Origin of the sequence: Rhizobium sp. PvP014 (assembly GCF_017876855.1) — a bacterium.
Lineage (GTDB): Bacteria > Pseudomonadota > Alphaproteobacteria > Rhizobiales > Rhizobiaceae > Neorhizobium > Neorhizobium soli.
In genome coordinates, this window is the sequence record NZ_JAGIOT010000003.1 from 230686 (window position 1) to 288356 (window position 57671).

Annotated in this window: 54 protein-coding genes (2 of these 54 only partly in view); 27 read left to right on the forward strand and 27 right to left on the reverse strand. The window is 58.3% G+C overall.

All coding sequences use genetic code 11. From position 1 onward, the window contains the following. From wrbA to J3A65_RS22650, 3 genes are all read left to right on the forward strand, one after another. Positions 1–211, forward strand: the 3' portion of a protein-coding gene (wrbA, locus tag J3A65_RS22640) for an NAD(P)H:quinone oxidoreductase (RefSeq protein ID WP_209904030.1). 389 nt of this gene lie to the left of the window's left edge; 211 of the gene's 600 nt are visible here — the last part of the coding sequence; the start codon falls outside the window, past its left edge; its stop codon occupies positions 209–211. 138 nt (positions 212–349) lie between these two features. Next, on the forward strand, positions 350–589 hold the full coding sequence (locus J3A65_RS22645) for a DUF302 domain-containing protein (protein ID WP_245341747.1): 240 nt from the start codon (positions 350–352) through the stop codon (positions 587–589). A 164-nt stretch (positions 590–753) separates the two neighbouring features. After that, entirely contained in the window at positions 754–1719 is a 966-nt protein-coding gene (locus J3A65_RS22650) for a helix-turn-helix domain-containing protein (protein WP_209904032.1), read from the forward strand. Between the two features lie 906 nt (positions 1720–2625). Here J3A65_RS22650 and J3A65_RS22655 read toward each other — a convergent pair. The 3 genes from J3A65_RS22655 to J3A65_RS22665 form a co-directional block, all read right to left on the reverse strand. Then, on the reverse strand, positions 2626–3588 hold the full coding sequence (locus tag J3A65_RS22655) for an MBL fold metallo-hydrolase (protein WP_209904034.1): 963 nt from the start codon (positions 3586–3588) through the stop codon (positions 2626–2628). A 143-nt stretch (positions 3589–3731) separates the two neighbouring features. Continuing rightward, positions 3732–4652: an alpha/beta hydrolase gene (locus tag J3A65_RS22660; protein WP_245341765.1), complete on the reverse strand. Its 921-nt coding sequence runs from the start codon at positions 4650–4652 to the stop codon at positions 3732–3734. Positions 4653–4945: 293 nt separating this feature from the next. Continuing rightward, positions 4946–5707, reverse strand: a complete 762-nt coding sequence (locus J3A65_RS22665; protein WP_209904038.1) for an alpha/beta hydrolase — start codon at positions 5705–5707, stop codon at positions 4946–4948. A gap of 158 nt (positions 5708–5865) precedes the next feature. Between J3A65_RS22665 and J3A65_RS22670 the strand changes: the two genes are divergently transcribed. The 5 genes from J3A65_RS22670 to J3A65_RS22690 all read left to right on the forward strand — a co-directional run bounded on the left by J3A65_RS22670 (position 5866) and on the right by J3A65_RS22690 (position 11063). Further along, positions 5866–6297 (forward strand): MarR family transcriptional regulator, encoded by a 432-nt coding sequence (locus J3A65_RS22670; protein ID WP_209904040.1) that lies wholly within the window; start codon positions 5866–5868, stop codon positions 6295–6297. 669 nt (positions 6298–6966) lie between these two features. Then, a complete protein-coding gene (locus J3A65_RS22675; RefSeq protein WP_209904043.1) occupies positions 6967–7404 on the forward strand; it encodes a DsrE family protein in 438 nt (145 codons plus the stop codon). Between the two features lie 228 nt (positions 7405–7632). After that, on the forward strand, positions 7633–9114 hold the full coding sequence (locus J3A65_RS22680) for a catalase (protein WP_209904045.1): 1482 nt from the start codon (positions 7633–7635) through the stop codon (positions 9112–9114). 83 nt (positions 9115–9197) lie between these two features. Beyond that, positions 9198–9836, forward strand: a complete 639-nt coding sequence (locus J3A65_RS22685; protein ID WP_209904047.1) for a glutathione S-transferase family protein — start codon at positions 9198–9200, stop codon at positions 9834–9836. A 738-nt stretch (positions 9837–10574) separates the two neighbouring features. Beyond that, positions 10575–11063 (forward strand): Rrf2 family transcriptional regulator, encoded by a 489-nt coding sequence (locus J3A65_RS22690; RefSeq protein WP_209904049.1) that lies wholly within the window; start codon positions 10575–10577, stop codon positions 11061–11063. On the opposite strand, the gene J3A65_RS22695 is transcribed toward J3A65_RS22690, so the two are convergent. The 4 genes from J3A65_RS22695 to J3A65_RS22710 all read right to left on the reverse strand — a co-directional run bounded on the left by J3A65_RS22695 (position 11046) and on the right by J3A65_RS22710 (position 13901). Further along, entirely contained in the window at positions 11046–12071 is a 1026-nt protein-coding gene (locus J3A65_RS22695) for a mechanosensitive ion channel family protein (RefSeq protein ID WP_209904052.1), read from the reverse strand. The genes J3A65_RS22690 and J3A65_RS22695 overlap by 18 nt on opposite strands. 72 nt (positions 12072–12143) lie before the next feature. Continuing rightward, positions 12144–12569 (reverse strand): cupin domain-containing protein, encoded by a 426-nt coding sequence (locus J3A65_RS22700; RefSeq protein ID WP_209904054.1) that lies wholly within the window; start codon positions 12567–12569, stop codon positions 12144–12146. 33 nt (positions 12570–12602) lie between these two features. Next, positions 12603–13355 carry an SDR family oxidoreductase gene (locus tag J3A65_RS22705; RefSeq protein ID WP_209904057.1) on the reverse strand — a complete coding sequence of 251 codons (753 nt, stop codon included), beginning with the start codon at positions 13353–13355 and terminating at the stop codon, positions 12603–12605. 66 nt (positions 13356–13421) lie between these two features. Next, positions 13422–13901 (reverse strand): carboxymuconolactone decarboxylase family protein, encoded by a 480-nt coding sequence (locus tag J3A65_RS22710; RefSeq protein ID WP_209904059.1) that lies wholly within the window; start codon positions 13899–13901, stop codon positions 13422–13424. Between the two features lie 136 nt (positions 13902–14037). Between J3A65_RS22710 and J3A65_RS22715 the strand changes: the two genes are divergently transcribed. After that, entirely contained in the window at positions 14038–14952 is a 915-nt protein-coding gene (locus tag J3A65_RS22715) for a LysR family transcriptional regulator (protein WP_209904186.1), read from the forward strand. A gap of 232 nt (positions 14953–15184) precedes the next feature. On the opposite strand, the gene J3A65_RS22720 is transcribed toward J3A65_RS22715, so the two are convergent. From J3A65_RS22720 to J3A65_RS22735, 4 genes are all read right to left on the reverse strand, one after another. Next, positions 15185–16312 carry an alpha-hydroxy acid oxidase gene (locus J3A65_RS22720; RefSeq protein WP_209904061.1) on the reverse strand — a complete coding sequence of 376 codons (1128 nt, stop codon included), beginning with the start codon at positions 16310–16312 and terminating at the stop codon, positions 15185–15187. A 60-nt stretch (positions 16313–16372) separates the two neighbouring features. Continuing rightward, positions 16373–16729: a RidA family protein gene (locus J3A65_RS22725; protein ID WP_209904063.1), complete on the reverse strand. Its 357-nt coding sequence runs from the start codon at positions 16727–16729 to the stop codon at positions 16373–16375. An 83-nt stretch (positions 16730–16812) separates the two neighbouring features. Next, positions 16813–17919 (reverse strand): FAD-dependent oxidoreductase, encoded by a 1107-nt coding sequence (locus J3A65_RS22730; protein WP_209904065.1) that lies wholly within the window; start codon positions 17917–17919, stop codon positions 16813–16815. Between the two features lie 63 nt (positions 17920–17982). Continuing rightward, positions 17983–19587, reverse strand: coding sequence for an ABC transporter substrate-binding protein (locus J3A65_RS22735; RefSeq protein ID WP_209904067.1), 1605 nt, complete (start codon positions 19585–19587; stop codon positions 17983–17985). A 265-nt stretch (positions 19588–19852) separates the two neighbouring features. On the opposite strand from J3A65_RS22735, the gene J3A65_RS22740 reads away from it, so the two are divergent. Further along, positions 19853–20743 carry a LysR substrate-binding domain-containing protein gene (locus tag J3A65_RS22740; RefSeq protein ID WP_209904069.1) on the forward strand — a complete coding sequence of 297 codons (891 nt, stop codon included), beginning with the start codon at positions 19853–19855 and terminating at the stop codon, positions 20741–20743. A 487-nt stretch (positions 20744–21230) separates the two neighbouring features. Here J3A65_RS22740 and J3A65_RS22745 read toward each other — a convergent pair whose 3' ends face one another. Beyond that, entirely contained in the window at positions 21231–22316 is a 1086-nt protein-coding gene (locus tag J3A65_RS22745; protein WP_209904071.1) for a LacI family DNA-binding transcriptional regulator, read from the reverse strand. A 135-nt stretch (positions 22317–22451) separates the two neighbouring features. Between J3A65_RS22745 and J3A65_RS22750 the strand changes: the two genes are divergently transcribed. From J3A65_RS22750 to J3A65_RS22780, 7 genes are all read left to right on the forward strand, one after another. After that, a complete protein-coding gene (locus tag J3A65_RS22750) occupies positions 22452–23480 on the forward strand; it encodes a Gfo/Idh/MocA family oxidoreductase (RefSeq protein WP_245341749.1) in 1029 nt (342 codons plus the stop codon). 64 nt (positions 23481–23544) lie between these two features. Then, positions 23545–24693: an FAD-binding oxidoreductase gene (locus J3A65_RS22755; protein ID WP_209904073.1), complete on the forward strand. Its 1149-nt coding sequence runs from the start codon at positions 23545–23547 to the stop codon at positions 24691–24693. Between the two features lie 25 nt (positions 24694–24718). After that, positions 24719–25489, forward strand: coding sequence for an amino acid ABC transporter ATP-binding protein (locus tag J3A65_RS22760; protein ID WP_281064470.1), 771 nt, complete (start codon positions 24719–24721; stop codon positions 25487–25489). 113 nt (positions 25490–25602) lie between these two features. Continuing rightward, positions 25603–26421 carry a transporter substrate-binding domain-containing protein gene (locus J3A65_RS22765; protein WP_245341750.1) on the forward strand — a complete coding sequence of 273 codons (819 nt, stop codon included), beginning with the start codon at positions 25603–25605 and terminating at the stop codon, positions 26419–26421. 122 nt (positions 26422–26543) lie between these two features. Then, on the forward strand, positions 26544–27164 hold the full coding sequence (locus tag J3A65_RS22770; RefSeq protein WP_281064479.1) for an amino acid ABC transporter permease: 621 nt from the start codon (positions 26544–26546) through the stop codon (positions 27162–27164). Positions 27165–27167: 3 nt separating this feature from the next. After that, entirely contained in the window at positions 27168–27893 is a 726-nt protein-coding gene (locus J3A65_RS22775) for an amino acid ABC transporter permease (protein ID WP_209904080.1), read from the forward strand. Between the two features lie 345 nt (positions 27894–28238). Then, entirely contained in the window at positions 28239–29297 is a 1059-nt protein-coding gene (locus J3A65_RS22780; protein WP_348635255.1) for a GSU2403 family nucleotidyltransferase fold protein, read from the forward strand. A gap of 323 nt (positions 29298–29620) precedes the next feature. Here the strand turns inward: J3A65_RS22780 and J3A65_RS22785 are convergent, their stop codons facing one another. The 9 genes from J3A65_RS22785 to J3A65_RS22825 all read right to left on the reverse strand — a co-directional run bounded on the left by J3A65_RS22785 (position 29621) and on the right by J3A65_RS22825 (position 39666). Continuing rightward, positions 29621–29995: an SH3 domain-containing protein gene (locus J3A65_RS22785; protein ID WP_209904090.1), complete on the reverse strand. Its 375-nt coding sequence runs from the start codon at positions 29993–29995 to the stop codon at positions 29621–29623. Positions 29996–30290: 295 nt separating this feature from the next. Next, positions 30291–32198 carry a protein kinase domain-containing protein gene (locus J3A65_RS22790; protein ID WP_209904091.1) on the reverse strand — a complete coding sequence of 636 codons (1908 nt, stop codon included), beginning with the start codon at positions 32196–32198 and terminating at the stop codon, positions 30291–30293. Next, the gene (locus J3A65_RS22795; RefSeq protein ID WP_348635250.1) at positions 32195–32980 is read right to left on the reverse strand and encodes a PP2C family serine/threonine-protein phosphatase; all 786 of its coding nucleotides are present in this window, start codon (positions 32978–32980) and stop codon (positions 32195–32197) included. Before J3A65_RS22795 ends, J3A65_RS22790 begins: the two co-directional genes overlap by 4 nt. Further along, on the reverse strand, positions 32965–33642 hold the full coding sequence (locus J3A65_RS22800) for a VWA domain-containing protein (protein ID WP_209904096.1): 678 nt from the start codon (positions 33640–33642) through the stop codon (positions 32965–32967). Before J3A65_RS22800 ends, J3A65_RS22795 begins: the two co-directional genes overlap by 16 nt. A gap of 26 nt (positions 33643–33668) precedes the next feature. Continuing rightward, positions 33669–34271 carry a His-Xaa-Ser repeat protein HxsA gene (gene hxsA, locus J3A65_RS22805; RefSeq protein ID WP_209904098.1) on the reverse strand — a complete coding sequence of 201 codons (603 nt, stop codon included), beginning with the start codon at positions 34269–34271 and terminating at the stop codon, positions 33669–33671. Further along, entirely contained in the window at positions 34268–35356 is a 1089-nt protein-coding gene (gene hxsC / locus J3A65_RS22810; protein WP_209904100.1) for a His-Xaa-Ser system radical SAM maturase HxsC, read from the reverse strand. The genes hxsA and hxsC overlap by 4 nt, the downstream gene beginning before the upstream one ends. After that, entirely contained in the window at positions 35353–36762 is a 1410-nt protein-coding gene (gene hxsB, locus J3A65_RS22815; protein WP_209904102.1) for a His-Xaa-Ser system radical SAM maturase HxsB, read from the reverse strand. Before hxsB ends, hxsC begins: the two co-directional genes overlap by 4 nt. Positions 36763–37089: 327 nt before the next feature. After that, positions 37090–38238: a hypothetical protein gene (locus J3A65_RS22820; RefSeq protein WP_209904104.1), complete on the reverse strand. Its 1149-nt coding sequence runs from the start codon at positions 38236–38238 to the stop codon at positions 37090–37092. Between the two features lie 339 nt (positions 38239–38577). Beyond that, positions 38578–39666 (reverse strand): LacI family DNA-binding transcriptional regulator, encoded by a 1089-nt coding sequence (locus J3A65_RS22825; protein ID WP_209904106.1) that lies wholly within the window; start codon positions 39664–39666, stop codon positions 38578–38580. A 176-nt stretch (positions 39667–39842) separates the two neighbouring features. On the opposite strand from J3A65_RS22825, the gene J3A65_RS22830 reads away from it, so the two are divergent. The 10 genes from J3A65_RS22830 to J3A65_RS23535 all read left to right on the forward strand — a co-directional run bounded on the left by J3A65_RS22830 (position 39843) and on the right by J3A65_RS23535 (position 51382). After that, a complete protein-coding gene (locus J3A65_RS22830; RefSeq protein ID WP_209904108.1) occupies positions 39843–42206 on the forward strand; it encodes a CoA transferase in 2364 nt (787 codons plus the stop codon). Next, the gene (locus J3A65_RS22835) at positions 42203–43024 is read left to right on the forward strand and encodes a hypothetical protein (protein WP_209904111.1); all 822 of its coding nucleotides are present in this window, start codon (positions 42203–42205) and stop codon (positions 43022–43024) included. Before J3A65_RS22830 ends, J3A65_RS22835 begins: the two co-directional genes overlap by 4 nt. A 188-nt stretch (positions 43025–43212) precedes the next feature. Next, on the forward strand, positions 43213–43341 hold the full coding sequence (locus J3A65_RS23530; RefSeq protein ID WP_281064471.1) for a hypothetical protein: 129 nt from the start codon (positions 43213–43215) through the stop codon (positions 43339–43341). A gap of 10 nt (positions 43342–43351) precedes the next feature. Beyond that, on the forward strand, positions 43352–44467 hold the full coding sequence (locus J3A65_RS22840) for a mandelate racemase/muconate lactonizing enzyme family protein (RefSeq protein WP_209904114.1): 1116 nt from the start codon (positions 43352–43354) through the stop codon (positions 44465–44467). 197 nt (positions 44468–44664) lie between these two features. After that, complete coding sequence (locus J3A65_RS22845) at positions 44665–46314, forward strand: ABC transporter substrate-binding protein (RefSeq protein WP_245341768.1); 1650 nt, start codon at positions 44665–44667, stop codon at positions 46312–46314. 57 nt (positions 46315–46371) lie between these two features. Then, positions 46372–47307 carry an ABC transporter permease gene (locus J3A65_RS22850; RefSeq protein ID WP_209904119.1) on the forward strand — a complete coding sequence of 312 codons (936 nt, stop codon included), beginning with the start codon at positions 46372–46374 and terminating at the stop codon, positions 47305–47307. Position 47308: 1 nt separating this feature from the next. Then, a complete protein-coding gene (locus tag J3A65_RS22855; protein WP_209904121.1) occupies positions 47309–48193 on the forward strand; it encodes an ABC transporter permease in 885 nt (294 codons plus the stop codon). Positions 48194–48211: 18 nt separating this feature from the next. Beyond that, positions 48212–50071, forward strand: a complete 1860-nt coding sequence (locus tag J3A65_RS22860) for an ABC transporter ATP-binding protein (RefSeq protein WP_209904192.1) — start codon at positions 48212–48214, stop codon at positions 50069–50071. 70 nt (positions 50072–50141) lie between these two features. Further along, positions 50142–51131 carry an MDR family oxidoreductase gene (locus J3A65_RS22865; RefSeq protein ID WP_209904123.1) on the forward strand — a complete coding sequence of 330 codons (990 nt, stop codon included), beginning with the start codon at positions 50142–50144 and terminating at the stop codon, positions 51129–51131. A 119-nt stretch (positions 51132–51250) separates the two neighbouring features. Then, positions 51251–51382 (forward strand): hypothetical protein, encoded by a 132-nt coding sequence (locus J3A65_RS23535; protein ID WP_281064472.1) that lies wholly within the window; start codon positions 51251–51253, stop codon positions 51380–51382. A gap of 583 nt (positions 51383–51965) precedes the next feature. On the opposite strand, the gene uxuA is transcribed toward J3A65_RS23535, so the two are convergent. From uxuA to J3A65_RS22895, 6 genes are all read right to left on the reverse strand, one after another. Further along, positions 51966–52886 carry a mannonate dehydratase gene (gene uxuA / locus J3A65_RS22870; RefSeq protein ID WP_348635256.1) on the reverse strand — a complete coding sequence of 307 codons (921 nt, stop codon included), beginning with the start codon at positions 52884–52886 and terminating at the stop codon, positions 51966–51968. A gap of 44 nt (positions 52887–52930) precedes the next feature. Further along, positions 52931–53998: a sn-glycerol-3-phosphate ABC transporter ATP-binding protein UgpC gene (gene ugpC / locus J3A65_RS22875; protein ID WP_209904125.1), complete on the reverse strand. Its 1068-nt coding sequence runs from the start codon at positions 53996–53998 to the stop codon at positions 52931–52933. A gap of 12 nt (positions 53999–54010) precedes the next feature. After that, positions 54011–55228 carry an AGE family epimerase/isomerase gene (locus J3A65_RS22880; RefSeq protein WP_209904128.1) on the reverse strand — a complete coding sequence of 406 codons (1218 nt, stop codon included), beginning with the start codon at positions 55226–55228 and terminating at the stop codon, positions 54011–54013. A 5-nt stretch (positions 55229–55233) separates the two neighbouring features. Continuing rightward, positions 55234–56127, reverse strand: a complete 894-nt coding sequence (locus J3A65_RS22885; protein WP_184656091.1) for a carbohydrate ABC transporter permease — start codon at positions 56125–56127, stop codon at positions 55234–55236. Then, positions 56124–57011 carry a sugar ABC transporter permease gene (locus J3A65_RS22890; protein ID WP_184656092.1) on the reverse strand — a complete coding sequence of 296 codons (888 nt, stop codon included), beginning with the start codon at positions 57009–57011 and terminating at the stop codon, positions 56124–56126. Before J3A65_RS22890 ends, J3A65_RS22885 begins: the two co-directional genes overlap by 4 nt. 125 nt (positions 57012–57136) lie before the next feature. Continuing rightward, positions 57137–57671, reverse strand: the 3' portion of a protein-coding gene (locus J3A65_RS22895) for an extracellular solute-binding protein (protein ID WP_209904130.1). Its footprint extends 770 nt past the window's final position; the window shows 535 of its 1305 coding nt (coding positions 771–1305); the start codon falls outside the window, past its right edge; it ends in the stop codon at positions 57137–57139.

The following is a 57671-nucleotide window of genomic DNA, read 5'->3' on the forward strand; positions in this document are numbered from 1 at the left end:
CAATCTTCTGCACTTCGGCATGATCATTGTCGGACTTCCCTATAGCCACCAGGGGCAAATGACTGTCGACGAGATCGTCGGTGGCGCACCCTACGGCGCAACCACAGTCGCCGGTGGCGATGGCTCCCGGCGTCCAACCGAAATCGACCTCGCCGGAGCCCGCCACCAGGGCGAGATCGTCGCCAAAACCGCAGCGCATATATTCGGATGAGCGACGCAACGGTGCGGTATCGATCCGCACTGACATTTACCAAAACTGTCGGAGCACACAGCCGCGATCGAGTCTGCCGGGTTGACGATCTTCGCGACGATCGATCACTCGAAGCTGGCACTCGATGTCGGGTTGTAGATGCCACCGACGCTGGTCGTCATCTATGGAAATCCACGCAGCGGCACACCACTGATGATGGCCGCGCCCGATGCTGCGCTCGACTTGCCTCTCCGCGTCCTCATTCGTGAGGACGCGGCATGCAATACCTTTATCGTGTTTAGGAATGTGGTCGACCTGGCGGCATCTGCCGGCATAACGCCGGCAATGACAGCGACACTGATGTTAGCCCAGAGTGTACTCGTCAAAGCCGTCCGGTAACAGGCCAGGCGCCTAGCCCGCTTCCGTCGGCAAAAAAACAGTGACCTCGACGGGGCGTCCATGGTTTCGAACAGTCGCCAGCCGGCGACCGATTTCGAAAGCGCCAAAGGGGATCTCGGAGCAGATCTTTTACCACCAGAAGATGATATTTAAGGAACTTGAACATGAACCCGCCAATGGAAGTCGGGCTGTTGCTGTATCCCGGCGTTCAGATGTCGGCGGTGCTCGGCCTTACAGATCTGCTCTATTTTGCCAATAGATTGAATTGCGAAAGGCTCGGTCTTAAACAACCGGTGATGCGCGTGAGCCATCTGCAACAGTTTGGAAGCCAGAAGACCCAAAGAATTTTCGACACAATGCCCGGCACGGCCGGCGAGCCGACGTTCATTGTCATGGGACCCTGTTTGGTCAACCCCGACATAAGAGGTTTTGGCGAAAACACAATCAACTGGCTGCGCGACCGGCACGCAGACGGCGCAAAGCTTGCGTCCGTATGCGGTGGGGCCTTCCTCCTTGCCCAGACCGGCGTTGCGCATACACGTTTGGTGACCACTCACTTCAGTCTTGTCGACGAACTGGCCGGGCGTTTTCCCGACCTCAATATCGACGCCAATCGAATTCTGATCGACAATGGCGATGTGATCACCGCCGGCGGTTTCATGGCCTGGATTGATCTCGGTCTCCATTTGGTCGATCGTATACTGGGCCCGGTGGCGATGGTAGACACGGCGGATTTCATGCTGATCGAACCGCCAGGCCGAGAGCAACGCTATTTCAAAATCTTCTCGCCTCAACTCGAACACGGCGATGAAGCGGTGTTGCGGACCCAACTGTGGATGGAAAATATGGGAACCCGCGGGATAACCAACAGCGCCATGGCAGAGCGGGCGGGACTCGAGGAACGAACTTTCCTCCGGCGATTTCGCAAAGCGACCGGCCTCAAGCCGCAGGAGTATTGCCGCCACCTGCGCGTTGCCAAAGCCCGCGAACTCATGTCCGGCAGCCGACGACCAATCGAAAGCGTAGCGTGGGAAGTCGGCTACACCGATCTTGGCTCCTTTCGCAGATCGTTCTTCAAGCTTACCGGACTGAACCCGGCAGATTATCGGAGACGCTTTGGCGGTGGTTGACGAAAGTAATCGCCATCGGGCGAGGTTCCACACCTGCGCCTGTCCATGCAGCGGCGCCATAGCCAGAAACGCGGGGTTAAAGAGGCACACGTGTGGGGCTAGGCTGCCCGCTCGGTGAGCCGAACATGTTGATCTCGTGATAGCGGGCGGCTTTTGTGAACTGGCAAAATGCCGCGGGCATTGTTACCGATATTGGGATTAGGCTTGACGAGGGATGCGAGCCCGACCGCAAACCCGCTCTAAAACCCGCAAAGTGCCGCGAGCAAGCGTTGCATGATGCCAGGCACTAGTTCTGGTGGTTGCTGATTTGGCAGGAAACCACATGGCACTCACCGTCGCGAGATCGAAGCTTTCTGCCGGTCTGAACCTGGTTTCGTTCGCAAAGCGAGCCGGTCCGCACAAAAGTATCGTAGCGTGGCAGACCGGGTACACGGTTGACGGGTACCGGACTATGGCCGCTCCTTTGGTGTTGATGATGGATTGTAGCTGTCCACAGCTCACCTCGCCGGCGTTGACCCGATCGACTGCGCTCGCCTGTGCGGGGTCAAGCCAGACGACAGAACTCACGACGAGTGCCGCGGCAAGCGGGCCGCACCACACCGGCGTACTCGATCAGAAGTGCGCCAGATGCTGGGGACCGGTCTTGAAAGCGTCTTTTTGAGCCATGACAATGTTCCTGTTGATGTGTCTCACCGGTATCGGTGGGGGACATGCGCCTGGATGCAGTAAAAGATGATCGCCACCAGTGTTTTTTCTGGCGGCGGTCGTCTTGACTGGGCAATCTGCGGAGCACTGAATTTCAAGGGGCACCTGTGTGCACGGATCGCCCTTGTGGATGCCGGTGCGAGTTTTTACACCGCGGGGCATGAGGTCATGATAGCAACCGCTATGCTTCCGACTTTTGGTCTAGACGCCCTCGTAGACGAGTTTGGTAAAAAACTCAGGGCCGATTACGAACTTGCCCCAAACCTCGTCGAATGCCCTCGTCGGACGTTTTGCAACTGTTTCGTTGAGTGAAAGTCCCTTGGATTTCAGTTCCGCGACGTTTGAGCGGATAGCAACCAGCATATCACGATAGGCGACCAGTTCCTTGCGGTTGCTCACCGGATGCCCATGTCCCGGTATGACAATCGTGTCGGCTCCAGCTTTGTTGACGTTGCTTTGCGCAGCTTTGATCATCCCGTCGATGCTGCCGCCGGTGGAATAATCGATGAAAGGGTAGATGCCGTTCCAGTAGGTGTCAGCCACGTGGAGAATGTCGTGTTTTTCGAAATGGACAGACACGTCACTGTCCGTGTGTGCAGACCCGTAATAGTCCACCTGGATCTTGTCGCCGTTCAGGTCAAAGACATGATGGTCGCCGAATGTGGAAGAGGGAAGGGCGACTGGCGGGGAAGGCGGGAAGTCAAAATCCCATTCTTCCACGCGCTGTGCAGACTTCAGATGCACAAGCGTATTCTTGTGAGCGTGAATCGCCGCACCCTCGCGCCCGAGCCATTCGTTGCCATCGGCGTGGTCGAAGTGCCAATGGGTGTTGATGACATGGCGGATGGGTTTTGACCCCAGTTTTGAAACGGCCTGCTTTATCTTGGCCGAAGACACGCCAATTCCGGCATCGATCAGGACGACCCCATCTGAGCCAGATGAGGCCAGAATGTTGCCACCGGAGCCCTCCAGTATCATCAGGCCACCGCGCAAATCATATGTGGTGATCGGTGTTTCTGCTGCGGACTCGCGGATCATGTCGACGACGCCCTGCGCCTTAGCAAAGACATGACGTGGCTGGAGCCATCCGCCCGTGGCCGTAAATGTTGCTGCGCCGACGCAGCATAGGCAGAAGCCGCGACGGGAAAGAGGAGATCCGCGCATAATCATTTCCTTTGATATAAGTGTGAGGTTTTGAGGCGGTAATGCGCAGCACAGAGTGAGCCGGCGAGACCTCTTCATCCCGCCAATCAATCGGCGGGATGAAGATCTGCGGCATCCATGAGAGTGCCGGTTGCTGCCCGCGATTAGCTGCGAAAGAAGGACAGCAGGTCGGCGTTGATCAGGTCCGGATTGGTGGCAAACATGCCATGTGGCAGTCCCGGGTAGGTCTTCAGCGTGCCTTTTTTCAGCAGTTTGATGGCCTTCTGCGCCGAGTTGGCAATCGGAACGACCTGGTCGTCTTCTCCGTGCATGACCAGCACGGGCACATCGATCTTCTTAAGATCCGCTGTGAAGTTCGTTTCCGAGAACGTCTTGACGCAATCATACTGCGCCTTGATGTCGCCCATCATCGCCTGACGCCACCACTCCTGTTTGGTGCCTTCAGAAACCTTGGCGCCCGGGCGGTTATAGCCGTAGAAGGGACCGGCAGCCAGATCGGCGTAAAACTGGGCACGATTGCCAGCGACACCCGCGCGGATGCCATCGAACACTTCGATCGGAACGCCATCCGGATTGTCGGTCGACTTGACCATGACCGGCGGGATCGCACTGATCGTCACGGCCTTGGAGACGAGGCCGCCGCCGCCATGCTTTGCGACATAGCGAATGACTTCGCCGCCGCCGGTTGAATGTCCGACATGGATGGCGCCCTTGAGGCCAAGATGCTTGACCAGGACCGCGCAGTCGTCAGCGAAGGTGTCCATATCGTTGTTGCTGGCCGAGGGGCTCGAACGACCGTGACCGCGACGGTCATAGGCAATCACGCGAAAACCCTGCGCCAGAAAGAACAGCATCTGCGCGTCCCAGTCGTCGGCGCTGAGCGGCCATCCATGGTGGAATACGATTGGTTGGCCTGTGCCCCAGTCCTTAAAGAAAATCTCCGTGCCGTCTTTGACAGTAATGGTACCCATAGTCTTGTCTCCTGAATTGATCTTGGTTTTTGACTGTGAAGCGGCTTGCGCGAAGGATGGCAGGATGGCAGCAGCGGTGGAAACCGCCGCCATGCCGACCAGAACCTCGCGGCGTGTATTTCCGCCGTCCGTGGGACTTTCTTTTCCAGACATTCTGTTCTCCTTGTCCGCACCAGGGCCGAGCCTGGGTGTGCAGCAAACTTAGTCTCGAAGATGTGTGTGATGAACGGGCGGGGCCGACAAAACAAAGGCGACAACGGACAAACTGACGGCGGCGTACCGAGGCCGACGGGCTCGTCGGTGTCAGCCGGCACGCCCCGACAGCTCCTAGCTCCGGCCCCCATGCCAAAGCATGCGGCCGGGGTCATCGCGCTGTTCGAAGCAGACTACTTGGCCTGTGCCGCCTTTTTGATCACGTCGGCAACGGCCTGCGGCTGCGACATGAATACCGCGTGACTTGCCTTTACCTCCGTGACATCGGCGCCTGCGCGCTTGTACATCCAACGCTCAAGGTCGGGGCTCAGCGCTTTATCTTCGGTCGCCAAAATCGCGAATGCCGGCTTGTCGTGCCAAGCAGCCTTCTTAGTCGCCGTGGAAAAGGCCTTGACGGCTGCCGGCATCTGGGAGATCGCCATGAATGCCGACGTTTCGGCGGGCAAGTCGGCGGCAAAGTCCTCGGCAAATTTAGCAGGCTCTAGGTATAGGTAGCCATCCTTGGTTGCCTTGACGTCGTCATTGGGTGCCGGCATCGTCTTGGCCAGAGACAAAACGCTGTCACCGACGTCGGGCATCAAGGCCGCGACATAAACCAGAGACTTGACCTTCGGATCATTGCCGGCATCGGTGATGATCTGGCCGCCGTAGCTGTGGCCGACGAGCACGACAGGCCCATCCTGTAGATCCAAGATACGTTGGGTTGCCTGGATATCGTCCTCAAGGCTTGTCTCCGGCTGCTGGACGACGCTGACCTTGAAACCGTCCTTGATCAGCAATTCGGCGACGGCTTTCCAGCCTGTGCCATCGGCATAGGCGCCGTGCACAAGCACGATATTCTTTATGCCATCAGTTGCGGCCGCGACCGGTCCGACCGAAAGAGCGGTTGTTGCCAGCAGCAATGCGGACCCGGCAAATAAAAGAAATTTAGACATTGGGCTATCCTTAAAAGTTTGAAAGAAACCTGACGTTAACATTCGCAATAAACATTATCGCGATAATCACATTTGTAGACCTTAGAACTGACTTGTCTAGCTAATATTTGTCGTGATAAATAATTTGTGATTAGTCGTGAGAAATTGGATTGACCGCCATGACCCTAGAAGACCAGCTCTGCTTTGCGCTCTATAGCGCCACGATTTCCATCAATCGCGCCTACAAGCCGATCCTTGACCAGCTGGAAATTACCTACCCTCAGTACCTCGTCCTCAGCACGTTATGGGAAGAGGACGGCCGCAAGATTGGTAACATCGCCAGTCGTTTAACGCTTGATCCAAGTACCATCACGCCGCTGATGAAACGATTGGAAAAGGCTGGATTTGTCACACGTAAGCGTAACGACGTCGACGAGCGGCAGGTGCATGTCTTCTTGACAGAGGCTGGCAGAGCGCTTCAAGACAAGTCCAAATGCTTGGGCGAAACACTTGCTGCAGCGTCCGGCATGAAACTTGAGCAGCTGGATCACATCACCAGCCAACTCCACGATTTTTGCTCCAGCGTGGATGCATACACCCAGACTAAATAACGCCCGATCCTCTGCCAAAATTGAAAGAAACAACATGATCGCGCGGTCCGTTATTACGCAGCTGAAATCCGCCATTTGGTGGAACTACAGGGACATTTACGCTGCAGCGCGATAGCCGGTGACATCAAAACCGGTGCTAGGGAAATGGTCGGTTGGATGACCATTACCGACACGCACCATGCAGCCTTGCAGGGCGCGTAAAGGCGTGCTCGAAAAATGCGTCTGTCACCGCCCCAAGCGATGTCTTGCGCCCGCGGCCTCGCCGCTGCTGCGGCATGAAAAGTACGATCGGGGCGTAGGCCTTGATGTAAGCGGCCGGTGCTTCGCCGAGCGTTGCGGATGCCAGGTCAATCTGGGAACACACCATAATTGGTTTGTCAGTTGTGCCCTGTACTTTGTCCATTCCGCCAATCACTGCTCCTGCGGATGTGGGCTATCAGTGGAAGCCAGACGTCGGGCAGGCGCCCGACGTCTGTAAACGGCTTGAGCTTCAATTTTTCCTGGCCTTTGACAGTTGTCGCGCAACGATTGAACCGCGCCATGTTGCGCCGGCGTTTGTACTTTCCGAGGCCGTTACAATGACAACCGCATCCAGGTCTGGGACTGCAGCATCACGTATCAGTGCGGTCTCTTTGAACAACAAAACGCGACCTTAACAAGGATACCCAAATGAGAAATCCACGACACGAACTTCTTATCGACATCCCGGTGAAGCTCGCCCAGGTCAAGGTGGTCTTCAGCATCGGCGCGCTGGCATTCGAAGGCGACTTGCCAGCCTCCCTCTTCCACTTGGAGCTTATCGCCGGCGACGTCACGGACTGGAACGCGACATCGAACATTGTCGCTGTGTTCCATACTAATGCGGGCCATGTGGCACTTCATGATCAGGCCTATAATGCCGATCGGAATATTTCTACGGGTAATCCATATAAGGAGCTCGTTGCCGCCCTTGTCGAGCAGGGTGTCCACATGGAGCTGTGCGGCGCGACCGCGAAAGCACATGGGTGGGGCAACTTGGACTTGCTGCCTGATTTTCAGGTTAACACCGACGCGATGGCGCGAACGATCCAACTGGTGCAGGAAGGTTTTGTCAAAGTTTCTGAGTAGGCCGGCACTTCTGCTGCTGCTTTTGACGCGCTTATCGTGGCGTCGCCGCGTGGACAGGCCGACGGTATTCGGTAAGCCTGGCGATTTTCCTGACATGATGAATTATTGATGATTGTGCTGATGGTACACACCGCAACTTAACGCTCCCGCCTTCGATCTTCTAACTCTCACTGAGACGAGCGGTCCCGCGCGGGTCGGTGGTTCCTCATGCCCACAAAGGACGTTCAGATGGACGATAAATACTCCAAGAAGCGACTCACGACAGCTGCAGGCACTCCAGTTCCGGATAATTTTAATATCCAGACAGCAGGCAGGCGCGGTCCGGCACTTCTGCAAGACGTTTGGCTTATGGAAAAGCTCGCGCATTTCGACCGGGAAGTTATTCCTGAGCGTCGTATGCATGCGAAAGGTTCCGGAGCTTACGGGACTTTCACGGTTACGCATGACGTCACGAGATACACAAAGGCGATGATGTTTTCCGAAATCGGTAAGCGAACCCCGATGTTCACGCGCTTTTCCTCGGTCGCGGGAGAACGGGGTGCTGCCGACGCCGAACGTGACATCCGCGGCTTTGCGATGAAGTTTTACACGGAGCAGGGCAACTGGGATCTGGTTGGTAACAATACCCCGGTGTTTTTCTTCCGTGATCCTCTTCGATTTCCAGACCTCAACCACGCGATCAAGCGTGACCCGCGCACCGGAATGAGGAGTGCGGAGAACAACTGGGACTTCTGGACGATGCTTCCGGAGGCGTTGCACCAGATTACAATCGTCATGAGCGACCGTGGTATTCCTAAAAGCTTCCGGAACATGCACGGCTTCGGCAGCCATACGTACAGCTTAATCAACGCCGCTAACGAGCGGTTCTGGGTGAAGTTCACGTTTAAAACCCAGCAGGGCATCGAAAATCTCACGGATGAGGAGGCGATAGCGCTCATTGGCAACGATCGTGAGACGCATCAGCGCGATCTATATGAGAATATCGAGAGGGGAAATTTTCCGAAGTGGACCCTCTTCATTCAGCTAATGCCTGAAAAAGATGCTCATCATCACTCCGTCAATCCGTTCGATCTCACGAAGGTTTGGCCGCATGGCGATTATCCCTTGATCGAAGTTGGGGAGTTTGAGTTGAACCGCAACCCCGAGAACTTCTTCGCAGAAGTCGAACAATCGTCGTTCGCCCCCTCGCACATCGTGCCAGGTATTAGTTTTTCACCGGACAAAATGCTTCAGGCGCGTCTGTTCTCCTACGCGGATGCGGCCAATTACCGTCTCGGCGTCAACCATCATCAGATTCCGGTTAATGCTCCAAAATGTCCGTATCATTCGTATCATCGCGACGGAGCGATGCGCGTGGATGGAAACCATGGAGGTACCACCAGTTATGTTCCCAACTCTCGGGGCGACTGGGACGAACAGCCAGACTTCAGTGAACCGCCGCTCGCGATTGAGGGCGCTGCTACCCATTGGGATCATCGCGTTGACGACGATCACTATGAACAGCCCGGAAATCTCTTTCGCAACATGAACGAAGACCAGCAACAGGTTTTGTTTGATAACACAGCGCGCGCAATGAAGGGCGTCTCGCCGGCTATCCAGGATCGACACATCGCCAACTGCCTGAAAGCGGACCCGAGGTACGGCGCCGGTGTAACTGCGGCGCTGTCCCTCATGAAAAAGGCATCTTTTATCGAGGATTTTAACGCTTAGCAGTCGGCAAAGTACAGCCTGCTCGCGAGCGTTAGCAACATATTTTTCGATAAATATTTAATGTCAGTACAAAAGGTACGCAGATGGCAAACATTACACTTTGGGGATTTGACGGCTCCACTTACGTTAGAACAATCCGAATGGTTCTTTCGGAGAAGAATTTCACGGACTTCCGACAAGTTCCTTTGAACGTTTTGAAAGGTGAACCAAAATCCCCAGACCACCTGCTGCGCCATCCTTTTGGCAAGGTGCCTGTTCTCGATTACAACGGCATAAGGCTACTGGAAACCGCAGCGATAGCGCGCTTTCTTAACGACGTTTTGCCGGGAAAGTCCTTGATACCCAGAGACGTAAATGATCGCGCGCGAATGGACATGGTCATCGGCATCATTGATTCCTACGGCTATGCGTCGCTTATCGGAGGTGTCTCTGCGTACCATTTATTCCCCGATTTCGCCGGCGGAAAAAGCGAGGAGAGACGTGCAAGCGGCATCGAAGCTGGCCGGAAGGTCATAGAATTCGCGATGACAACGCGGATGCAGTCGAAGTTCATTTCGGGGGGAAAATTAGGACTGGCCGATCTTTACCTCGCGCCCCTCGCTTTTTACGTCTCACTGACACCGGATAAAGATGTTGTGTTCGACGTGCCCGGGTTTGATGACTGGTGGAATACCATGCAGAAACTGCCGAGCTACAAAAGCACCCAACCAAGTTTCGAATGACAAGCGTTACCCGCAAGTTCACCTTCACATCGAACAAGTGCATAATATGCCACGGCAGTCATTTTGATTTTGTCAATTCCTATAAATCCCAACAGTTTAGCGTACATCTGGCCCAGATCGGCAGTTCGATTCCACTCAAGGCGTATGAAGCGGGTGCAGACCGAAAGCGGGCACAGATAGTGGCGACTTGCTTTGCCGTTGTATCGTCCAGCGCAGTCGACGAGCCAATAGGCGAGTCAGCAGTCAGGAGTTGACGACCTTAGTCCGCATCTTGTCGCGATACAGGCCACGATAACGTGCAGGTGACTGGCCAAGGACGCGCCGGAAGCTGGCGGCAAAAGCGCTGTCAGACGCGTAGCCGATCCCTCGCGCGACCTCAAGACGCCGGAACAAGGGGCAGCAACGAGCGTCTGGGCAGCAACGCGGCCCGAACTCAACGGTATCGGTGGTGTCTATTGCGAAGATTGCGCGGTCGCCCTGCCGCAGGCGGAAACGGATGGCAGCAAAGGCGTGGCGCCTTGGGCCATGGACCCACAGGCAGCTGAACGGCTCTGGCTGCTTTCGGAGCAATTGACTGGCCTGTCACTGGGTGATCGTTTGGACTGAGCCTTTAAAGCGCGCAGGCAATGGACGGCGATTCCTCTTGGGATGGCCGTCCATACAGCACCGGGCCGCATTTACAGGCATTCAAAATAGGGATACCATGTATCCTTAATTGCAATCCGAGGTCCCCATCGCATGATACTCAAAAGCCAAGTCGAATGGGCACTCCACTGTTGCGCGATTCTAGCGGGCCTGCCTGACGGGCGATATCTGTCGACCAAGGCGCTGGCAGAGCTGCATGGGCTTCCGAAGGAATATCTATCAAAGGCACTTCAGAGCCTGTCACACGCAGGCCTTGTCCATACGACGCTTGGCCCTTTGGGCGGCTATCGCCTGGCAAGGGCACCGGCAGAGCTGACATTTCTTGATGTCGTCGAAGCAGTGGAGGGGAGCGGTCGGACCTTCGTCTGTCAGAACATCCGAGCCAACAACCCGTGCCGACCCAAGGGCTTCTGTGACAGCGGTTCGTGTGCGATTGCACGGATCATGTGGGAAGCTGACGAAGCGTGGCGGACGGCGCTCCGGAAGGCTACGTTTGCAGACCTCGGGAAAACGCTGGAGCAGGAGATCGACCCGGGCATCTGGGCCGGAACCTTCGACTGGGTGCTAAAGCGCGCGGGGTAGGCCGCCGACCGATCCAGATTTCTCCATCTTGTCGCCCAGGCTGGGCACGACGAGATAGGCTTGTGCCGGCATTGCAAAGCCAAGACCTTGGGTCGCGCAGTGTTGGCTGGCGACATCGATGATCTCGTTGCGCGCCGGCACTCGGTTGGCAGGACTGGTGACGCGGAACAGCAATTCGACATCGATTGCGATCGCATCAATGCCCTTGAACGCCACGACGGGCTTGGGCTCCTGAACAATGAACCGGCAATCCTCCAGTGCAGACACCAAAATTGCTTCAATGGCGGATGGCTGTCGGTCGGCTGCAATGCGGATAGCCAATACGACCAGGTGCGATTCATCCGGTCGCGTCAGGTTGGTGAGACTGAGTTTGGCGAGTGCGCTGTTGGGGAGAACAACAACATTATGTGCCGGCGTCAGGATCTGTGTCGAGCGCCAGTTGTTCTGGATGACGCGTCCCTCTGTGCCGTCGCCTAGCTGGATCCAGTCTCCGATCGTAAACGGGCGACCCAGTGTGAGGGCCAAGCCGGAGAACAGGTCGCCCAAGGTGTTCTGGAGGGCAAGGCCGAGGATGATGGCAACCACGCCGGAGGTGGCGACGAGCGTTCCGATCGGTGCGCCGAACACGAAGCCGATAATGCAAAGCGCAACACCTAGATAAACGCCGGCGACGATCAGATCCTGGATCAGTCTCGCCTCCTGCGGTCGACGGTCGAGCGCAATGTAGAGGCGTACGAAGCCGATCGTTGCCCAGGCGAGGTGGACCCACCAGAGAACGCGCGCGGATTTCCCGAGATAGGCGGTAAGCCCTTCAATATCTCCCGTCGTCACTCGAAACGGAAGGATCCCCTGCGACAAGAACGTCGCAGTCATGGTCGCAAAGAACAGGATCTGGACGATGAGGCGCGCCGTTGGTCGATCCTTGCCCTGAACATGCCAGACAAGGATGCCGATCACGCCCACGATATCGACGATTGCGAATGCCAGTGCGGACAGGTCAACGGCCATGGCAGGTCACTCCAGACTTGAAGGACAAAAGGGACCGGATGCGGCGACGGCATCCGGTCCTTGTTGAGATCTCTACTTCTTGATCGGGTAGGTCAGTTCCTTTTGATTGGTATCGACCACGAAGACGGCGAGAAGCTTGGCGGGCTTCGTGTCGCTGCCGTTCTTGCTGACGCCGTGGCGGTCGCCCGGGAGTTCGGAGAAGTGTTCTCCAGCCTTGTATTCCCTGACCGGACCGTCATTGACCTGGCTGAGGATCGATCCCTCCAGCACGGTGGCGTAGATGAAGGCGCTGTCCGGGTGCGTATGCGCGTCGGAATACCCACCCGGACCGTACTCGACCAGAACGCCCTTGAGGCTTTTGCCCGGCAGATTCGGCAGCTCGTGTTCATAGACGAGGGTGACCTTCGATGCTGAACCGCCACCCGGTGCGTCATGCGCAATCGCGGTTACTGACGTGACGATGGCGATCGCCACCGCGGAAATGGTTTTTCTGATCATGACATTCTTCCTTCGTGATTGCGGAGTGGGATTTCACTTGCGAGGAGCGGTGGCGAACCACTGTTCAAAACCGATCTTGCCGAGCTGCGGATTGTTGTCGGAAACAAGCGTGCGTTCTTCCAGGCGGGCGCCGAAGTATTTGGCTTGCGGATCGGCAACGACCTGTCGGGTGTCTCCCGTCGCTTCCATATAGCGGGCGACCAGTTCGTTCAGCGGGAAGCGCTTCGGTCCGGCGATCTCGATCAAACCGTTGACCGGGGGGGCAAGCGCCACGTCAGCCATCGCATCCGCGACATCGTCGGAGGCGATGGGTTGCACGAAGGCCGGCGACAGATGCACCTTGCCTTCAACCAGGGCGGACTGCGCGATGCCGCCGAGAAACTCCATGAACTGGGTTGAGTGAACGATCGTGTAGGGAATGCCGGCCTCGCGGATCAGCTTCTCCTGCGCCAGCTTGGCGCGGAAGTATCCGCTTTCCTGGAGCTTGTCCGTTCCGACGACGGAGAGCGCGATGTGGTGCTTCACGCCAGCCGCCTTTTCGGCAGCGAGCAGATTGCGGCCTGAGGTCTCGAAGAACTCCATCACTGCCTTGTCCTCGAAGGATGGGGAATTGGCGAGATCGAGAACCACATCCGTTCCCGCCAGCGCCTCGGTCAGCCCCTCGCCGGTAATGGTGTTGACGCCGGTATTGGGAGAGGCGGCGATCACTTCAATGCCTTTTGCCCGAAGGCGGTCGGTGGTCTTCGAACCGATCAGGCCGGTTCCGCCGATGATGACGATTTTCATGGTCGTTCCTCCGTCAGCCGTGCTGACATCGTGTGGTTGTTGATGCGGCGCAGATGTCTGCGGACCTCAGCTGAGGCCAGCCTTGTCGAGGCCGTAGAGCTTGTCGGCCGAGCCGGGCACGGCCTTGAAGGCAATGCTGACGCGGTTCCAGGCGTTGATGGTCATGATGGAGAAGGTGAGGTCGGACACTTCCTTCTCCGAGAGCTGGCCGCGGACACGCTCGTAAAGCTCGTCCGGAATGCCGCCTTCAGGCAGCTCGGTAACGGCTTCGGTCCAAGCAAGGGCTGCGCGTTCGCGGGGAGCGAACAGGTTGGATTCTCGCCAGATCGAAACGTGATAGAGGCGAAGTTCGCTTTCGCCGTGGATCTTGGCTTCCTTGACGTGCATGTCGAGGCAGAAGGCGCAGCCATTGATCTGCGATGCACGGATATTGACGAGATCGCGGATCGACTGCTCGATGACGCTGTCTTTCAGCGACAGGCTGAGCTCGGATATCTTCTTGAAAAACTCGGGGGACTGGGCTGCGTAGTTGAGGCGCTGTGTCATGGCTTTCTCCGTGATTAAGGACTCATGTTATCCTTATGGATATTTAATATCCGTAATTGCTGGACAGGCAACCAGAACCAGCCTAAGCTTTCGGCATAACGCTTATTTCAAATGGTATGAGCAGAGGGGGAGCTGGATGGACGTGGTCTCAGCATTGAGGACATTCTTGCGCGTAGCCGAGACTGGGTCATTCTCTGCGGCGGCACTGGATCTCGGTCTGACCCAGCCGGCGGTGTCGCGGCAGGTCTCATCGCTTGAGGAGCATTACAGTACGCGGCTGTTCCACCGCTCTACCAACGCCCTCTCCCTGACAGTCGAGGGCGAGCAGATGATTTCGATGGCGCAGAAGGTTATCGATGCTGTGGAAGCGCTGGGCGAAACCGCGTCGGCTGATGGCGCCATCGCTTCCGGAAAAGTCAGGATTAGTCTGCCGGCAGCGCTCGGCCTCTACATCAGCGACCGGCTTCCTGCCTTCTTGAAGGATTGTCATAGCCTGTCCGTTGACGTCCTCTTTTGCGAACAGTCTTCGGACCTGGTCGGCGAGGGGATCGATCTCGAAGTCCGCCTCGGTGAGGTGACCGATAGCAGTCTGATCTGTCGCCGGATCGGCTGGACGACAGCCTTCCATGTTGCCGCACCCAGTTATATCCAGAGGCGGGGTATGCCCAACCATCTGCTTGAGATACCCGATCATGATTGCATCTGCTACAATCGTGGCGGTGAGGGGCGGTCCTGGAGTTTTTTGAATGGCGCCGACATCGAAAGGGTTAAGGTCACCCCGAGGATGATCTTCAACAATACCGGAGCGGTGCATCGCGCCGCGCTCGCCGGCGGCGGACTGGCTGTGCTGTCTCACATTCTTGCTGGCGATGACATCGCTGCGGGGCGCTTGGTCAAAGTGATGCCGGCCTTTCCGCCAGTGCGGTTGCCGATCACCATTGTCTACGCCTCACGCCGCAATCTTCCGCTGCGTGTCCGTGCTGTTCTGGATTTCCTGGTCGATGCCGTTGGTGAGGATGTATTGATGGGCACGGCCGAGGCGGCTGCTTGACCTCACGGCAGACCGGTCAAGGCTGACTAACCGCGATGTGGGATCAGCTTGACGGCGGGCCGTGGCGATACGTTTTTCCAAGACAGGGTGCGAAATTCGCCGAAGCCGAGTCTCCACCCGCGCGATGGCTCTGGCACTAAAGATGCGCCGAAGATGAGAGCGTGGAATTCTCCTTGAAATCGCCTGGAACTGAGGGTTGCCGGTTCGTATCCCTTCAAGGCGAATACAACAACTAATCGGAGGCTCGGAACATCCAATTTTGCGGCTGCTCTGCAAGTACGGTGGTCGAGAGTTCGTCGACCGACGAACACCCGAGATGACCGAGCGTTGTCCAAAATTCGCGCTGTAGCAATTCCAGCGTCCGACGAACACCGTGCTCGCCATCAGCGGCCATGCCGTAGGCGACAAGCCGTCCGAGGGCTACTGCATTGGCGCCGAGTGCGATCGAGGCCGCAATGTCGCTGCCGCGGCGAATGCCGCTATCGAGAATGATTGGAACATCCTTGCCCACGGCTTTCCGGATCGCCGGCAGGGTTTCCAGCGCGGTTGGCGTACGGTCGATGGTGCGTCCGCCGTAATTCGACACGTAGAGGCCGACCGCGCCGGCATCCAACGACGCTTTTGCGTCCCTTACACTGCAAACGCCTTTGACGATGCAGGGAAGCGAAGACCGCCGGATGACGTTTGCGGCCTGCGCCCAGCTCCATCGCGGCTTGGTGAACTCGAGCAGTTCCTGCAGCGCTGCGGGATCCGACTTGCCGGTGCCGAAGTTCGAGGGCGAGGCCTCGTTGCGCAGCGAGAACCGGTCTTCCATCATTCGTTCCCGCCATTGCCGGATCGGCGAATAGGTGGCGCATATGTAGGTATAGCCCGCCGCCTTGGCGCGCTCGATCATCTCGAGCACGCCATCCTCGTCACCGACGAAAGTCATTTGGAAGACCGAAGCGACCGAAGACGCCTTCGCGATCTCCTCCAGCGAGTGGGAGGCGGCAACCGGCACCATCTGTCGAATGCCGACGGCTGCCGCGGCCCGGCCGATCGCCAGGTGGCCCTGCGGATGAAACACAGCCTCGCCGCCACCGAAGGGAGCGATGAACGCCGGGAAGCTGAGGTCAAAACCGAGCACGGTTGTGCGAGTATCGGGATTGCTGATGCCGGCAAACAGCGGCACCTCAAATCGCACCTTGTCAAAGACCGTGATATTTTCCCTCAACGTCACCTCGTCGCCGGTGCCGCAGGACAGGTAGTTCCAGTCGATATCGGAAAGACGCCGCTTAGCATCGTGATAGATGCCTCGCAGCGTCGTGTATTTCTCCGATGTCGCATAACGGTCGTCGATCCGGTTCCGCTTGTCGCTCATTTCCCTTCTCCCGGTTGAAAGGTTGCAAGGGCGGGTTCACACCCGCCCTTCGTGGAAAATTCAGGCGTCCTTCTTGGCGGCGATCAGGACGATTTCGATGAGCCGCTTGGGATCGCCCAGATCGGCGACGCCGATCGTCGCCCGGGAGGGGAGGTCATCGCCGTCGAGCCAGGCAAGCCATGCCTCATTCATCGCTTCCTTGCCCGACATGTCGGAAAGGTAGATGCGGGCAGAGAGAATGTTGTGCTTGTCGGAACCACATTCTTTCAGCACTTCCTCGAGCTTGGCGCAGGTCTGTTCGGTCTGCTGCTTCATGCCGACGGAAATGTCGCCGGCGGCATGGCCGCCGACATAAAGGACGCCGTTGTGTTCGACGACGCCGTGCATGATGCGGTGTTTGCGGTGACGGGTGATCATGTCATTTTCCTTGTCGAGATGAGGGATCTCCGCCGCGACGTGCAGCGGAGATTGGGAAGAGCAGCGATTGGAGAAGCCTTAATTCAGCTCGCCTTCGGTGCGTAGAGATCGAGCGGGATGTCGGTTGCCTGGCCTGCGGCGATCCTGGCGATCTGGCTTCCGGCAAACGGGCCGATCGTCAGGCCGCCGGCGCCCAGGCCGTTGCCGAGCGTCAGGTTGGCGAAGCCGGGCACGCGGCCGAGAATTGGATTCATCGTTTCGCCGGCCGGACGAAAGCCGATGCGCGTTTCGATCAGCGTCGCATGGGCAAGACCCGGCGCGATCTTAAGGCCCGCGCTCAGGACCTCCATCTCGCCCGCCGCCGTGACGCGGTAGTCGAACCCGGAATTGTTTTCGCGGGTTGCGCCGATTACCACCCGGCTGTCGTCAAAAGCAAGCATGTAGTGACTGCTCATCGGCAGCACGACCGGCCATTTGGCAGTGGCGACACCTGGCAAGCGCAGGTGGACGATCTGCCCCTTCTGCGGCACGACGGGGTGGTGCAGGCCGAGTGGCCGCAGAATCTGCGAGGCCCAGGCACCGGCCGTTACGATGATCTGGTCGGCTGCAATCTCCGCTCCAGTGCTGTCGAGGCAGCCGGCGCGATCGCCATCCGTTCTCAGCGTCACATAGTCGTTGCGAAATTTCGCACCCATCGAAACGGCTGCGCGCACCATGGCGGCAGACAGCAGCCGCGCATCGACGCGGGCGGCACCCGGAATGTGAATCGCATCGAGATCCTCGCGCAGGGGCGGGAAAAGGGCTCGCGCCTCGGCTGGATTGAGATGGCGAACCTCACCGGCTTCCGGCGCGTTCGCGGTGCGACGGGCCACACGGTCCGCCGCAGCGTCGAATTCCGCCCGATCTTCCGCGACGACTAGCGCGCCGACCTTGCCGTACCCGAGATCGGTCTCGCCCCTGGACGTCAGACCGCTAATCAGCCCGTCATAGAAGCGGGTTCCCGCCTCGTAGAGCTTGTACCATTCCGCCTCTTCGACCCTCGTTGCCCAAGGGCAGACGATGCCCGCACCCGCCATGGTGGCCTTGCCCTGATGAGCCTGATCGACGATTTCGACCTCGATACCCTGAGCTGCCAGATGGTAGGCTGCACTGGAGCCAAGGATGCCGGCCCCGATAATCAACACACGCATTTCGAATTCCTGGTGTAAAGTGTCGGAAGCCCGGCGACACCGTCCCCGGGCGATGGTCGTCTATTATTCCACGGTCACGCCGGAAAGCCGACTGGTACCGAAGATGGCCGGGACATAGCCCTTAACGCTTCTCGCGACCGCGGTGATCGTGTCTGCACCGCCGAGGATGACCGCCGGAACTTCGGCATGGAACTCCTTCTGGGCCTGTTTGTAGAGCTCAATGCGCAGTTCCTTGTCCGTCACGGAGCCCGCCTGGCTCATCAGGCCGTTAAATTCCGTGTCGCACCATGCGCCAATATTGGACGGGCTGGGCTTGCCGGCCGGGTCGCAGGTGAAATAGTTGTTCGGGATCTGGCTCGGATCCGGAAAGTCATAGATGCCTCCGAACATGCCGACCTGTGCCTCGCCATTGCGGGCACGGGTGATGTATTCGCCCCATTCGTAGGAGATGACGGTTGCCTTGACGCCGACCTTTGCCCAATCCGCCTGGATCATCTCGGCAGCACGGCGGCCGTTCGGCATGTAGGGGCGTGCAACGGGGATGGCCCACAGTTCGGTCGAGAACCCGTCCTTGTAGCCAGCCTCGGCAAGAAGCTTTTTGGCAAGTTCCGGATCGTAGCTGTAGGCGCCGACATCCTTGTCGTAACCCCAGAGCGAGGGTGGAATGACCGCCCCGGTGACGGTTCCCATCCCGTCATAGACTTGGCCGACGAGCGGCTCGATGTTGATCGCGTGTGCGAGGGCTTCGCGGACGCGTTTATCCTTGAACTTCTCGTCCCTGAAATTGAAGGTGATGAAGCCGGTCGAGGCTACCGGGGTCTGCACCGCCTTCAGCGTTCCGCTGTCTTCGATCATCGCGCGATCGGCAAGGTTCGGATAAAGTGCGATCTGGCATTCACCCGCGATGGCACGCTGCAGCCGCACCGACGCATCGGCGCCGATTGCCATGACGACTGTATCGAGCATCGGCGTGCGCGCCGGATCCTTGATCGCGGCTCCCCAGGTATCCGCGAACGGCATCAGCCTCACGAGTGCGTCCTGCTGATAGGCCTGCAGCTGGAATGGGCCGGTACCGATCGGTTCCCGGTCGATCAATTCCGGCGTGCCCGCCTTGGCGAGTTGCTCGGCATATTCGCCCGAGGTAATGGCCAGGGACTGGTGCGCCATGATGCCGATGAACGGGGCAAGCGGTTGTTTCAATGTGAAAGCGACGGTGTAGTCGTCGACCTTACGGACCCCTTCCAAGGCATCCGCAAGCTTGGTGTTGAACGTGATATAGGTGCCACCATTGACCTTGGCATAGGGGTGGTCGGCCTTCATCATTCGTTCAAATGTAAAGATCACGTCGTCCGCATTGAATTCCCGGCTTGGCTTGAACCTGTCGCTCGACTGCCACTTCACGCCATGCCGCAGCGTGAACGTATAGGTTTTGGCGTCGTCGGAGACGGTCCAACTCTCCGCGAGTGCCCGTTCGATCTCGGACGAGCCTGCCTTGACCGAAACTAGGCCGTCATAGATTTGTCCGAGCACAAATGAGGTCGTGCCGTTGCTGGTCATTTGCGGATTAAAGACTTCCGGGGAACCCTCGATGCAGACCGACAGCATTGCGGCATTGGCGGGGGCAGCTGCCATGAGGGCAAACAGGTAGAGGCCGAGTGTCTTGTTCATATACTTCCGTTCCCTTCTTTTGCGGCCTTGGCATTATTGATCACCAGCCGGCCTTGGCAGGGCCGTCCGCGGAGCAGTGTGCCCGACGCAGTTAATTGGTTTTCTTGCTTGGTTCCCGACCGGTGCTTTTGCATCTTCTGGAAGAGAGACGATCTTGCTTGCTGGATAGAAGCGCATTGACAATATGATTGTCAAATAGCTTGTTGTCCTATCATTATAACCAAAACTCATGGTGCGGGATGCGGCATCAAGGATGCGGTCAGGGATGAATATCAGGCAGCTCGAAGCATTTCACATGACGATCGAAACCGGATCGGTGACGTTTGCCGGGGAGCGGCTCGGCATTTCCCAGCCGGCCGTCAGCAAACTTCTGAAAAGCTTTTCGGAAGCCTGCGGATTCAAGCTCTTCACCCGCAGCGGCGGACGGCTGGTGCCGACGCTCGAGGCCCGCCTACTGGCCGCCGAGGTTGACCGGATGTTTGCCGGGACAAAGCGGATAGCAAAGCTAGCCGAGGCGGTCCGTAATCGGGAGTGGGGTGAAGTGACAATCGCGGCGCCCGCGGCGTTTTCCACGCGTTATCTCACGCAGGCGCTGTCGCCATTTCTGGCCGAGCAGCCCGACATGCACCTGACCTTGCAGAGCCGGAACTCGCCACGGATCGGAGAACTCGTCGCGGCGGGGCAGGTGGATATCGGTATCAGCGTCCTGCCTTTCGACCAGCCCAATGTCCGCTCGGAGATCATCATGCGCTTCGCCATGGTCTGCGTGCTCCCCGCAGGCCATCCGCTTGCCGCAAAGCAGGTGGTGGAAATCGACGACCTGCGCAACGAATCATTCGTCTCGCTGCCCCGGGACGATTGTTCGCTGATGACGGTCGACCGCGCGTTTCAGATGCGCGGCGTACAAAAGCGCACCCGGATCGAAGTCCCGCTGTCGGAAACCGCGTGCAGTCTCGTCGCCAGCGGGGTCGGCATCTCGATCGTGCCGCCGTTCGTCGGGCTGGACTATCCGGAAAGTCGCCTTGTGCGCCGTACCTTGCTGCCGGAAACCCTCATGAATGTCTGGCTGCTGACACCTTCCAGCCGGCCGCCCTCGCTCGCCTCTCAGAAACTGGTCGAATTCATCCGCACGGCCGTTTCGCCTTTCAATCAGTGACCTAAAAGACGCGACTAACCAGTACAGGGCCGCAGGTTCGGATTGGCTCAAGGCGTCGGAGGAAGGTATGGCAGCTGAGCGACAATTCCGCTCACGACTGATGGCAAGAGCTGAAAGCGATGGAGAGCCATGGTCTTTCAGCGCGAGTCATAGGTCACGGCGCCAGCGCTCGGCTCGAGCGCTCCACCGCGCTTAGTGCCCGGTAGAAGCTATCTTCATGTGAAGATCCTTTATACGAGTGATCGGATGACGCGGCGTGGACAATAAGCCGAATTCGACGTCTGCTTACCAACGACCAGACGGGGTGACGACATCGTCGCGGCTTAAAGAGTTTGTTCCTGCCGCTGTAGGAGATGGACGTCCTTACATATCCATTTTGCACCCGATCCCTTGGGAACGTCGGCCCGCTAGTCCCACGCCTGCTTGGTCTCAGCGATATCAGCCGGCGGCGACATGTCACGATTACCGACGATCTCCGCAAGACACATCACGGCCTTCCACCTGGTAACTGGGGTGGAGGCCCAATGGATTGACGTTGGATAAAGCTGGTGGCGAGTACACGAGAGCGCGGCGGTTCAGTTACCCCTGAAATCCGTTGTACGAGCATTTGAGCGCTTTCGAAACCAAGCCCATACACCGGTTGCGCAATCACTGTAATCGGCGGGCTAGTCACACTCGTCCAGTCGGCATCATGAAATGCAACGAGCGACAGATCTCCGGGAATGGACATGCCCAGTTTACGAACTGTCTTGAATACCTCAAGCGCAACCACGCTGTCAGACGCGAGAATGGCGGTCGGTCGTTCGGCGCCCTGGAGCAGTTGCGCTATGATATCATCATCCGCCTTCCGGCGATATGCAGCCAGACGGATATAGCGCTCCGGGTGCTCTATCCCCGCTGATCGGCTAGCCGCTACGACACCCTCAATTCTATTCATCACAGTACTTAAATTGATCTGGTGTGGCCCGCTATAAACGGGATCATCAGACTCCGTTGCAGAGATGTAGGCGATACGTCGATGACCCACCTCAAGCAGCGCTCGGGTTGCGCCCTCTGCAGCGTGACGATCGTCGGTGACGACGGAGTCGACTGTAAGCCCAGGCACGGTCCGATCGAGGAGAACCATAGGCCGTCCCGATCGGTGAATGTCGTGCAGGTGCTGTGCATCGAATACCGATGCAGGAGTTATGATCAGCCCATCCACCCGCTTTCCTAGCAGAACCCGTACAGCCGCTTTTTCCTTTGCGGCGTCTTCTCCGGAATTGGCCAAGATGACGTCGAACCCGGCACCCCGCGCCGCATCGCTAATCCCTCTTACAGCTTGCCCGAAATACTGGTTCTCAATATCGCCTACGATCACACCGATCGTTTTCGACTTTCCCGTTGTCATGCTGCGGGCAAGTTCATTGGCTTGGTAGCCAAGCTTCTTTGCAGCCTCGAGCACTTTCTCGCGAACTTCCGGGCTCGCTGTTCCATAATTACCGAGCACGCGCGCAGCCGTTGCCTTCGCAACACCTGCGTTTTGCGCAACGTCCAAAATGGTTACCAGGCGTTTCGAGGTTCTCTGCATCATCGGCCCATGACATAGGTGGAGAAAAAAATGCCGTCAAGGAAAACACTTGATTGACAAATGAGACCGGTCTCAACTACGATTGATACCGGTCTCATTGCTTAATAGTATGGTGCTGGCTTATTAGGAGGGGGCGCAATGATGGGTGCAAAAAAGCTTCGCTGGGGCGTGCTGAGCACCGCCGGTATCGGCCGAACACACGTCATTCCTGCGATGCAATCCGGCGAACTGACCGAAGTCGTTGCGATTGCATCTCGCGATGCTGCCCGCGCCGCGAAAATGGCTCGAGAACTTGGAATTGCCAAATCTTATGGTTCCTACGAGGAACTGCTCGCGGATCCGGAGATCGATGCGATCTACAATCCGCTTCCGAACCATCTGCATGCTCACTGGACTATTCGAGCGCTCGATGCCGGCAAGCATGTGCTTACGGAAAAGCCTGTGGCTCTTAATGCACAGGAGGCTGCAGACGTTCTTGCGGCACAGCGCCGAACCGGCCGGGTCGCGCTTGAAGCGTTCATGGTGCGGTTTCATCCGCAATGGGAAGGGGTGCGCGATATCGTTAAGAGTGGCCGTATCGGTGAAGTTCGCGCGATGCAGACGATCTTCTCCTACTATCTGACCGATCCACACAACATCCGCAATCAAGCGGAGATCGGCGGGGGCGGGCTATATGACATAGGCTGCTACGCGATCAACACCGCCCGCTATCTGTTCGACGGCGAGCCAGAACGCGTAATCGGCCTCTTTGACATCGATCCTAATCTTGCAACGGATCGCTTGACCAGCGCCCTTGCAGAGTTTTCTGGACATCGGCATCTGGCCTTCACATGCTCAACCCAGCTGTCGCCCTGTCAGAGGGTGCAGGTCCTCGGCACCGCGGGCCGCATCGAAATCGCCATTCCCTTCAATCCGCCTGCTGGCGCCGAGGCATCGATTTGCGTTGATGATGGTTCGGATCTTTCGGGAAGCGGACGAGAAATCATCGAGTTTCCGATTGCCAATCAATACACCCTCCAAGGCGATGCTTTTGCCCGTGCGGTTATGAATGGCAATCAGCTCCCTTGGGATATTACGGATGCGGTCAAGAACATGCAGGTACTTGATGCCCTCTTCCGCTCCGGAAAGTCTGGACGCTGGGAAATAACGGCAAGCTCTCAAAATTAACGGGGTCGCTCGGGTTCGGCGCCGACGAGACATAACTTTTGTCCAAGAACGAAGGAACATAGTGTTGATAACCTCATCTTCAAACCAACGGGTCGCTGTCATCGGTGGCGGTATTTTCGGTGTCTCTTCTGCGCTGCACCTGGCTCGGCTGGATGCGAAAGTGACGTTGATCACAGAAGGCGCATTCGCCAGTGAGGCATCCGGGCGGTCGCTGGCATGGCTGAATTCGGCGCGCTTCCGTTCGGCCGAATATCATCGTCTGCGGATGATCGGCATCGATCGTTACCGAACCTTAGCAAGTCGCAACGAGGGAGCTTCTTGGCTGCGCTTCGATGGCGGGCTGACCTGGGACGCCGACGATAAGTCAAACCGGATCGCTGAAGCTTTTGCCTATGAAAAGGCGATCGGCTACGACTGCCGGCACGTTAGCGCAAACGAAGTCGCTGTCGTGACGCCGGGTATAAATGCGGCTGCGATTACTCAGCAGGGTGCGATTTTTAACCCCGGCGAAGGATGGGTAAACCTGCCAACGCTTATCGATATCATGGTGCAGCAGTTTACCGCTCTTGGCGGTCAGGTCATCAGCCATGCCGGAAAAGCATCCGTCGATATCAAGGGCGGACGTGCGACTGGGGTCTCCACCGTCGCTGGCAACTCCATTGAGGCCGATGCGGTGTTGGTCGCAACTGGTGCGGCGGTCCCGGGCATGGCAAAACAGGCAGGACACGTCATCGCGGACGGTACGCCGATCGCTCTGTTGGTCAAATCGAAACCGTTCAATTGTGCCGTCCGTGCTGTTCTCAATACGCCGGACGTGGCCCTGCGTCCGACACCTGACGGTGCGATCGTGTGCGATTCCGCATGGTCTGAAGCGGAGCTCAACAGCAGACCCGACGGAACGTACGAAGTGAAGGACGAAACGATTCGCCGTCTGCTTTCGGAAGCCTCGCGTGTGCTCGAAGGCAATCCCATTCTAGAGATGGAAAGCTATCACTGCGGCCCGAAGCCGGTTCCTGGGGACGGGGAGTCGGTCATCGGTCCTCTTGACGGCATTGAGGGCTATTTCGTTGCATTCAGCCACAGCGGCGCCACGCTCGGTCTGATCACCGGCGAACTGATTGCGCGCGAGATTGTTGCCGGCGAAGTTAGCCCTCTTCTGGCCAATTTTCGTCCGGCGCGGTTCATGAACCAAAACCAGGCGATTGCGTCGTAGGTCAACCGCTCCGGAGGATTAAGCGATGACGGCAAGCGATAAGACTGTAGCAATGACCGATCCAGACATCGCCGTAGAGTTGTCCGGCGTCGATAAATGGTTCTCGATCGTGCAAGTGCTGCACGGCATTGACCTGACCGTCAGGCGGGGAGAGAAGGTCGTCGTCTGCGGCCCTTCGGGCTCTGGTAAATCAACCATGATCCGCTGCATCAACCATCTGGAAAAACATCAGAAAGGCCGTATCACCGTCAACGGTACGGAACTGACGGAGAACAAGAAGAACATCGAGCGCGTCCGGCAGGATGTCGGAATGGTGTTCCAGAACTTCAATCTCTATCCTCACCTGACGGTGCTTGAAAACTGCACGTTGGCGCCGCGCTGGGTAAAAGGCGTAGCCAGGAAAGATGCGGAAGCGATTGCGCATTCCTACCTCGAACGGGTGCGGATCCCGGACAAGGCGAATTTTTATCCGGGTCAGTTGTCCGGCGGTCAGCAGCAACGTGCAGCCATTGCCCGATCGCTTTGCATGAACCCAAAGATCATGCTTTTCGACGAGCCCACCTCTGCACTTGACCCGGAACTCGTACGCGAGGTTCTGGACACGATGGCGCAGCTTGCAAGCGACGGCATGACCATGGTCTGCGTCACGCACGAAATGGGTTTCGCGCGCCAGGTGGCGGACAGGGTGGTCTTCATGGATGCCGGTCGGATCGTCGAGACCGCGCCGCCGGACGAGTTCTTCAGCAATCCACGGGAGGCTCGGACGAGATCCTTTTTAAACCAGATACTGCACTAGCGGTTTCACTCCCCGCAAACATAACGTTTGCGGCAAAAAGCATACGGGCGGTCAACGTTCGATGGACAAACAGTCAAACCAAGGGACCGACAGTGATGATTAAATCCATCAGCATGATTCAACTCGCGGCCGTGGCGCTTGCCGCGTTTTCGCTTCAGGTTCTCCCCGCATCTGCCCAAACAATGCCGGAGGCGATCAAGGATGCCGGCGTTATCCGCATCGGTGTAAAATGCGATTCTCCTCCGTTCGGAGCATCCGGCCCCGACGGCAGGTCGGCCGGCATTGAGATCGAAATGGCGAAGCAGATAGGCATGGCTGCATTCGGCTCCGCAGACAAGGCTGAACTAAGCTGTGTGGCGACGGATGCACGCATCCCATCACTGACAGGCGGAAAGATTGACCTTATCATCGCCACGCTCGGCAAGACCCCAGCGCGCGAACAAGTAATCGACTACTCCGATATCTACTACTGGGGCAGCAGCCGGGTGATCGTTCCTAAGGACAGCAAGGTCCAGAAGCTGGCCGATCTCGATGGCAAGTCGCTGCTCATCATCAAAGGCGGCTCACAGTTGAAGTGGCTGAAAGAGCGCATCCCGAGTCTGAAGTTCGTCCAGTTAAATACGAATGCTGACAACCTGCAGGCGCTGCAGCAGGGTCGCGCGGACGGCTATGTCGGAGATGCCATCACGATCGCGACGCTGGCATCCAACTATCCGGAATTCCGCATCCTGGAAGAACCGGTAGATCTCGGCTTCAACGGAGTCGGCATCCGCAAGGGTGACGACGAGCTCAAGGCGTTCGTAAATGGCGTCGTCAAGAAGTTGAAAGACGAAAAATTCTATTCCAAGACGGTCCCGACCTTCGTGAAGGATCCAATCGTCGCCGCCGAAATGGTCAAATCCTTTGAGACCAATCCGCCGGCTACGAAGTAATCGCGTGATCTGACCCTGGTAGCACCGGCTGCCAGGGCCAAAACATCGGCGACCTTCTTGTAGTTGCCTTGAGGACGATGAACATGGATTTTGGCTACATTCTCGAAGCCTTGCCGGATCTGATGACCGGCCTCAAGATGACGCTGATCGTCAGCTTTCTTGCGATCCTGCTCTCATGCGCGATCGGCGTTTTGGGTGCAATTTTGCGAACGAGCGGCATCAAGCCGGTGCGATATGTCGTTACGGCCTGTGTCGAGTTCATTCGCGGCACACCATATCTGGTCCAGATTTTTTTCATCTTCTATGGACTTCCGAGCCTTGGTATCAGGCTGAATATATTTTGGTCCGGTGTAGTTGCACTGACGACCTGGGCAAGCGCGTTTCAGATCGAAAACTTTCGGGCGGGTCTAGCTGCCGTCGGCAGCGGAATGCACGATGCTTCCGCATCGATCGGACTGAAGCGCTGGCATCACGGGATGCTCGTTGTCCTACCCCTGGCAACGCGCGCCGCTCTGCCATCGGCGATGAACACGATTGTCGCTACGGTGAAGAACTCGGCCTACCTTCAGGCCATCGGCTTGGTCGAGCTCACCTTCGTTGCCGTCGACCGCATCGCCTACGACTTCCGCGCGATCGAAATGTTCGCTTCGATTTGCGTGATTTATCTGATTTGCGTCTTCACCATGTCCGGCCTCGGCTACGTGGTCGAACGACGTCTCAACCGACCTTTCGGCGGGAGATAGACAATGCTGCTCTTGGAATTTCAGTCTTTCCTTCTTCAAGGTCTGCTCAACACCCTGCTCCTGTCGTCCGTGATGATCGCTGGTGGAACTTTCTTTGCTGTGATTTTTGCGGCTGGTCTTTCTGCGCAGTCAGTCTGGGTAAGACGCCCGGTCTACGGCCTCGTTGAATGCCTTCGCGACATTCCGCTTATGGTCACCGTATTGATGGTCTACTTCGTTCTGCCGCATGCGGGATTGTCGCTTGATCCATTCTGGTCGAGCGCGCTCAGTGTTTCAGTCTGGGGTGGGGCCAATGGAGCGCATATCATTCGCGCCGGCCTAGCGTCCGTACCTGCAGGCCAAAGAGAAGCGGCACTGTCCTCCGGCCTCAGCGGCTGGAAGGGTCTGGCACTCGTCGTCATTCCCCAGGCGATGCCCATCATCCTGCCGCCCTATGTCAGTCTGATCACGAGCCTGATGCAGGCAAGCTCTCTGGGGGCTGTGCTCGGCGTCAACGAGCTGTTGCGTTCGGCACAGATCCTGATCGAGCAGACGACCATCGCCCGCGGCGGGAGCCCAGCCTACTTGATCTATGGCTCCGTTCTCGTTGTCTATTTTGGATTGTGCTGGACAATTTCTGCCTTCGGTGCGCAGCTTGAGCGATATTTCGCACGGCCATACCAGCGCGACAGCGCAAATAGCGGGCAGTCCGCGCCTGTGCCTCCTACCGTTCAAATTTCGACGACTTGAGCGCCCCTCAATGATGCACTTGCATGCAATATACAGCCGGCGCTTGCTCGGTGTTCGGCGAAACATTGATCGGTCTGAGAAGCGGCAGCCCGCCAAAACAGTATACGCAAGACCCATCCCTACCGGTACCCAGAAGATTCCCCTGTGAAGGGTTCGAGTCCCATCAAGCCGGCATCTCGACAGTGGCTCTATACTATATTTGTGAAAATGGTATAGCGAGGATCGCGGTGCGTAGTGCGTTGCATTGGGCTAGCGCAGGCGCGCAGCGTCCACTCGGTAAAGTCGAAGCTTCCTTGCTGAACGCAACTATACTAGATTTGCTAAAAAGATATAGAGGCCGGCGTGATTAAACAAATTGACCTCATGTTTCGCACCATGGTCGCGGAACTCCAGCAACGGGCATTCGACGATGATTGGGCGGAAGATTTCCCCCCATCGGGTAGATTCGTGCCCGTGGCAATTAATGGTCGACGTTACTGGTATTTCGACAAACCCGACGGTGAGGGTGGGCAGAAGCGCCGTTATGTCGGGTCTGCCGACGACCCCTTGATCTCGGAACGGGTCGAAACCTTTAAGGGTGAGAAGTCAGACTATAAGGCTCGCCGCAAGTACGTTTCCACGCTAACGCGCGAAGCCGGTTTGATTGCCGCTGATCGCTTTACCGGCGATATCGTACAGGCGCTTGCCACGGCCGGTCTCTTCCGGCTGCGCGGTGTTCTCATCGGCACTGTCGCTTTTCAATGCTACTCGGCATATCTTGGCATCCGGCTGCCTTCGGCGGCGATCCTAACAGGTGATGCAGACCTAGCCCAGGATTTCGCGATCTCCGCCGAGGTGGCAGATTCGCTGCCGCCGATCCTCGATCTCTTAAAAGGGCTTGATCCAACGTTCCGCGCAGTGCCGCATATCAGCGGCAGCTCCCAATCTCATGCCTTCCGGAATCAGAGCGGTTACAGGGTCGAGTTCATGACGACAAACAGGGGAGCCGAAGAATATTCGGACAAACCCGCCAACATGCCCGCTCTCGGCGGCGCGTCAGCCGAACCGCTGAGATTCATGGATTTCTTGATCCGCGATCCCGTTCGTTCGATCTTGCTACATGGTGCCGGTATCTCAGTCGTTATCCCTGATCCTTGCAGGTACGCGGTGCACAAACTTATCATTGCCGGTCGCCGCCAGAATGACGCCGGCGGCCAAGCTAAACGGGATAAAGACCTTAGACAGGCGGGAATACTATTCGACGCCCTGGCGGTCACGGGCCATGGGCCATCACTGACTGACGCTCTGGAAGAGGCATGGGATCGCGGACCTGCTTGGAAGCTGGCGATCTCGGAAGCAGCCGAAACCATGCATAAGGAATATTGGGGCGCTATCAATCGAATGGTTGGCGTTATCAAGAGATAAAGGTTAGGCCTGCTCGAAAGGACGGCCCTATGACAATACTCATTCGCATCGGGTTGCGCTCGGCCCAACCTCTGTCTGAAACAGCTCTTCATGCTGCTTTTCAGCCTGGTTCAAAATCTTGGCGGCCAATGCTGCCTGTCCTCCGGGAGAAAGCGACCACAGTGCTGTTGCACGACATCAGGCCAACCCGAAAAGCAAATGAAATCAACAGGACGCTGTGACCTAATAGGAAGCAATGGTTCCTATCCGTTCAAGAGCATGAGAGGTGGCATCGCTGCATCTACCTAATGAATGTCGATTGTTTGCGCTGGACCGATATGGAGCTAATCCACTGGCCTGACGAATGTGCCGTTGATCCAACCTTCTGCGCCGGAGGTAGTAGACTTGACCCGCCACCATTTGCCGTTTTTTTCGAGTACGAGTAGGTTCGTACCGTTCGTAAGTGTTTCGATCTTTACATATGCGGCATCTGGCCCCTCTCGTAGGTTGAGGTCCGTAGCCGTCCTAACCTCTTCTCGCGGCAGGTCCTCTTTTCCAACACTGACGGCGGGCTGATCAAAGACTTTTGGGGTTGAAGAGACCTCCTTGCTCTCGAGCGGCGAAAGTTCGTCCGTAGGCCTAGAGCCTTCTTCGATCATCTCCACTGGCTTTGAGTGTGGCACTGCGAGCGCAACTTTCGTGGCCGCGTCGAAAGCCACTCGAATGTCCTCGTCGATAGATCGAATGACAGCAACTTGCGTTGTGTCGGCGGAGGTGGATGCTCCTGGCATTAATGTCGGTGGGACTATACGCCCGGGTGTGGCACCTGCTGGATCCATGGGCGTTGGGGGTTGTGATGTGACCACAGGGGACGAGACTTCATTCGCCTTGGTGTTGCTGATGCTAGAGTGCGGCCGAGGTTCTTCGGTCGATGTTACGTTGGCAATCATGACTGCTGCCGCCGTCATTCCCACGATCAGCCAGAATCCTTGGTATGACATTGCCATGGTCACCTCAACTCACATCGAATTCGACTTGTTTCAGGCGGTTGTAGGCATCAACCAACGCTTGTGGCGGGGTTGATCTAAGGGCACTCGCGTGATCGGCCAAATGCTTAAGATCCGCGGGCGCTTTGGTGAGCTCTCTCTCGAGTTCAGCCCGCTGCTTCGCAATATCGTTCTTCACGGCTTGCACGGCAGCCGGATCGGTGGGGATCGAGGCGTTGAATACGAACTTTCTCTCCACGGTTTTTGCCCAAGTCTCAACATCGCTGGCTAGGGAGAGACCGAAGCCGGGAACGTTTGTCACAGGCCGTTGCTGGACATCCCAGGCGTTTTCAAAACCATAGGATTCCAACGTCGCTTTCCGGCCCCTGCCGACGCGCGGAATTTTGGCCCTATCGATCCTATGTGACTCCATATGCTTTTCGAGCTGCAGCTGACGCTTTTTTTGCTCCAAAACGGCGAGCCGTTCGCGCTCCTTCTGGGGAAGGATTGCATGAGCAGACGCGAGATCAACGTAGTGGTTGCGCCGCTTTTCGAACGTCCCGGGACCCGCGTTGCTTTCCCAGATTTTCTGCTGCTCGTCCCACCCGCTTTTGGCGTCACTCAGTTCCGTTGCGAACCGTCCTTTTATGTCCATAGAACGGAAAGCTACGACTATGACGCTGATCAGAAGTGCCACGCCCCAGAACCCGCTTACGGCGGACATGAGGTAGAGAGCCACACCCGTTGCGACGACGCCGGCAGCAACGGCAGCGTTCCGTTCTCGCCGCGCCTGTTTTGCGGCCGCAGATCGGCTCAGTCCTGGTAGAGTTCCGATAACCTGCTCAGGATCGGGGGCCCGAACCGGTGCTGGCATGGTTTTGATTGCAGTCAGGAGCTGCCCAATATCCATGATTGGGGCGCCCGTATTGAATTGAGCAGGAAACAGCGATCGCCCCATAGTCCTTTCAAGTCTGCACCAAGGGCAGCCGCTCAATTGGCGGGGGTAGGCGTGTGACTTGTCCGCAGGACAGGCCGCGAGGTCGCTCTCGACAGCTTTCAGGAGGATCCCCCAAGATGCCGCCGTTGGCCGTGCACCAGGCTGCATGCTTGGCCTAAATGCATCTTCGAAAGCCTTACGGATATTTTCGCCATAGTCGCCAAGTGCTGGCACAAACGGCGGAGGCTCCATCATCGTCTGGGTTTTTTGGGAGCTGTAAGCGAACCGGCCTTCTTTGATGGCCGTCTTGATATCCGTGTCGCCTTTTCCAAGAAATTTGCCGGCGAAGGGGTGTCTGCCAAGAAAGAGGAGCTGGAACAGAAGAACGGCAAGACCGAAATTGTCGTGGTTCGGGGTCCGGTCAACCTTGTCGAACTGTGCCCCCTGCAACTCTTGGGGCGTGTATTCAGCCACACCGACGAGGCAACGGTACGTGGTGCTGCCAGATCGATACTGGAAAGAATCGCTGTCGATGAGAGAGACCATCGCCTTATCAGAGACGAGAATTCCCGAATGGTTGATATCGCCAATCACACAGCCGGTCGTGTGGATGCTGGCGACGGCGTTTGATAAGTTGATTGCGGACCGCAGCAGAAATTTCAAGTCGGCGGTTGGAAACTCGACTTTGCGACTTCCAGGGCCGTAGAGGTCATGGACGCTCTTGTACCCAGTCACCCTCTTCATCGTGAAGCCCAGGAATTCGCCTGACGACGATGTGAGAGTGTCGACGGGAAAAGCGACATAGTCCGATCTATGATGAAGAGTGGCGGCCACCATCGCCGCGACCTTATCCCGACGCTCGTGCGCTTTCCCAGGATTGTAGATTTTTGCTGCGAGATCTGGAGCCTCGGCAATGTGGTAGACTGCTCCTTCACCCCCCTTACCGATAACCGATCCAAGAGTGAGGCGGCGACCATCGGATGAGGTTACCGTCTTCATGCCCTGAGCCCGAGTATCAGGGACTTGTCATCATCAGTGCGCTCGCACACGGCCGGGGTTGCCAGATAACTCTGCAGAGCGGCCGAAAGGTCTCGGTCGAGGGATTGGGCTTGCGATGTTTTCAGCGGCGCGAGCATTCTATCGAAGAACGGCTGGTGCGCCCTCTTCGAGACATGGTCGAGCACCAGACGTTCGATACCGTCCGAAAACACGGCAAACTCTTCTACAACTCCTTCGACAACTGTGACGACTAACCGGGGTTGTGGGTCATCGGTCACGAAGGAAGTTGTAGATGCGTACTCACCCTGGAATGGCCATGAGGGGACGATCCATTCTCCCGTGCCAGCCTGCTTTAGAACAACAGCTCCGTCACCGACGTGGACAACAACAGAGTGTTCTGGGCCTGCGAGCACAGCAACCAGTGTCGCAGCGAAATCACGCGGCCGCGCATCGCATTCTTTTGCCTTGATGTTGATCGCCTCCCGAATAGCGTCGATCCAATCCCAGACATCATCCTCACTCAGGGATGACAAAGATGATCGGGCGAGAAACGACCTGCAGGCCTTCAAAAAGCCCAGAGACACGGTTCGCGAGCCGATTTCAGCATGCGAGGCACTGCCGGCGCCGTCTGACACGACTGCAACCATGACAGGGCCTTCAAGAGTGAGAAACTCCTTAGCGCATGCGTAGTCCTGGCACGGCGTTCCGGTCTTAGTATGTGAAGTCCCGATTGACCGAGCTCCAGCCCACCGCCAGGATGCGCGCATCAAACGGAAGCCCATCCTTCCGGCGTGGCCGGGTTGGACAGCGGCACGGCGTCGCCAGGGTTCGATTGCGAGACGGAACTAAGAGAGCTCGAAAGCCACGAGAACAGATCCCGAAAGCGCAATTCCTTGAGGGTAAGCGGAGCGCGGGCGCTGAGCTGGCCGAGGACTTCCATGTTTGCACCCTCAACTCCTACCGCAAAAAACGAGAACGCCTTTTCAGCCTCGCCCGCTTTCACCTCGTTGGCCGCAGCGTGCCAGGAATCCGTCGGCCCGCCATCCGTGATGAGGAACACCCATGGCCGGTAGTAGGAGATACCGTTTTGGCGATACTGGTTCTTACGATCCCTTAACAGCTGCAGGCCCTGTTCAATCGCCGCTCCCATGGGAGTGTCACCTTGGGACTGCAATTGCGGGGCATACCATGTCTGTACGCCTTGAAAATCGTTCACGATCGAGACCGGACCGAACGTGACAATGCCAACCTCGACGCGCTTTGCCGCCAAGGAATCCGCAAACAATTCATCGCGAAACTGGACAAGGCCGTCGTTGAGCTCGCGGATCGGTCTGCCATTCATCGAACCGGAAACGTCTAAGATCAGCAGGCAGGGACAACGCGGTTCCGGGTTATCGACAAACTCCGCCCCTTCGAATGGCTGTTGCTCGAATGGATTGCTCATGTCGGGTGCTCTTTCTTGAGGGAACGTCAGTTCGCCACGATTCCGAATGTATCCAGGACTTCAGGGGTAATTGTCCCGGTGACTTTCAGCCGGTAGTCCGTTTGCATAGCGGTCAACGCCGTCTTACAACTCGGACCAACTTTTCCATCAATCAATCCGGTATAGTACCCGTAAGCAGTTAGCGCGGACTGGACCTGCATCGCGATGCGTCTGAACTTGTCTGTGTTGCCAGGCAGCGTCTTGAGTGGTGCCGCAAGTGCGGCAGCCGCGGGCGGAGTTACTACCGGCGCAACTGGGGCCGCTGGCGGAGTATAAACAGGCGCGGGGGCGGTATAGGTCGGAGCGGGCGGCGTGTATGACGGGGCCGATGGAGCCGTGTAGGTAGGGGGGCTGTAGTTTCGATAACTGTAGCCACCGCTGCTGCTGGAGCGGTGGCTCGAGTGCGAACGGTGCGAGCTATGAGATCTGTGTCCCGCCAATGAGAAGATATGCTTGAGCTTCAGCCTTTCGAGCACGGATGGCTGTCCATTTTTGGCGGTGACGAAGTCACCTGGCACGATTGCCCCGGCCTTAGATGGCAAAAATCCCGCAGCAATCAGCGACGGAATTAGGAATAGCCTTTTCTTCATAACGCCCCCAATCCCGCAAATCCCTCTTTGTGACTATACCATTCGAAGAAACCACCACAAGCTGCGCGAGAGCCGCATCTCTGGCAAATATCGAGATACTTCTGCTTCCAGTCTGAGATTGTTGACAAGGCAAACTCACGGTATTGCGGAGGCACCGAACAGAGCGGAAAGTTGTAGAGAGCGATAGAGATGCCGCGCGCTGCGCTCATATCGATCGCCTTGGCTATCTGTGTAAAATCGGTGGAGGAGTCGTGGAACGACGTCGCCCAATTCATTCGCCCGTAGCCGATGCGTTCCATCTGCATAATCGCCCAAACGTCGATACAGCTTAGGCGCGTAAACAAAAAATTCGCTAGGTCACTCAATCGGTCCTTGTTCTGTTGCATGACAACAGTCCGCAGTTCGATGGAAGACCCGGCTTTTATGAGAATGCCAAGGCCGCGCTGCAGATTTTGGAACGCGCCATCTTTTCCCACGATACGATCATGGGTGAGCCTGTCCGCGGCATATATCGGGATGCCCCAGAGTATCCTCTCCGTACCCAGGGCCACCAGACGCGCGATGTCTTCAGTGACGAAATGCTGACCGTTGCTGAGAATATGGAACCTGATGTCTGGCCTGGTTGAGGCAACAGTTTCAACCATTGAGAACAATCGCTCCTTGTGCAGCAAGGGCTCTCCGCCGGAGATGCCTATCGTTGCGTTGAGGGGGGCGAGACTTGCAGCGACAGCGAACTGAGAAAACAAATCCGCATGATGCTTCTTAGGCGGCTGCGAGCACATGACGCACAACTGGTCGCACTGCTCGGTCACCAAGAACGTGTTGTGAGGCGACTTCGAACGGATCAGCCGATGGGCTATACGTTGTCCCGGCAAGGCCAAGATAACGTCGCCGTCGAAATTCTCGTCATCCTGTCTGTGCAGCCCAAATGAAAACCCGTTGTAGTCGTATTCGAGCCTTGTGCCCTCTGTATCCACCAGCACAGCATCGTGCTCGGTCTGGCAGTTCTGTGGCTCGTTGCGAAGCCTGATGACGAGAGGTTCAACGATCGGAAGTGGGTCGATTTTGAGGCGGAGATCGATCATTGATGACACCGGGCGATCGAAGCATCGAAGCTCGGAACTCCGGCCCAGATCGCAAGTGACTTCCGAATTTTCGGATCATCGGAGTAGATCATAGCGAAGATCTTGTCGAAGAGCGCAATGTGCCGCTGGCAGAAATCGGTCTGGTCCTTCGGAAGATCAATGCGTCCGTAGCGGGAGAGGTCATCAACGAGATCGATGCCGCAATAGGCCTGATAGGTGCAGTGAACACAGTCAGGATGGAAGTTGTTTGCAGCTTCCTCATTCAATGCATCTACCGTGGCCATCGACATGCCAGTGAAGACATCCCCCATCGACAAATCGAACTGCCCGACACGGCTCACCATCCGTGCTTCGTCCGTCGGATAGATCTTACCGTCGTGATCGATCACGACGTATCCATGTCCGACAATATTAGGGTTACGAAGATCGACGTGGCCGTTATGTCCGGCTCTCAATATTCGGCGCAGGCAATGAACGAAGTAGTATTCCTCGGCGGGGACTTCGGCCGTGAAATTGAACTCCACAAGTTCGTCGATAAAACTGGAATGATAGGCATTCCAAACTGACGATGATGCCCGCGCATCGTATCGTTTACGGGCAAACCCCTGGTAATTGACCGGCCTGAGATAAATGGAGTTCATGCCTCGGCTTGTGTACGCCTCGATTACTGATTTAGGCTCCGGTGGCCGCCGGGGATCGATTGTGGGGAGTGCAGAGACCTTACCATTGCCCAAGCGGGCGATCGCGGCATCGAGGTTGTCGACGAACTGAGCCGTCCGCACCGACTTAAACGTCCTTTGAAGCTCGTGTGTGGACACATCCCCATCGAGGGACGTGCTCACATAGACGTCGGTCAGGCTCAAGAAGCTCCAGACCTCATCCGACACGTCCTGCAAGTTCGTGCATACGACAAATTCGCAGCGTTCGAACCGGGACCTGCAGAAATCGCGAACGGTGCTGAGGATATCCAGGCGGAGCGTTGGCTCTCCGCCCTGGAACTCAATTTTTATCTTGGGTGTCGTGATCGTACCAAGGAAAGTGAGCACAGCTTCGAGCGTTTGGTTGCTCCAGTCGAAGCCCGGAGTATTCTCATTCACTCTGGATACCTGACAGTAGCCACAGGCAAGATTGCACCTCAGGGTGGGAACGAGGATGATGTAGTCCAAAGGTCCTGGGGCATATAACCGGCTGGCGAAGCGGTACTCGAAGCCGGAATAGGCGAGGTCTCCTACCTCTTCGAAAGCGTGACCGTTGCGAAGCAAGAATGCATCGTCGTCAGCCGTGAACTGGTCGTGGGCATAGCGTGATAGAAATGCGTCGTCGGACTTGAAAAAACCGCCCGCGTCGTCGCAGAACAGGACGTCGCCGTCGGCTGTTTGCCGAAATTTGAGAGGGAAGACGGTCAAATTCCTGTCACCCCCGCGATCAGAGTAGTGCGGAGCGGGAGCGTCTCTGCATATACCTTCTGCCGATAAAGACAGAATAGGAATTGCCGCTCGAGGTCGTTGGACATCAAATCAGCCCCGGTGCTCGATAAAAGCACGAAACCGTCTCCGGTTTTTACTTGAATGCTTGGATTGAGGTATCGAAAGCGTACGACCGCGTCGGAGAGGTAAGGGGCGAACTGGCTCGGAAATTCTATTCTGTTTGAGTCCGGCTGCATACGGTTACCCAGTGATTTGCAGCCACACTAGGAGGTTGTGATCGAGCAGGCAATCGCCAAATATTCGCTTCTACTTAATGTTGGCTCCGACCTCTTTGGCGCAGGCGTCCAATGTACCGACCTCGTGCTTGATCAGCTCAGTCCAAGACCCGTCGTCGAAGCTGAAGAACTGAACAAAGCATTTGTTCGTGTCGTAGTCGCCCCACTGGGAAATCAGCAGTTTGCTTTTCAGTTCGTACTTCAGCTTGAGGGAAAGATTATTTTGGCCCCCAACAGGGGCGTCGAACACTTCGCCTGTACGGCTATTCGCTACATAGGCAAACGAACAGCTACTTCCGCACCCGATCTGTATAACCGAATACTCACCCGCGAATGTCGGGCCCCCTGTCATCGCATTGGTGATTCCAGTGCGGTACCTGCTAAAATTGCTGTCCCGACCGTTGAAGTCCGGAAAATTCCGGGGACCTTCGTAAACCCGCGATACAGGCAACTGTGACGGCCTGATGCGGGCTAGAGAAATGCCGCGTTCAACGACATTCGTGGTCGCAAACGACAGCGCCCAAGTCAGGGGGGTGTAGCCAGTGTCCAGTACGCGTGCCGCTCCGGTGGCCCTCTCCAGATAATCTCTCGTCGAGATAGTCAGCGACCGGAGGACCGCGGACGATCCTACCTTATCGTACGCCTTGTCACCGTATCGTTGACGTAAGTTGCCCAATGCTTCCTGGTCAATGGATGTGATGAAGCGGACGACGTTCGCAGTCGCTGCGACGTCGTAGAATGCAGAGAACTCAACTGAGCCTGACGAGTTTGCAGCCACGGGTAGGATTTTCTCATACAGAAGACCATTGCTGGAAGTTCTAGACCGGATGTCCGATAATTTGGTCCGTCCAAAGCTGAAATCACCGAAACCAGCAGATGGACCAGCCTGGCTCCCTGACCACGACTGCTGAAGCGATACTATTCGGTTTGAGGAGAGCTCAAGCGTTACAGCGAATTCGACGCCATTCGGCAGCCGGTATTGGTTGGTTGTGTAGCCTGCGACAGTTTCGGTTTTCTGCGGATTGCCAAAACGGTTTGGTACAGCACTGTCGCTTCCCAGCGTGACGCCTTCAATTGTCTGGGCAGGGAGCGAAACCGGAAGCGCTGCCATCGTGACCGCAATGCTTGCGGCAGCTGGTAGTTGTTTCCAACTCGCGGCGAGCTTTGCGAAATAGCCCATTGCGTACCTTAACATACTGACCTCGCCAGTCATCGGCGACCCGGCGTCCCGCTAGAGGCTATCATTGCTCAAGTAGATGAAACCACGCAACGTGTATGCTTACAAGGCTCATATCTCGATGGCTGTAAGCTTGGCTTAAGAGACTTCAATAGGCAGAGGCTTCACTAGGGCCGATCATACTTCACGTGTCGTACCCCGTGATTCAAAACCCTTGTCGGAACTGTGACTCTCTGCGCAGGGCGTCGTTCTAGGTCTCGATCGCAGTCAGTGAATTCAGAGGGATAGCTTCCCCAACTGCCGGGCCGAACGTTCATATCTCCTCAAGGCGACGGTCGCCCTTCAAAGAGTGTTTGTCAGAAGCGAAGGCTTGTGCTCGCCGATGATCTCCAGAGGTTGTTTTCCGACCGTGGAGTGCCGAATGATGAGTTCACCGCTCAGCGCGTTATGGCTGGATGGAAGGGTTGCGTCCGAAAGCTGCTGCAGGATCAGGCTGACCGTCTTGTCAACAATTGCATCGACGGGCTGACGGAACGTCGTCAGGGAGTAGTGCGGCCATCGTGTCAACGCGACATCGTCGAAACCGGCAATGGCGATATCTTCCGGTACACGCAGCTTGGCGACCTCTGTCAACGCGTCGAAGCCGCCCGCGGCGAGAATGTCGTTTGCAAAGAAGACGGCGTCCGTATCTTTGCCCAGTGCGATATCCAATCCTGCCCGATAGCCGGCATCATAGCTATATTCCCCACCTGCAATGCAATGTACGAGCCGCATGCCGAGCTCGGCTACCCGCGTCACAAAGGCATTTTGTCGTTCGAGATTCGTCGAGGTATGGGCGAGGCCTGCAACATAAGAGACGCGGTGGCGCCCGAGGGCGTGGAAATGATCGGCGATCGCGCGAGCACCAGCCACGTTGTCGCAGCTGACGGAGGTGACGGACAGATCCGGGATTGTCCGATTGACCAACACGGCAGCGCGGCCCTCGGTGGCCCAGCGGACCGAGGCCCCGGAGAGAACCGTGGCAGAGATGATGATCACCGCATCCACATTGTATTGCCGCAGCGCCACCAGTTGCTCTTCAACATTGGAGCCGCGGGTAATGTTGAACATCAAGCTCTGCAACCTCACCCGCTGCAGGCCGCGTGACAGTTTTTCGATGAGCGTCGGGTAAAACGGGTTCTGCATCTCCGACACGACAATACCGGCGATATTGCTGCGCCGCTTTGACAGCATCGAGGCGATGGCATTCGGGTGGTAGTTCAGTTCCGCCGCGGCCTTCAGGATGCGTTGCCGCAGTTCCGGGGTGATCGAGCTTCCTGGCGTGAAGGCGCGCGAGACCGCTGACTGGCTGACGCCCAACAGCCGCGCCAGCTCACGTGCTGTGAGCGGCTTGTGGCGCAGTGACGCTACGTCATCCTCGGCTTTTGTCATCGGGCTTCCCAGCAGTGCTTATGCCGATCAGATCTACAGAACACGCTTGCATGACACAAGCATGCATCCGGATGCAAACAGTGCTTGCATCCGGATGCAAAGCTTACTAGCCTTACCTGAGAAACGGATGGGTGGAGCCAGAATTCGTCTTCGATAGCTTGCCCCTGGGAGGAGCCATGAGCGGCGCTTTAAGTCACCTGCAGGTGGTCGATTATTCGGATACGCTCGCTGGGCAGTTCTGCGCGCGGCTGTTTGCCGACTACGGGGCAGAAGTCACGCTGGTCGAAGGACCGCAAGGTTCGTCGATCCGGCAAGCGACACCCTTTTCGCGGCACGGCGACTCGCTGCCGTTCTTCCACTTCAACTCTGGAAAAAGCTCGTACGTCCTGTCTTCCGCCACCTACGGCGGCGAAGAGCTGAACCTTCTTCTGGCCGCAGCCGATGTGATCGTGCTTCCACCAGCAGCGGATGCCGAGGAGATCGGACGGAAAAACCCGTACGCTGTCATCGTCCAGCCCAGCAGCTTCGGCGCAGATGGCCCGCGGGCCGACTGGCAGGGACCTGAAATCGTTCTTCAGGCGCTTTCGGGCATGATGCACAACAATGGATCTGCCGGTCGGGAGCCACTCTACGGCACCGGCAACCGCGCTGCGGTCGCCAGCGGCATCGGCGCCTATATTGGCGCTCTGGTAGCGCTGTACGCGCGCGCGCAGACCGGCCGCGGCCAGATTGTCCGCATTGATGCGGCCGAGACCGCTGCTGCGATGTGCTTTCCCTACGTCATGCAGTACATCTACAACGGCACAACCAGACAGCGGACCGAACAAGCCGTTCAGGCAGGACAGGTGCTGTGCCGCGACGGATGGGTCTGCATCTGGATCTACAATTTCCGCTGGCACGCCTTGCTTGGGGCGCTAGACTTGCTCGAACTGGAGCATGACCCCCGCTTTGCTGATCCTGCCGAGCGCCGTGGCAACTGGGATACGCTGTTTTCCATCTTCCAAGCCAAGGCTGCAGGGATGTGGGCCGAGGACCTGGTGGAGATCCTGCAGAATGCGCAGGTCATCGCGGCAAAAGCCTATCGCCCGTCCGAGCTGATTGGCAGTCACCACCTTGTTGAGCGCGGCTATTGGGAAGAACTGGATGGTCGCACCATCCTGGGGCCTTCCTTCCGCCTGACGACGACACCGCGCCGGGTGCGGTGCCTGGCGCCGACGCTTGGGAATGCCAACGGAACCCGGTCTTCGCCGTCCAAGGCTCTTCCCCCTCCGATCCCGGCCAAAGGGCAGGCTCTGGACGGCCTGCGGGTGATCGAGCTTACCACCGCATGGGCAGGGCCGATGGCCGGGCGCCTGCTGGCCTATTTCGGTGCGGAATCCATTCACGTCGAAGCGCCCAACAGGGTCAACTCCTGGCGTCTCAACAAGGACAAGCCCAATCCGATCAATTTCCCGGAACAGCAGCCGGGTGCTCGATGGTACGACCGGTCCTTCCTGTTCAACTCCCAAAACGTCAATAAGCTCAGCTGCATACTGAACTTGAAGACGGATGAGGGCAAGGAAACGCTGCGGGCGCTAGTGTCGGTTGCGGATGTGCTCATCTGCAATTTTCGTCCGGGTACGCTCAAGAAGCTGGGGCTCGACTACACCAGTCTGAAGGAGATCAAGCCGGACCTGATCGTTGCGGAGCTGCCCGCATTTGGAACCCACGGACCGATGTCCAGCTATGCCGCGCTGGGGCCGACCATGGAAATGGCGGCAGGCATGTCGGCGATGATCGGCTATGCCGGTGGTCAGCCGGAGGTGACGGGGCCGTCCTATCTCGATCCAATTGGCGGCTTCAACGCCGCGGCAGCGATCCTGACGGCGCTGATCCACCGCCAGAAAACCGGCCAAGGACAATATGTGGAGGTGCCGCAGGTCGAGGCCGCGATGCATCTGATCGGTCCCGAAATTCTCCGTGCCGGCGAGACCGGCGAGGATCCGGCCCCCAATGGCAACCGCGTTGCCTTCGCCTGTCCTCATGATGCGTTTCCGACGCGGGGTGAAGACCAGTGGATTGCCATTGCGGCCCTTGACGAGAACCAGTGGAGAACGCTGTGCGAGATAATGGGACAGCCGCATCTGGCTGACGATCCCCGCTTCTCCACGCTCGTCCGGCGGTGCGACAACGCGGACGCGTTGACGCGGATCGTCGCTGCGTGGACGGCCGGGCATGACAAGCACGAACTCGCGATGCAGCTCCAGGCTGCCGGTGTCGCTGCCGCGCCGGTGCAGAATCCAAAGGATGTGGCGGACGACCTATACCTCGCCCATCGCGGGTTCTTCACAGAACTGGAGCATCCCGATGCAGGGAGACACAGGCATCCGGGATTGCCGATCCACCTCAGCGCCACCCCTGGCGGCCAGCTGCGTTCGGCGCCGCCTTTCGGTTGGCACAACCGGCATGTACTGGCGACGATCCTCAAGCTGCGACCGGAGCAGGTCGCCATCCTCGAGGCCAGCCAGGCGATGGCGACCGAGCCGCTGGAAGGGGCATGAGCATGGACAACCACTCCTCGGCTTTTCCGCGCAGCATAAACCTGCACATCCTGCTTGACGACGCGCCGCGTTACAAAGGGTCCATTCATGACGATGCGGTGGCGCGGGCGCGGGGATACAAGGCAGCCCTCATTCCGGGCGCCTTCATCTACGGTCATATCAGCCGGGTTGCGGTCGACAGCTGGGGTATGGCCTGGGCCGAGCGCGGGTCCATGTCGGCGCGCTTTCGCAAACCCGTCTACAATCACGATGATCTCACGATTTCCGCCGGGCGTCTCAATGATGACGGATTGTCTCTTCGCAGCCAGGTGACGGTGAACAATGGAGACGGAGAAGAGGTGGCGACCGGCTGGGTCGCACTGGCGCACGCGCCGGTCCAGCCGCCCGACGTCGGCCGACTGCCATTGCTGCTGCCGCCGGACAATCCGCCCGCGGTAAAGCAGGGCGAATTGTCGGCCGGGGCACCGCTCCACAGCCATGAGCGGGTCCTGACGCTGGACGATTTGCACGTCTCGTTGTCGGCCTTTGCGGAAACGCATCCGCTTTATGCTGATCCCGGCTTCGTTCATTCCGGCATGCTGATGCGGACGTCTATGGGCCATGTGAATTCGGGCTGGAAATTTCCCGCGGCGATCGTGCTGGTGGAAACGGAAGCCCAGCATTTCCGACCCGTTTACCCTGGACAGACGATCCGTACCGTTGGCCAGATCGCCGAAACCTATGAGCGCCGGGGCAAGCACTACTTCGTTACCGACGAGGTGCTGCTCGCCGATGGAATACCGGCGGCACGGTTCAGAAGGACGCAGATCTATGGATGATCCCTCGATCTCCTCCGCCGCCCCGACAGGGACGTCGCGTATAGATTTGGGCTTGCATACGGATGCATAGACTGTATCGTGACTGAGGCATGGAGACGGGTATCGTCAGAAATATCCGCCCCGAACTGGGAGGTTAGGCCGATGATCAGAAGCGTGTTGCGCATGCCTGCGCGACGGTTGTGGCTTCCATGACGAAGCGAAAGCCCGACGAGCGACTTTCGAGCTTTGCGACCCTCGTCGATCCGGAGAACGTGCCGGTGCCGGTTTCCGCACCCATCGGGGCGCATCTCCAATCCATTGCGATCAATCCGGCCTAGGGAGGGCCTTATGGCCAGAGCGTCCATCATAAAAACCGTCGACGCCTTCCAGGTGGCCTGGAAGCCGAACGACCCACCCGGCCGCCGCACGGCAATTGTCAGGGTGACGACGCAAGAGGGATTGGTCGGATACGGCGAAGCGTCACCCATGTTCGGCGGGGAGCATTCCCTGTGGGTCCTGCGCGATGCCGCGGCCTCGCTGATTGGCGCCGACATTCTGGACCATGCCGTCATCTACGATCGGCTGCTGCACCGCTACGTCAAGCTGGGACCCGAAGGCGCTGTCACCGGCGCGCTTGCAGCGCTCGACATCGCGCTCTGGGACTTGAAGGGCAAGCTGCTCGACCTGCCGATCTACAAGCTTTTAGGCGGGGCCTGGCGCACCGAAGTGCCGTTCTATGCGTCGATCGGCGGCAACGCCAACCGAACAGCGGAGGAGACGGTGCGCGTCGTGGAACAGCGCTGGCAAACGGAACGGCCGGCGGCCATCAAAATCCGCTGGGACGGTGACCGCACGCGCCAGGACTATGACATTCCCGGCGACATCGCCAAGGCAAAGGCCGTGCGCAAGCTCGTCGGCGACGACTTCCCGCTCGCGTTCGATGCCAACAACCAATATTCGGTCGGAGGAGCCATCCGGGTCGGGCGGGCGCTGGAAGAACTGGGCTACGTCTGGTTCGAGGAGCCCGTACAGCATTACGACGTCCGGGGCATGGGTGAGGTCGCGCAGCGTCTCGACATCACCGTCTCGGCCGCCGAGCAGACCTACACTGTCCAGGCGCTGGTCGACATCATCAACGCCGGCGTCCGCATGGTGCAGCCGGACATCGTCAAGATGGGCGGCATCACCGGTCTGATGCAGTGCGCGGCAATCGCCTATGCCCACGGGGTGGAACTGGTGCCGCACCAGACCCAGCCAACCATCGGCCACATGGCCAACCTGCATGTGCTTGCCACGATCATGCACCTGACCAAGCCCGCCGAATTTGCCGATCCCGACACCCGCATGCATCCGGCCTTCCGCAACCCGCCAAAGCCGGTGGACGGGAAGTTCGAGATTCCCGCCGGGCCGGGTCTTGGCCTGGACATCATCGATACGGAACTGGACGCGCGCCGCGTCCAATAGCCGGAATTTTGTTTGTGAGGAACGCCATGACTTCGAACTGCCGCCACTGGAACGCAGCTGCCGCCATCGGCATCGCGTCCGGCCGTCGGGAGTTCTCGGATATTTCGCCCGCGCAACGGGCGCATTGGCCCGGACTGCCGGGTGAAGCGCGGCGACGCGTAATGGAGACTGCATCGCGCCATTAGGGCGTAACCGTGATGGTGCCGGCGAGGAGGCCGACCTCATCACAGAAGCTGGGAGGAGGAGACCCCATGGCTCTGACGAGACGCAACTTTCTGGAGTTGGCTGCGGCCACCACCGCATTATCCGCGGTGAATATAGGCACCGCGCAGGCGCAGGACGTTAACACCCTGCGCATGGGCATCGCCGCGAGCGGCCCGCGGCATTCGGACCCTAACCTGACAACGCAGGGGTCGGACAACTGGGCGACCGAACAGATCTACGAGCAACTGGTACGACCGGACGACGGTCGGTTCGCGCTCAAGCCAGAAGAATACCTGCCAACGCTGGCGACGGAATGGACGCAGTCCGACGATGCCAAGTCGTGGACCTTCAAGCTCCGCCAGGGGGTGCAGTTTCACCGTGGCTATGGCGAGATGACCTCTGAAGACGTGGTGTTTTCCTTCGAGCGCGCCATCAAGGAGGGAACCAACCGCACCATCCTCTCCAACATTCAGAGCGTGACTGCCAAAGGTCCCTATGAAGTCGCCATCACTCTCAAGCAGCCCGATGTAAACCTGCTGGGAACCTCGATCTTCAACAATAACACTTCAATCGTATCAAAGAAAGCGCACGCGAAGATTGGAGCGGAGGCATTCGCCACCGATGCGGTCGGAACCGGGCCCTATGAATTGGTGCAGTTTGATCCCGGCTTTGGAATGCGGCTCAAGCGGCATGAGGGCTATTGGAGCAACAAAGCGAAGATCGCCTCTGTCGAATGCGTCTACATTGCCGATACCACGGCCCGCACGCTCGCGCTTCTTTCCGGCAATGTCGACATGATCGAGGCCGTTCGCGCACCGGGCTGGATCGATTCCATGCTGCAGCGTGATCCAACCCTTAAGGTCGACATGACCTCGCCGGGGTCGTTCAACACGCTGCATGTCAACCTGACGCGCGCGCCCTTCGACAAACTGAAGGTTCGCCAGGCGCTGATGCATGCCATTGATCGACCAGGGGTGTCCCAGGCTCTGGCGCCGATGGGCGGCACGATGGCCGGCCTGCAGCCGGACTTCTTCCCGGCAGGTTACAAGACGCAAGACCTGCCGCCGGACCTGCAATATCCCTACGATCCGAAAAAGGCCAAGGCCCTGCTTGCCGAAGCCGGCTTCCCCAGTGGCGTCAGTTTTGAAGCGCTGTGCAGCCAGCGCGAGGACTATTCCTCGACCATGCTGATCGTGCAGGAGCAATTGCGGCTGTCCGGCTTCAACATGAACCTCAAGATGATGGATCACACCGCCTATCATGCGGCGAACCGGTCTGATCAAAACACGCTCGCGATGCACTCATCGAGCTATCCGCCGATCCCGACGCAGATCTACTTCCAGCAGCTCTCGTCGGCTTCGGAAGCAAAGTCGGACGGCAAGGGCGGTGGCAATTACAGTCACTACGGCGTTGCCATGCCGGGGATCGACGACAAGCTCAGCGCTGCGCTTCAGGCCACGGACTACGAGACCTACCTCAAGCTGTGCAAGGAAATCGAGCTGCAGGTGCTGCGTGATCTGCCTTTGATTGGTCTTTCCACTCTCGGCTTCACGGCGGTTCGTTCCGCGCGCGTCGATCTCGGCTATCCGGTGCAAAGCGGCTACGCACGGTGGCGTTTCCATCGCGCCACCAAGACGGCTTAGCCCTTTCTAGCAACCGGGACCTTCGCCACGGCGAAGGTCCCCAACCTGGTGATCTGCATGGCCCGCTACATCCTTCTTCGAGTGGCTGACGCAATACCGACGCTTTGGTTGGTGCTGACGCTCGTCTTCATCGCGATGCGCATCCTGCCAGGCGATCCGGCCCTGGCGGCGCTTGGCGATTCCGCTCTGCCCGAGCAACTGGCCGAATTTCGCGAACGCATGGGCCTCAATGTGCCGCTGTGGCAGCAGTATCTGCAATTCCTGGGCGGCGTGCTGACCCTTGATTTCGGGCGCTCGCTGCTGACCAACTCGCCGGTGCTCACGCTGATCGCGAAGAACCTTCCTTACACGATCGAGCTGACCGTTGCGGCCATGCTTATGGGCATCGTCGCAGGCATTCCGCTCGGTGTGCTTGCCGGCACCAACCGCAACAAGGGTCCGGACACCGGTGTCCGTATCTTCTCGCTGATCGGTTACGCCATTCCCGATTTCTTCCTCGGGGCGATTTTGCTCATCACCTTCTCCCTCAATCTTGGCTGGTTTCCCATCAGTGGCGCCGGAACCGACGTAATGAGCCGGCTGCATCACCTTTTCCTTCCCGCCCTCACCCTTGCCTTCGTCAAAGCTGCCTTTCTCGGCCGTCTCACACGGACAAGCCTGCTTGAGGTTCTCGGCAAGGAGTATGTGCGCACCGCCCGCGCCAAGGGTGCAAAGGAAAGCAGGGTCATTTACCGGCACGGCTTGCGAAACGCACTCCTGCCGATCTCCACCGGCCTTGGTCTCAGCCTCCTGTCGACCCTTTCCGGGTCTGTGGCGGTCGAGCTGGTGTTCAACCGGCCGGGCATCGGCCGGCTTCTCATCGATGCCATCGCCCAGCGTGATTACGCCCTGATCCAGGGCGGAGTGCTGGTGTTTGCCGGTTTCGTGGTGATCATCAATCTCATGATGGACCTCGTCTACGTCGTCATCGATCCACGCGTACGGGTGAATTAAGATGTCTGTCATCACACAAGAAATGCACAACAGCGCGCCCGTAGAGCCCGGCACCTTCGCAAAGGCGCGGAAGATCCTCTTCGGTCGGCCCGAGACGGCCCTCGCCAGCGTCATGATCGTGATTTTCGTCGTGGTGGCGATCCTGGCGCCCTGGCTTGCGCCCTATGATCCGCTGGCCCAGTCGATCATCAAGATCAACAAGTTACCCAGCCAAGTGAACTGGCTCGGCACCGACCAGTTCGGGCGCGACGTGTTAAGCCGGCTGATCTACGGCTCTCGCAACTCGCTGCTGTTCGGCTTTATCTCTCCAGTTCTGGCGGCTTTCTTCGGTACGATGCTGGGGGTGATCGCGGGATATTTCGGCGGCATTGCCGATCGGATCATCTCGCGGCTCATCGACCTGTTGCTGGCCTTTCCCGAACTGCTGCTGGCCATCCTGATTGCCGCCGTTCTTGGAGGCGGGTTCTGGAACATCATTGCGGTCATCACGGTGGCCTTCATTCCCGGCTTTGCCCGTGTGGCCCGGGCACAGACGATGTCGGTGAAGCAGGAACCCTATGTCGAAGCGGCTATTGCCGTCGGTGTGCGGACGCCTGCCATCATCATCCGACACGTCATCCCGAATATCATGGCGCCCATCGTGGCACTGATGACGCTATGGGTCGCCTCCGCCATCCGCATCGAAGCCTCGCTGAGCTTTCTGGGCATCGGCACCCGCGCACCCGATCCGAGCTGGGGCAACATCATCCGGGATGGGCTGAACAGCGTGTTCGGTTCGCCCTGGCCGATCATCGGCGCCGGCATCGCCATCACGCTGGTGGTGCTCTCCTTCAATCTGGTCGGCGACGCAATCCGCGACGCACTCGACCCATCGACAGCACGCTAGGAGGACGGGATGACAGCCATGAGCAGTCTTGCGCAACCGATCGTCTCCGCGCCTGAGCCCGAACCGGTCTTGGCGGTGCGCGACCTGAAGACCTCGTTCCTCACGCCACGGGGATGGGTGCAGATCGTCAAGGGCATCGACTTCAGCATCGGGGCAGAGGAGACGCTGGCTGTGGTGGGGGAATCGGGCTCCGGCAAATCGGTGACGGCCCTCTCCATCATGCGCCTGCTCGATCCTGAGATGAGCCGGGTCGAAGGCTCGGTAAAGCTGGCCGGGCGCGAGCTGCTGGACCTCAGCCCCGCCGACATGCGCATGGTCCGTGGGCGCCAGATCGGGATGATCTTCCAGGAAGCGATGACGAGCCTCAATCCGCTGCAGACCGTCGGGCAGCAGATTGCCGAAGCCCTGACCATTCATGGCGAGTATGACGGACAGGCGGCCATGAAGGAGGCGGTGCGCCTTCTCGACCGGGTCCGCATTCCTGCGGCGGCCTCGCGCATGAAGGATCTTCCTCTGGTTCTTTCGGGCGGCATGCGTCAACGAGTGATGATCGCCATCGCGCTGGCGTGCAAGCCGAAGCTCCTGATCGCCGACGAACCTACGACCGCGCTCGACGTCACGATCCAGGCGCAGATCCTCCAGTTGATCAAGCAGTTGCAGAAGGAAGAGAGCATGGGCGTTCTCTTCATCACACACGACATGGGCGTGGTGGCCGAAGTCGCCGACCGCACGGTGGTGATGCTGGACGGTCGAGCTGTGGAGTCCGACAATACGGAGGTGATCTTTGAAAGGGCCAAAAGCCCCTATACCCGAGCCCTGATTGCGGCCGTGCCAAAGCTGGGGCAAGGCAGCGAAAACGGCCCTCAGCATTTCCCCATTCTCGACCGCGCCACGGGAACGCTGGTTGTCCGGAAGGAACGGCCTGACACGGTTCGCCGCGAGGGTGAGCCGGTGCTGCGGGTCAAGGACCTCGTCAAACGGTTCGATATCTCGAATGGCTTCCTGTCCAAGCCATCGGGGCGGGTGCATGCCGTCGAGAACGTCAGCTTCGACATCAGGGCCGGCGAGACCCTGTCGCTGGTCGGGGAATCCGGTTGCGGGAAATCGACAACGGGCCGCGCGATCATGCGATTGATCGAACCGCAGAGCGGCGAGGTTAGCATCGAGGGGGCCGACATCAAGTCACTGGACAAAAACCGCCTGCGCGACATGCGCCGGCACATCCAGATGATTTTCCAGGATCCTTACGCCAGCCTCAACCCGCGTATCAAGGTGGGTGACGCCATCGCGGAGCCGTTCCTGACCCATAAGCTCGGCACCAGAGCACAGGCGCGCGACAAGTCCATGGATCTTCTGGAACGGGTGGGGCTGAGCGCCGAGATGGCAAGCCGATACCCCTCGCAGTTCTCCGGGGGCCAGAGGCAGCGCATCTGCATCGCCAGGGCGCTGTCGCTCGAGCCAAAAATCATCGTCGCCGACGAATGCGTCTCGGCCCTCGACGTGACGATCAAGGCGCAGGTGGTCAATCTGATGATGGACCTGCAGGAGCAGTTCGGTCTCTCCTACCTGTTCATCTCCCATGATATGGCGGTCGTCGAACGGATCAGCCATCAGGTGGCGGTGATGTACCTGGGTGAGATCGTCGAGAAGGGACCGGTTGCTGCCGTTTTCGGCAACCCGCAGCATCCTTACACAAGGCGCCTGATGGCTGCCGTTCCGATACCCGATCCGGCGCGCCGCAAACAGCTGCGACCGGTCAACAGCGACGAGATCAAGAGCCCTGTTCGCCCGGTGGATTATGAACCGCCGTTGCGGGAGTATCGGGAAATATCGCCTGGGCACATGGTGCAGCTCTGGGACGACAACTGGAGGGTCTAGCGGCTGTTCCGATGAGACATGCAATAGCGTGAGGAGCGCTGCATCCGACAATGATCGAAGGAGAGGTGTGATGAACTATCAGGCGCTCGTGACCCATCGCGGCGAAGACGGCAAGGTGACCTCGGCAGTAGAGACGCTGGACGATGCCCGGCTTCCGGAAGGCACTGTCATCGTCGACGTCGAGTGGGCAGGGCTTAACTACAAGGATGGTCTGTGCCTTACCGGCGCGGGCGGTCTTGTGCGCACCTACCCGCACGTCGCCGGCATCGACTTTGCTGGTGTCGTGCGAGACAGCCAGGACACGCGCTACACGCCCGGCGACAGGGTTGTACTGACAGGCTGGCGGGTGGGCGAAACACATTGGGGCGGATACAGCCAGCGGGCGCGCGTCGATGGCGACTGGCTGGTGCCACTCCCCGAAGGACTTTCGACCCGCGACGTCATGATTATCGGGACGGCAGGTCTGACGGCCATGCTGGCCATCGACCGGCTTGAGAAGCTCGGCCTTCACCCCGACGCTGGCGAGGTGCTGGTGACGGGTGCCGCGGGCGGGGTTGGCTCCATCGCCATCTCGCTTCTGGCGCGTCTGGGGTACAGGGCGACGGCGCTGTCGGGGCGGCCGGAACATGCCGAAAGGCTCACGTCACTGGGCAGTACGGCGGTCCTGCCGCGCGACGCGTTTCTCGCCGAGCCGGACAAGCCGCTGGAGTCTGCCCGCTGGGCGGCGGTGATCGACACTGTCGGTTACCGGATCCTTGGGAAAGCCCTGAGGCAGGTGAAATACGGCGGAGCCGTTGCCGCAGTCGGCAATGCAGGAGGGATTCAACTTGAAACGAATGTCTTGCCTTTCATCCTGCGAGGCGTGACGTTGAGCGGCATCGACAGCGTAATGCAGCCCTATGCGGCGCGTGTGGCCGCCTGGTTGCGCATTTCCCAGTCCTTCGATATCGGTGCTTACGAAGACCTTGTCGAGGAAGTGGGGCTTGACGGATTGCCCGAGGCAGCCCGCCGGATCATAGCCGGACAGGTGCGTGGGCGCATCATAGTTCCGGTTGCGTGAAGCACCTCCTGCATGTGACTGACAATCGCTGATCAACATGCCGCCGACTTTGGCACAAGGGTCGGCCCCAGGGTCCTTGGCCGGCCTGGCCTTGTTGCATGCAAACAAAAAGGGACGGCATGGGCGGTATCGACCGCAGACGAATGCAGCACATTGTTCGACGAATTTTGCCACCGTACATCATGGCGCAGCAGCTGGTTTTCGTCGCGATGACGCCGATGTCATGGTTGATCATCACCACCGTAGATTGAGTTCCCACGACAGTGACTTGAGATAATGCACCTCGGCCTGAACGGGAACGTCGGCCGCCATCGTCGCATGCCGAACAGTTCCGGATGTTCCATACATCGGCGTTACGCAACCTTTTCTGCGGCTTAGTTCATCCAGTGAACGTGCCATTGGTTCGGATCCCTTCAAGAGCCTAACAGTCCATGGCCTGGCTTTTGATGCCTATGTGCCTGCGCGCAAACCCGAATCTTGGCTTGAAAGCCGTCAAGAAGTTGGCGGGCTCGTGTAACCGGCGATGACGCTGGCTTCTGAAACATCGACGTCGCCCATCATCAACAGTGCGTAGACCCGCTCCCTACGAACAAGTCTTATGTAACCAAAGACGCTTTGCTGCTCCGACTGTTTGAATAGCGACGCGAGACGTGCAGTGCAGGGTTCTTTGACGATTCAACTGGCTACGCGTCTCCTATGCCCCCCATCTATAGCCTGGATCTATACTTTAGGTCTCCGCCTTCCGGCATCGATGATGCTACTGATAAATGCTTGAGCATTCAGGGCGTCATCTCCATTCACAGTGATAGGCAGCCCAGAGGTAATCGCCGTTTTTCATGATGGGCCCCCGAGTGCGTCGATGGTGCGCATCACGCCGCGCAGTTCGGCGAGACCCTTCAGCCGACCGATGCAGGAATAGCCGGGGTTCACGCTCTTGCCAGCGTCGTCGACGATCGCGTGTCCGTGGTCCGGCCTCATCGGGATCTCGTGATCCTCAGCGAGGCGGCGACGCTCTTCTGCCATCAGCGCGTCTACCACGCGGATCATGTCAGTATCACCTTCCAGGTGCTCGGCCTCGTGGAAGGATCCGTCGCCTTCCTTCGTGACGTTGCGCAGATGAGCGAAATGGATGTCTGCCGCGAATTCCCGCGCCATCGATACCAGGTCGTTTTCCGGATTGGCGCCGTAGGATCCGGTGCAGAGCGTGATCCCGTTGGACGGCGAGGGCACGGCTCGAAGGAGGGCCCGCACATCCGAGGCCTTGCAGACCACGCGCGGCAGGCCGAAAAGAGGGAAGGGCGGGTCATCTGGGTGAATTGCCATCTTCACGCCGGCCTCTTCGGCAACCGGAACGATCTCCGCCAAAAACTCAACAAGATTGGCACGAAATCCCTCGGTCGAAAGCTCGCCATAGACATCTAGCATGCGGTTGAGGCTCTGGCGGTCATAAACGAATTCGCGAGCCGGCACCCATTCGATTAGGTTGCGCTCCAGCCTTGCGAGATCGCTCTCGCTCATGGCAGCAAGCCGCGCCCCGGCTTTGGTGATGCGGTCGGCCGGATGGTCGGTCTCGGCGCCTGGCCGCTTCAGGATGAAGACGTCGTAGGCGCAGAATTCGACGATGTCGAAACGCAGGGCTGTGCCACCATGCGGCATCCGATAGTCGAGATCGGTGCGTGTCCAATCCGTGATCGCCATGAAATTGTAGCATACAACCCCGTATGCGTGGATTGATGAAAGATGTGCTACGGTGATCGTTCGGCTTCATTTGTAGCCACTTCTGTCCCAATCATCTGTGCTCAGCCGATGCGAATACCGGTATCGGTATCAAAGAGGTGGCCATTGCCCGGCTTGAAGCTGAGATGAAGCACATCGCCGACCTTGATGATGACGCGCTCGCGCAGCTGGGCCGATATTTTCTGTCCGTCCACCGTCCCCTGAACGAAGGTCTCGGCTCCGGTTGGTTCGACATTGATCACGGTCATCAAAATGCCGTCGTCTGCCGTCGTGACGAACAGATGCTCGGGCCGGATCCCGTAAGTCACCACCGTCTCGGGTGAGGCCGTCACCTCGGCTGCCAGTGGCAGTTGGATGCCGTGCTCGGTGACCACACAGCGGCGGTCGGCGCCAACGCGCACGTTCAGAAAATTCATCGAGGGCGAGCCGATGAAGCTTGCAACGAACATATTGGCCGGCCTGTCGTAGAGATCGAGCGGGGCGCCGACCTGTTCGACCAGGCCGTCCTTCATCACAACGATCCGATCGGCCATCGTCATTGCCTCGATCTGGTCGTGGGTGACGTAGACTGTCGTGGTTTTCAGCCGGGCGTGGATGTCTTTCAGTTCGGCACGCATCTGCACGCGCAGCTTGGCATCAAGGTTGGAAAGCGGTTCGTCGAACAGGAAGACCTTTGGATCACGCACAATGGCGCGACCCATGGCGACGCGCTGGCGCTGCCCGCCCGACAGCTGTTTCGGATAGCGTTCGAGATAGTCGGAAAGCCCCAGGATGCGCGCTGCATCCACGACCCGCTGGGCAATCTCATCCTTGGATTTCTTGGCGAGCCGGAGCGAAAAGCCCATGTTTTCGGCAATCGTCATGTGCGGGTAAAGCGCATAATTCTGGAAAACCATAGCGATGTCTCGGCTCTTGGGCTCGACGTCGTTGATGATCCGGCCATCAATGCGCATCGTGCCGCTGGTGATCTCCTCGAGGCCGGCGATCATCCGCAACAGCGTGGACTTGCCGCATCCCGAGGGACCGACCAACACGACGAAGGCGCCGTCCGGCACTTCCACCGAGACGCCCTTGATGATTTCGAAATCTCCGTAGGCCTTGCGGACGTTTTGGATCTCAACGGAAGCCATGATCTATCCTGACTATACGAGTGTAGCGGGCGTGAACTGGTCAGCAACGCGAATGGCTGCGAGCAGGCTCAGTCCGGTGTGGTAGGCCGGATCGAGATCCGGTGTGGCGGGCACGAAATCCACCGGGCCGTCCATGGTCATCGTCTGGTAGGCGATTGGCGGCGTGCCACGCCAGTAATGCCTGAAGAAAGCCGCGTGCGCAGTCTTCCAGAGGGCCAGGCTCTGGGCGCTGCCTGTGCGTCGGTGGACAAGTGCAGCGGATCGGATCGCCTCCGGCAGCGACCACCAGGGACAATAGGAGCTCTGCGGCTCGCCGGTCTCAACGGATACGGTGAGTGCAATGCCCGGTCCGACGAAACCCTTCTCGAAGGACGACAGGAGAATACGTTCGAGACTGGCGACCAATCCCGGATCGGCGTCATCGCCGAGATGGTCCATGGCGAAGCCGACGAACTCGATACCGTGACCGGGATTGCACGCATCTCCGCCCGGCACATTGCGCAGCAGTCCGGATTGGGCGTTAAAGTGCTGGTCGAGGATGTGGGCGATAAAGCGGTCTGCATAGCCAAGATGCGCAGCGTGGCCGAGGCGCTTCAGCATGCCGGCGGCGCCCAGCAGGATCATGCGCGGACCAAAATCGTCCGGCTGGTTGGCGATGCTGTCAGTGGAGAGCGGCCGGCGCTCGTCGATCTGGAAGTGCTGGGCCTCGATGGAGGCAACGACCCGATCGAAATAGGCAAGGTGATCGCCCAGATAAGGCAGGGCGTAGCGGCTTGCGGCTGCCACCAGGCCCTTGGCAACGAAGGCATCCGAATAGGAGTATATCAGCTCAGGTTTTTCCTGGGCGTGAACTACGCCGGATGCATCGGCATAGACCGCATTCATACTCTGGTCGTAGCAGAAATAGGCATGACCGCTCTGCTTCTGCATGCTGGCAATCGCCTCATAGAGATGTCGGCCGGCAGTATCGAGTTTCCCGGCTAGAGGCGGCAGTTCCCGAGTGAAGAAATCTGCGTGAGTGACGAGGGCTTCGAGACCCCGTCCCTGGATCCAGCCATAGGTGTAAGCCGGCCCTCGAGCGCCATCGTCCAAACCGTAGTCCTGCAATGTCAGGCTGTTCTGCTTGGTATTCAGGAAACCGTTGCCAAGCGCCGGTCGTTGTAGCATCCAGTAGAGCGTGCCGGCGTTGGCTGCGGCATAGGTCCTGCGGGCCTCTTCGAAAAACTCCATCCCCGTCATTCCTTCAGACCGGTGCTGGCGACGCCCTGCACGAAATTGCGGCGCAGGATGACGAACAGCAGGATCGACGGAATGAGGACGGTCGCGGACGCAGCGCTCAGCCGGCCAAGATCGACGGTGAAGCCGGTCTGGAACAGGGCCAGCCCGACCTCGATCGTATAGCTTGATCGGGTTGTGGTGACGATCATCGGCCACGCGAAGGCGGTCCATGCCTGGAAGAACGCGAGCACCGCAAGCGCTCCGAGAGCGCCGCGCAGGAGCGGCAGAACGATGCGAAAGAAGATCCAGAACTCTCCGGCGCCGTCAATGCGTGCGGCTTCCAGCAACTCATCGGGAATGGAATGAATGACGTTCTGCCGGATCAGGAAGATGCCGAAGCTCATCACCAGATAACCGAGCAGGAGACCCCAGACAGAATTCAGGATGCCGAGGCTTTTGGCCTGGAAATAGAGCGGGATCATGTAGACTTCGAACGGCACGATCGCCGTCGCGAGAAACAATGCAAAGAGCACGTTCATCGTGGCGAAGCGGAATTTCCCGAAAACGTAACCGGCAATCGCTGACGTGGCGACGATGGCGATGGTCGACATGACCGCGAATGCGATGCTGTTGCCGATCCAGCGAAGCAGTGGCGTTTCCGAAAGAACCGCCTTGAAGTTGTCGAGCGTCGGGTCGCCCGGAACAATGGTTGGTGGCCAAGCGAGCATTTCTGCCGGCGTCTTGAAGGCGTTCGCGACAAGAAAGACGAGCGGCAGCAGCATCAGAACCGAAACGCTCAGGAGAAAGATGTCGATCGCCAGATTGGTCAGCTTCTTTTTTCGGCGCAGGCGTCCGCCTTCGGCCAGTTCCTCAGCAGTCTGCTCGGTGTGGCGCATGGTCTGGAAGGTCATGACTTGCCCCTTTCCCGCAGCATGGAAAACTGGATCAGCGTCAGTCCCAGCACGATGACCAGAAGTACGACTGCCTCCGACGCGGCATACCCGACGCGGTAATTGCGGAAACTGTTTTCCAGCATGTCGAGGACGAGCACGCGGACCTGCCGTCCCGGCGCGCCCTGCGCATCCGACGCAAGTACGAAAGCCTGCGCGTAGACATTGAAGCCGGAGACGAGCGTAACGACCGAGACGTAGAGCGTGATCGGCTTCAGCATCGGGATCGATAGGTGCCAGAAGCTCTGCGGACCGGAGGCGCCGTCGAGCTTGGCCGCCTCATACAGCGAAACCGGCAGGTTCTTGAAGCCGACGAGATAGATCAGCACAGCATAACCGAGCGCCTGCCAGGAGCAGAGGACGATGATGCAGATAACCGACAGCACCGGATCGAAAAGCCAGTTCTGCATCGGAATACCGATGAAATCGAGGAGCGCGTTCAGTGGCCCGAGCCGGGCGTCGAATATCCATTTCCAGGCCATCGCCGCCGGCACGAGCGAAACGACATGCGGGATGAAAACTGCGGTCTCGTAGAAACCCGCCATTCTCGAACGCGTCCGGTGAAAGAGCATTGCTGCGATAATCATCGCCATGGGAATCGTCAGGACCAGCACGCCGAAAGCGATGATCGTGGTGTTGACGAGCGCGTCGAGAAACAGGTGGTCGCCCATCAGTTCGCGGAAATTCGCGAGTCCGATGAAGGGCTTGTTCTTTGAAAGGATGTTCCACTGGAAGAGGCTCAGCCTCAAAGTGTCCGCGATCGGATAAAGCCGCACATAGGCGAAGATCGCCAGTGTCGGTAGGATCGCGAGGATCGCAAAGAAGAATCTCTTGCGCTTCAGCATGCGTTCGGCCCGTAGATCGTATGAGTTCGGAGCGGGGCGAGTCCGGCCTCTCTGGAGGCCGGACTTTGATTTTCATAATGGTTCGGCCGATCACAGGCGATCAGGCGAGCCTCAGACCGACCGCGCTATTTTGTCAGCAGTCCCTCGCGATCGAGGATGGTGTTCACCTCGTCGCTGGTTTTCTTCAGGAAGGCATCGATCTTGGCGTCATCAGTGGCCATGGACGCGTCGGCGAATGCGACGACAAGCTGGGCCGCGACGCGGGTGAGAACTTCCTCGATCGGACCGATCGACGGCAGGGTGAAGAACTTGTAGCTCGTCGGATAATCGACGAAAGCCGTGAAGGCCGGCTGTTTCGCTGTCACCGACGTGTAGTCGATGCCAGCCCGGTTCGGCAGCCAGCCGACATTCTGCAGCAGCCAGACGAGGTTTTCTGGCGAGTTGGCGGCCTTGGCGAATTCCCAGCCGACCTTGCCGTCTTCACCGGCGACATAGAGGTTTGTCGGCAACGCGATCGAGCCTGTCGGTAGCGGTGCTGTTGCATATTTGAGGCCAGGAGCCTTCTTGGCGATGTCGCCGATCACCCAGGATTCGCGGATGAACATGGCAGTCTGGCCGCGCTCGAAGGCGTCGGCATCGGCTGGCATTTCCGGCGTTACG

What these genes read in the sequence shown, in the direction of transcription:
- J3A65_RS22645 (WP_245341747.1), top strand. Translation starts at nt 350, where the DNA reads ATGCCACCGACGCTGGTCGTCATCTATGGAAATCCACGCAGCGGCACA.
- J3A65_RS22650 (WP_209904032.1), top strand. Translation starts at nt 754, where the DNA reads ATGAACCCGCCAATGGAAGTCGGGCTGTTGCTGTATCCCGGCGTTCAG.
- J3A65_RS22655 (WP_209904034.1), bottom strand. Translation starts at nt 3,588, where the DNA reads ATGCGCGGATCTCCTCTTTCCCGTCGCGGCTTCTGCCTATGCTGCGTC.
- J3A65_RS22660 (WP_245341765.1), bottom strand. Translation starts at nt 4,652, where the DNA reads ATGGCGGCGGTTTCCACCGCTGCTGCCATCCTGCCATCCTTCGCGCAA.
- J3A65_RS22665 (WP_209904038.1), bottom strand. Translation starts at nt 5,707, where the DNA reads ATGTCTAAATTTCTTTTATTTGCCGGGTCCGCATTGCTGCTGGCAACA.
- J3A65_RS22670 (WP_209904040.1), top strand. Translation starts at nt 5,866, where the DNA reads ATGACCCTAGAAGACCAGCTCTGCTTTGCGCTCTATAGCGCCACGATT.
- J3A65_RS22675 (WP_209904043.1), top strand. Translation starts at nt 6,967, where the DNA reads ATGAGAAATCCACGACACGAACTTCTTATCGACATCCCGGTGAAGCTC.
- J3A65_RS22680 (WP_209904045.1), top strand. Translation starts at nt 7,633, where the DNA reads ATGGACGATAAATACTCCAAGAAGCGACTCACGACAGCTGCAGGCACT.
- J3A65_RS22685 (WP_209904047.1), top strand. Translation starts at nt 9,198, where the DNA reads ATGGCAAACATTACACTTTGGGGATTTGACGGCTCCACTTACGTTAGA.
- J3A65_RS22690 (WP_209904049.1), top strand. Translation starts at nt 10,575, where the DNA reads ATGATACTCAAAAGCCAAGTCGAATGGGCACTCCACTGTTGCGCGATT.
- J3A65_RS22695 (WP_209904052.1), bottom strand. Translation starts at nt 12,071, where the DNA reads ATGGCCGTTGACCTGTCCGCACTGGCATTCGCAATCGTCGATATCGTG.
- J3A65_RS22700 (WP_209904054.1), bottom strand. Translation starts at nt 12,569, where the DNA reads ATGATCAGAAAAACCATTTCCGCGGTGGCGATCGCCATCGTCACGTCA.
- J3A65_RS22705 (WP_209904057.1), bottom strand. Translation starts at nt 13,355, where the DNA reads ATGAAAATCGTCATCATCGGCGGAACCGGCCTGATCGGTTCGAAGACC.
- J3A65_RS22710 (WP_209904059.1), bottom strand. Translation starts at nt 13,901, where the DNA reads ATGACACAGCGCCTCAACTACGCAGCCCAGTCCCCCGAGTTTTTCAAG.
- J3A65_RS22715 (WP_209904186.1), top strand. Translation starts at nt 14,038, where the DNA reads ATGGACGTGGTCTCAGCATTGAGGACATTCTTGCGCGTAGCCGAGACT.
- J3A65_RS22720 (WP_209904061.1), bottom strand. Translation starts at nt 16,312, where the DNA reads ATGAGCGACAAGCGGAACCGGATCGACGACCGTTATGCGACATCGGAG.
- J3A65_RS22725 (WP_209904063.1), bottom strand. Translation starts at nt 16,729, where the DNA reads ATGATCACCCGTCACCGCAAACACCGCATCATGCACGGCGTCGTCGAA.
- J3A65_RS22730 (WP_209904065.1), bottom strand. Translation starts at nt 17,919, where the DNA reads ATGCGTGTGTTGATTATCGGGGCCGGCATCCTTGGCTCCAGTGCAGCC.
- J3A65_RS22735 (WP_209904067.1), bottom strand. Translation starts at nt 19,587, where the DNA reads ATGAACAAGACACTCGGCCTCTACCTGTTTGCCCTCATGGCAGCTGCC.
- J3A65_RS22740 (WP_209904069.1), top strand. Translation starts at nt 19,853, where the DNA reads ATGAATATCAGGCAGCTCGAAGCATTTCACATGACGATCGAAACCGGA.
- J3A65_RS22745 (WP_209904071.1), bottom strand. Translation starts at nt 22,316, where the DNA reads ATGATGCAGAGAACCTCGAAACGCCTGGTAACCATTTTGGACGTTGCG.
- J3A65_RS22750 (WP_245341749.1), top strand. Translation starts at nt 22,452, where the DNA reads ATGATGGGTGCAAAAAAGCTTCGCTGGGGCGTGCTGAGCACCGCCGGT.
- J3A65_RS22760 (WP_281064470.1), top strand. Translation starts at nt 24,719, where the DNA reads ATGACGGCAAGCGATAAGACTGTAGCAATGACCGATCCAGACATCGCC.
- J3A65_RS22765 (WP_245341750.1), top strand. Translation starts at nt 25,603, where the DNA reads ATGATTCAACTCGCGGCCGTGGCGCTTGCCGCGTTTTCGCTTCAGGTT.
- J3A65_RS22770 (WP_281064479.1), top strand. Translation starts at nt 26,544, where the DNA reads ATGACCGGCCTCAAGATGACGCTGATCGTCAGCTTTCTTGCGATCCTG.
- J3A65_RS22775 (WP_209904080.1), top strand. Translation starts at nt 27,168, where the DNA reads ATGCTGCTCTTGGAATTTCAGTCTTTCCTTCTTCAAGGTCTGCTCAAC.
- J3A65_RS22790 (WP_209904091.1), bottom strand. Translation starts at nt 32,198, where the DNA reads ATGAAGACGGTAACCTCATCCGATGGTCGCCGCCTCACTCTTGGATCG.
- J3A65_RS22795 (WP_348635250.1), bottom strand. Translation starts at nt 32,980, where the DNA reads ATGGGCTTCCGTTTGATGCGCGCATCCTGGCGGTGGGCTGGAGCTCGG.
- J3A65_RS22800 (WP_209904096.1), bottom strand. Translation starts at nt 33,642, where the DNA reads ATGAGCAATCCATTCGAGCAACAGCCATTCGAAGGGGCGGAGTTTGTC.
- hxsA (WP_209904098.1), bottom strand. Translation starts at nt 34,271, where the DNA reads ATGAAGAAAAGGCTATTCCTAATTCCGTCGCTGATTGCTGCGGGATTT.
- hxsC (WP_209904100.1), bottom strand. Translation starts at nt 35,356, where the DNA reads ATGATCGATCTCCGCCTCAAAATCGACCCACTTCCGATCGTTGAACCT.
- J3A65_RS22820 (WP_209904104.1), bottom strand. Translation starts at nt 38,238, where the DNA reads ATGGGCTATTTCGCAAAGCTCGCCGCGAGTTGGAAACAACTACCAGCT.
- J3A65_RS22825 (WP_209904106.1), bottom strand. Translation starts at nt 39,666, where the DNA reads ATGACAAAAGCCGAGGATGACGTAGCGTCACTGCGCCACAAGCCGCTC.
- J3A65_RS22830 (WP_209904108.1), top strand. Translation starts at nt 39,843, where the DNA reads ATGAGCGGCGCTTTAAGTCACCTGCAGGTGGTCGATTATTCGGATACG.
- J3A65_RS22835 (WP_209904111.1), top strand. Translation starts at nt 42,203, where the DNA reads ATGAGCATGGACAACCACTCCTCGGCTTTTCCGCGCAGCATAAACCTG.
- J3A65_RS23530 (WP_281064471.1), top strand. Translation starts at nt 43,213, where the DNA reads ATGACGAAGCGAAAGCCCGACGAGCGACTTTCGAGCTTTGCGACCCTC.
- J3A65_RS22840 (WP_209904114.1), top strand. Translation starts at nt 43,352, where the DNA reads ATGGCCAGAGCGTCCATCATAAAAACCGTCGACGCCTTCCAGGTGGCC.
- J3A65_RS22845 (WP_245341768.1), top strand. Translation starts at nt 44,665, where the DNA reads ATGGTGCCGGCGAGGAGGCCGACCTCATCACAGAAGCTGGGAGGAGGA.
- J3A65_RS22850 (WP_209904119.1), top strand. Translation starts at nt 46,372, where the DNA reads ATGGCCCGCTACATCCTTCTTCGAGTGGCTGACGCAATACCGACGCTT.
- J3A65_RS22855 (WP_209904121.1), top strand. Translation starts at nt 47,309, where the DNA reads ATGTCTGTCATCACACAAGAAATGCACAACAGCGCGCCCGTAGAGCCC.
- J3A65_RS22860 (WP_209904192.1), top strand. Translation starts at nt 48,212, where the DNA reads ATGAGCAGTCTTGCGCAACCGATCGTCTCCGCGCCTGAGCCCGAACCG.
- J3A65_RS22865 (WP_209904123.1), top strand. Translation starts at nt 50,142, where the DNA reads ATGAACTATCAGGCGCTCGTGACCCATCGCGGCGAAGACGGCAAGGTG.
- J3A65_RS23535 (WP_281064472.1), top strand. Translation starts at nt 51,251, where the DNA reads ATGGGCGGTATCGACCGCAGACGAATGCAGCACATTGTTCGACGAATT.
- ugpC (WP_209904125.1), bottom strand. Translation starts at nt 53,998, where the DNA reads ATGGCTTCCGTTGAGATCCAAAACGTCCGCAAGGCCTACGGAGATTTC.
- J3A65_RS22880 (WP_209904128.1), bottom strand. Translation starts at nt 55,228, where the DNA reads ATGGAGTTTTTCGAAGAGGCCCGCAGGACCTATGCCGCAGCCAACGCC.
- J3A65_RS22885 (WP_184656091.1), bottom strand. Translation starts at nt 56,127, where the DNA reads ATGACCTTCCAGACCATGCGCCACACCGAGCAGACTGCTGAGGAACTG.
- J3A65_RS22890 (WP_184656092.1), bottom strand. Translation starts at nt 57,011, where the DNA reads ATGCTGAAGCGCAAGAGATTCTTCTTTGCGATCCTCGCGATCCTACCG.